The organism is Arthrobacter sp. B0316-1-20 (assembly GCF_059091865.1).
Genome location: NZ_JBNHHC010000036.1, coordinates 1 through 47,495, shown reverse-complemented (window position 1 = coordinate 47,495; position 47,495 = coordinate 1). Strand labels below are relative to the sequence as shown.

General features: G+C 67.5%; 45 protein-coding genes and 1 tRNA gene. 31 read left to right on the top strand and 15 right to left on the bottom strand.

Annotated features, from left to right (window positions below; translation table 11 throughout):
* On the top strand, positions 1 to 551 hold a 551-nt coding region (locus AC5RW2_RS33100), incomplete at its 5' end, for a phosphate ABC transporter ATP-binding protein (protein WP_494074970.1).
* Positions 552 to 648: 97 nt separating this feature from the next.
* On the opposite strand, the gene AC5RW2_RS33095 is transcribed toward AC5RW2_RS33100, so the two are convergent.
* The 3 genes from AC5RW2_RS33095 to AC5RW2_RS33085 form a co-directional block, all read right to left on the bottom strand.
* Complete coding sequence (locus tag AC5RW2_RS33095; RefSeq protein ID WP_494001950.1) at positions 649 to 1,659, bottom strand: inorganic phosphate transporter; 1,011 nt, start codon at positions 1,657 to 1,659, stop codon at positions 649 to 651.
* Positions 1,660 to 2,277, bottom strand: coding sequence for a nuclease PIN (locus AC5RW2_RS33090; RefSeq protein ID WP_494049146.1), 618 nt, complete (start codon positions 2,275 to 2,277; stop codon positions 1,660 to 1,662).
* Between the two features lie 450 nt (positions 2,278 to 2,727).
* The gene (locus AC5RW2_RS33085; RefSeq protein WP_494001952.1) at positions 2,728 to 3,375 is read right to left on the bottom strand and encodes a hypothetical protein; all 648 of its coding nucleotides are present in this window, start codon (positions 3,373 to 3,375) and stop codon (positions 2,728 to 2,730) included.
* A gap of 191 nt (positions 3,376 to 3,566) precedes the next feature.
* Here AC5RW2_RS33085 and AC5RW2_RS33080 point away from each other — a divergent pair.
* The 4 genes from AC5RW2_RS33080 (at position 3,567) to AC5RW2_RS33065 (ending at position 6,700) form a co-directional block, all read left to right on the top strand.
* Positions 3,567 to 3,639 (top strand) — tRNA-Lys (locus AC5RW2_RS33080).
* Positions 3,640 to 4,285: 646 nt separating this feature from the next.
* Positions 4,286 to 4,795, top strand: a complete 510-nt coding sequence (gene ectA / locus AC5RW2_RS33075) for a diaminobutyrate acetyltransferase (protein ID WP_494001953.1) — start codon at positions 4,286 to 4,288, stop codon at positions 4,793 to 4,795.
* Between the two features lie 134 nt (positions 4,796 to 4,929).
* A complete protein-coding gene (ectB, locus tag AC5RW2_RS33070; RefSeq protein WP_494001954.1) occupies positions 4,930 to 6,201 on the top strand; it encodes a diaminobutyrate--2-oxoglutarate transaminase in 1,272 nt (423 codons plus the stop codon).
* A 100-nt stretch (positions 6,202 to 6,301) separates the two neighbouring features.
* Complete coding sequence (locus AC5RW2_RS33065; RefSeq protein WP_494001955.1) at positions 6,302 to 6,700, top strand: ectoine synthase; 399 nt, start codon at positions 6,302 to 6,304, stop codon at positions 6,698 to 6,700.
* Positions 6,701 to 6,902: 202 nt separating this feature from the next.
* Here AC5RW2_RS33065 and AC5RW2_RS33060 read toward each other — a convergent pair whose 3' ends face one another.
* A complete protein-coding gene (locus AC5RW2_RS33060; RefSeq protein WP_494001956.1) occupies positions 6,903 to 7,931 on the bottom strand; it encodes a LacI family DNA-binding transcriptional regulator in 1,029 nt (342 codons plus the stop codon).
* A 147-nt stretch (positions 7,932 to 8,078) separates the two neighbouring features.
* Between AC5RW2_RS33060 and AC5RW2_RS33055 the strand changes: the two genes are divergently transcribed.
* From AC5RW2_RS33055 to AC5RW2_RS33015, 9 genes are all read left to right on the top strand, one after another.
* Complete coding sequence (locus AC5RW2_RS33055; RefSeq protein ID WP_494074969.1) at positions 8,079 to 9,725, top strand: ABC transporter substrate-binding protein; 1,647 nt, start codon at positions 8,079 to 8,081, stop codon at positions 9,723 to 9,725.
* 13 nt (positions 9,726 to 9,738) lie between these two features.
* A complete protein-coding gene (locus AC5RW2_RS33050) occupies positions 9,739 to 10,680 on the top strand; it encodes an ABC transporter permease (RefSeq protein WP_494074968.1) in 942 nt (313 codons plus the stop codon).
* Complete coding sequence (locus tag AC5RW2_RS33045) at positions 10,677 to 11,552, top strand: ABC transporter permease (protein WP_494074967.1); 876 nt, start codon at positions 10,677 to 10,679, stop codon at positions 11,550 to 11,552. The genes AC5RW2_RS33050 and AC5RW2_RS33045 overlap by 4 nt, the downstream gene beginning before the upstream one ends.
* The gene (locus AC5RW2_RS33040) at positions 11,552 to 12,442 is read left to right on the top strand and encodes an ABC transporter ATP-binding protein (RefSeq protein WP_494074966.1); all 891 of its coding nucleotides are present in this window, start codon (positions 11,552 to 11,554) and stop codon (positions 12,440 to 12,442) included. The genes AC5RW2_RS33045 and AC5RW2_RS33040 overlap by 1 nt, the downstream gene beginning before the upstream one ends.
* Entirely contained in the window at positions 12,439 to 13,299 is an 861-nt protein-coding gene (locus AC5RW2_RS33035; RefSeq protein ID WP_494074965.1) for an ABC transporter ATP-binding protein, read from the top strand. The genes AC5RW2_RS33040 and AC5RW2_RS33035 overlap by 4 nt, the downstream gene beginning before the upstream one ends.
* Positions 13,292 to 14,410: a C45 family autoproteolytic acyltransferase/hydrolase gene (locus tag AC5RW2_RS33030; protein ID WP_494074964.1), complete on the top strand. Its 1,119-nt coding sequence runs from the start codon at positions 13,292 to 13,294 to the stop codon at positions 14,408 to 14,410. Before AC5RW2_RS33035 ends, AC5RW2_RS33030 begins: the two co-directional genes overlap by 8 nt.
* Positions 14,410 to 15,645: a saccharopine dehydrogenase family protein gene (locus tag AC5RW2_RS33025; protein WP_494074973.1), complete on the top strand. Its 1,236-nt coding sequence runs from the start codon at positions 14,410 to 14,412 to the stop codon at positions 15,643 to 15,645. The genes AC5RW2_RS33030 and AC5RW2_RS33025 overlap by 1 nt, the downstream gene beginning before the upstream one ends.
* Positions 15,646 to 15,870: 225 nt before the next feature.
* The gene (locus tag AC5RW2_RS33020) at positions 15,871 to 16,446 is read left to right on the top strand and encodes a hypothetical protein (protein WP_494074963.1); all 576 of its coding nucleotides are present in this window, start codon (positions 15,871 to 15,873) and stop codon (positions 16,444 to 16,446) included.
* A gap of 109 nt (positions 16,447 to 16,555) precedes the next feature.
* A complete protein-coding gene (locus AC5RW2_RS33015; protein WP_494074962.1) occupies positions 16,556 to 18,013 on the top strand; it encodes a glycosyltransferase family 2 protein in 1,458 nt (485 codons plus the stop codon).
* A gap of 37 nt (positions 18,014 to 18,050) precedes the next feature.
* Here the strand turns inward: AC5RW2_RS33015 and AC5RW2_RS33010 are convergent, their stop codons facing one another.
* A complete protein-coding gene (locus tag AC5RW2_RS33010) occupies positions 18,051 to 18,953 on the bottom strand; it encodes a LysR family transcriptional regulator (protein WP_494013766.1) in 903 nt (300 codons plus the stop codon).
* 182 nt (positions 18,954 to 19,135) lie between these two features.
* Between AC5RW2_RS33010 and AC5RW2_RS33005 the strand changes: the two genes are divergently transcribed.
* The gene (locus tag AC5RW2_RS33005) at positions 19,136 to 22,564 is read left to right on the top strand and encodes a bifunctional proline dehydrogenase/L-glutamate gamma-semialdehyde dehydrogenase (RefSeq protein ID WP_494074972.1); all 3,429 of its coding nucleotides are present in this window, start codon (positions 19,136 to 19,138) and stop codon (positions 22,562 to 22,564) included.
* A gap of 65 nt (positions 22,565 to 22,629) precedes the next feature.
* Entirely contained in the window at positions 22,630 to 22,932 is a 303-nt protein-coding gene (locus tag AC5RW2_RS33000) for a GNAT family N-acetyltransferase (protein WP_494013352.1), read from the top strand.
* A 65-nt stretch (positions 22,933 to 22,997) separates the two neighbouring features.
* Here the strand turns inward: AC5RW2_RS33000 and AC5RW2_RS32995 are convergent, their stop codons facing one another.
* On the bottom strand, positions 22,998 to 23,453 hold the full coding sequence (locus tag AC5RW2_RS32995) for a hypothetical protein (RefSeq protein WP_494074961.1): 456 nt from the start codon (positions 23,451 to 23,453) through the stop codon (positions 22,998 to 23,000).
* 278 nt (positions 23,454 to 23,731) lie between these two features.
* Between AC5RW2_RS32995 and AC5RW2_RS32990 the strand changes: the two genes are divergently transcribed.
* Entirely contained in the window at positions 23,732 to 23,962 is a 231-nt protein-coding gene (locus tag AC5RW2_RS32990; RefSeq protein ID WP_494074960.1) for a hypothetical protein, read from the top strand.
* A gap of 208 nt (positions 23,963 to 24,170) precedes the next feature.
* Positions 24,171 to 24,572, top strand: a complete 402-nt coding sequence (locus AC5RW2_RS32985) for a hypothetical protein (RefSeq protein WP_494074959.1) — start codon at positions 24,171 to 24,173, stop codon at positions 24,570 to 24,572.
* A gap of 67 nt (positions 24,573 to 24,639) precedes the next feature.
* Here the strand turns inward: AC5RW2_RS32985 and AC5RW2_RS32980 are convergent, their stop codons facing one another.
* Positions 24,640 to 24,888 carry a DUF6458 family protein gene (locus tag AC5RW2_RS32980; protein WP_494001969.1) on the bottom strand — a complete coding sequence of 83 codons (249 nt, stop codon included), beginning with the start codon at positions 24,886 to 24,888 and terminating at the stop codon, positions 24,640 to 24,642.
* Between the two features lie 176 nt (positions 24,889 to 25,064).
* Between AC5RW2_RS32980 and AC5RW2_RS32975 the strand changes: the two genes are divergently transcribed.
* The 4 genes from AC5RW2_RS32975 (at position 25,065) to AC5RW2_RS32960 (ending at position 28,478) form a co-directional block, all read left to right on the top strand.
* Complete coding sequence (locus tag AC5RW2_RS32975) at positions 25,065 to 26,000, top strand: hypothetical protein (protein WP_494001970.1); 936 nt, start codon at positions 25,065 to 25,067, stop codon at positions 25,998 to 26,000.
* A 68-nt stretch (positions 26,001 to 26,068) separates the two neighbouring features.
* On the top strand, positions 26,069 to 26,890 hold the full coding sequence (locus AC5RW2_RS32970; RefSeq protein ID WP_494074971.1) for a LamB/YcsF family protein: 822 nt from the start codon (positions 26,069 to 26,071) through the stop codon (positions 26,888 to 26,890).
* A 1-nt stretch (position 26,891) separates the two neighbouring features.
* Positions 26,892 to 27,500 carry a 5-oxoprolinase subunit B family protein gene (locus tag AC5RW2_RS32965; protein WP_494074958.1) on the top strand — a complete coding sequence of 203 codons (609 nt, stop codon included), beginning with the start codon at positions 26,892 to 26,894 and terminating at the stop codon, positions 27,498 to 27,500.
* Positions 27,501 to 27,503: 3 nt separating this feature from the next.
* On the top strand, positions 27,504 to 28,478 hold the full coding sequence (locus AC5RW2_RS32960; protein ID WP_494074957.1) for a 5-oxoprolinase subunit C family protein: 975 nt from the start codon (positions 27,504 to 27,506) through the stop codon (positions 28,476 to 28,478).
* 106 nt (positions 28,479 to 28,584) lie between these two features.
* On the opposite strand, the gene AC5RW2_RS32955 is transcribed toward AC5RW2_RS32960, so the two are convergent.
* Positions 28,585 to 29,790 (bottom strand): DUF445 domain-containing protein, encoded by a 1,206-nt coding sequence (locus tag AC5RW2_RS32955; RefSeq protein ID WP_494002340.1) that lies wholly within the window; start codon positions 29,788 to 29,790, stop codon positions 28,585 to 28,587.
* Between the two features lie 256 nt (positions 29,791 to 30,046).
* Here AC5RW2_RS32955 and AC5RW2_RS32950 point away from each other — a divergent pair, with 256 nt between their 5' ends.
* The 4 genes from AC5RW2_RS32950 (at position 30,047) to AC5RW2_RS32935 (ending at position 34,467) form a co-directional block, all read left to right on the top strand.
* A complete protein-coding gene (locus AC5RW2_RS32950; protein ID WP_494001973.1) occupies positions 30,047 to 30,913 on the top strand; it encodes a glycerophosphodiester phosphodiesterase family protein in 867 nt (288 codons plus the stop codon).
* Between the two features lie 43 nt (positions 30,914 to 30,956).
* On the top strand, positions 30,957 to 33,239 hold the full coding sequence (locus AC5RW2_RS32945) for a glycoside hydrolase family 15 protein (RefSeq protein ID WP_494074956.1): 2,283 nt from the start codon (positions 30,957 to 30,959) through the stop codon (positions 33,237 to 33,239).
* Between the two features lie 110 nt (positions 33,240 to 33,349).
* Complete coding sequence (locus AC5RW2_RS32940) at positions 33,350 to 34,159, top strand: AzlC family ABC transporter permease (RefSeq protein WP_494074955.1); 810 nt, start codon at positions 33,350 to 33,352, stop codon at positions 34,157 to 34,159.
* Entirely contained in the window at positions 34,156 to 34,467 is a 312-nt protein-coding gene (locus AC5RW2_RS32935) for an AzlD domain-containing protein (RefSeq protein WP_494074954.1), read from the top strand. The genes AC5RW2_RS32940 and AC5RW2_RS32935 overlap by 4 nt, the downstream gene beginning before the upstream one ends.
* A gap of 12 nt (positions 34,468 to 34,479) precedes the next feature.
* Here AC5RW2_RS32935 and AC5RW2_RS32930 read toward each other — a convergent pair whose 3' ends face one another.
* Positions 34,480 to 35,163: a DUF4352 domain-containing protein gene (locus AC5RW2_RS32930; RefSeq protein WP_494074953.1), complete on the bottom strand. Its 684-nt coding sequence runs from the start codon at positions 35,161 to 35,163 to the stop codon at positions 34,480 to 34,482.
* Between the two features lie 284 nt (positions 35,164 to 35,447).
* Positions 35,448 to 36,398 carry a zinc-binding dehydrogenase gene (locus tag AC5RW2_RS32925; RefSeq protein WP_494074952.1) on the bottom strand — a complete coding sequence of 317 codons (951 nt, stop codon included), beginning with the start codon at positions 36,396 to 36,398 and terminating at the stop codon, positions 35,448 to 35,450.
* A 232-nt stretch (positions 36,399 to 36,630) separates the two neighbouring features.
* On the opposite strand from AC5RW2_RS32925, the gene AC5RW2_RS32920 reads away from it, so the two are divergent.
* The 3 genes from AC5RW2_RS32920 to AC5RW2_RS32910 are packed head-to-tail and all read left to right on the top strand — an operon-like array spanning position 36,631 to position 38,528.
* Positions 36,631 to 36,960: a thiamine-binding protein gene (locus AC5RW2_RS32920; protein ID WP_494013342.1), complete on the top strand. Its 330-nt coding sequence runs from the start codon at positions 36,631 to 36,633 to the stop codon at positions 36,958 to 36,960.
* Positions 36,957 to 37,664: an O-methyltransferase gene (locus AC5RW2_RS32915; protein WP_494074951.1), complete on the top strand. Its 708-nt coding sequence runs from the start codon at positions 36,957 to 36,959 to the stop codon at positions 37,662 to 37,664. Before AC5RW2_RS32920 ends, AC5RW2_RS32915 begins: the two co-directional genes overlap by 4 nt.
* Positions 37,665 to 37,667: 3 nt before the next feature.
* On the top strand, positions 37,668 to 38,528 hold the full coding sequence (locus tag AC5RW2_RS32910; RefSeq protein WP_494074950.1) for a spermidine synthase: 861 nt from the start codon (positions 37,668 to 37,670) through the stop codon (positions 38,526 to 38,528).
* 269 nt (positions 38,529 to 38,797) lie between these two features.
* Here the strand turns inward: AC5RW2_RS32910 and AC5RW2_RS32905 are convergent, their stop codons facing one another.
* A complete protein-coding gene (locus tag AC5RW2_RS32905; RefSeq protein WP_494074949.1) occupies positions 38,798 to 39,721 on the bottom strand; it encodes a LysR family transcriptional regulator in 924 nt (307 codons plus the stop codon).
* Between the two features lie 158 nt (positions 39,722 to 39,879).
* On the opposite strand from AC5RW2_RS32905, the gene AC5RW2_RS32900 reads away from it, so the two are divergent.
* Positions 39,880 to 41,268, top strand: coding sequence for an MFS transporter (locus AC5RW2_RS32900; RefSeq protein WP_493978385.1), 1,389 nt, complete (start codon positions 39,880 to 39,882; stop codon positions 41,266 to 41,268).
* Positions 41,269 to 41,361: 93 nt separating this feature from the next.
* Here the strand turns inward: AC5RW2_RS32900 and AC5RW2_RS32895 are convergent, their stop codons facing one another.
* Positions 41,362 to 42,831, bottom strand: coding sequence for an NCS2 family permease (locus AC5RW2_RS32895; RefSeq protein WP_494074948.1), 1,470 nt, complete (start codon positions 42,829 to 42,831; stop codon positions 41,362 to 41,364).
* Positions 42,832 to 43,029: 198 nt separating this feature from the next.
* A complete protein-coding gene (locus AC5RW2_RS32890) occupies positions 43,030 to 43,677 on the bottom strand; it encodes an FAD-binding protein (protein ID WP_494074947.1) in 648 nt (215 codons plus the stop codon).
* Positions 43,678 to 43,873: 196 nt separating this feature from the next.
* On the opposite strand from AC5RW2_RS32890, the gene AC5RW2_RS32885 reads away from it, so the two are divergent.
* Positions 43,874 to 44,890, top strand: a complete 1,017-nt coding sequence (locus tag AC5RW2_RS32885; protein ID WP_494001985.1) for a universal stress protein — start codon at positions 43,874 to 43,876, stop codon at positions 44,888 to 44,890.
* A gap of 87 nt (positions 44,891 to 44,977) precedes the next feature.
* Here the strand turns inward: AC5RW2_RS32885 and AC5RW2_RS32880 are convergent, their stop codons facing one another.
* A complete protein-coding gene (locus tag AC5RW2_RS32880) occupies positions 44,978 to 46,552 on the bottom strand; it encodes a C40 family peptidase (protein ID WP_494074946.1) in 1,575 nt (524 codons plus the stop codon).
* Positions 46,553 to 46,937: 385 nt separating this feature from the next.
* A complete protein-coding gene (locus AC5RW2_RS32875; protein WP_494001987.1) occupies positions 46,938 to 47,309 on the bottom strand; it encodes a metallopeptidase family protein in 372 nt (123 codons plus the stop codon).
* Positions 47,310 to 47,495 lie beyond the last annotated feature (186 nt).

Here is a 47,495-nt window from a genome sequence, read left to right as displayed (position 1 = left end):
GCGTGGACCCGGTGACCGTGCGCAGCCAGATCGGCATGGTCTTCCAGCGCCCCAACCCGTTCCCCACCATGTCCATCCGCGACAACGTGCTGGCCGGGGTCAAGCTGAACGACAAGCGCATTTCCAAGTCGGACGCGGACGCGCTGGTAGAGAAGTCGCTGACCGGCGCCAACCTGTGGAACGAGGTCAAGGACCGGCTGAACAAGCCCGGCTCCGGCCTTTCCGGCGGCCAGCAGCAGCGCCTGTGCATCGCCCGGGCGATCGCGGTGTCCCCGCAGGTGATCCTGATGGACGAGCCCTGCTCGGCGCTGGACCCCATCTCCACGCTGGCCATCGAGGACCTGATCGAGGAACTCAAGACGGAGTACACCGTGGTGATCGTGACCCACAACATGCAGCAGGCCGCGCGCGTGTCGGACAAGACGGCGTTCTTCAACATCGCCGGCACCGGCAAGCCGGGCAAGCTGATCGAATACGGCGATACCCCGTCGATCTTCAGCAACCCCACCCAGAAGGCCACGGAAGACTACGTCTCCGGCCGCTTCGGGTAAGACGCCGGCAGCACGACGGCGGTGCCTCCCCTCGCGGGAGGCGCCGCCGTCGCTGTTTAAAGGCGCCAGGGAAGGGCCAGGGACGCCCATGGCCCGGCTAGAGCATCGGATCCAGGGCCAGCAGCAGGATGGCTCCGACGAGCGAGGTTGCCAGCAGGGTCAGCACCCACGTGGCCAGCACGCGGATGGCCACCCGCCAGCGCACGGCATGCATCCGCTGGGTGGACCCCGCGCCCAGGATGGCCGCCGTCATGGTGTGCGTGCTGGAGAGCGGCATGTGCAGCCCGATGGCCCCGACGAACAGCATGGCGGAGCTGACGCCCTGTGCGGTGGCGCCGTGCAGGGGATCGATCCGCACCAGCCGCGACCCGAGCGTGTGCGAGATCCGCCAGCCGCCGAAGAGCGCGCCCACGGCCAGCAGCACCGCCGCGAACAGCTGCACCCACAGCGGCATCCGGTCGCCGGAGGCATAACCGGCCGCGGCCAGTCCCAGCAGCACCACGGCCATGGTGCGCTGCCCGTCCTGCAGGCCGTGGCCCAGCGAAAAGGTACCGGCAAAGACCGCCTGGGCCAGCCTGGTGGTCCGGCCGACCTCGCGCGGGGTGCGGTAGCGGGCCAGCCACGTCAGGGGGACGATCGCCAGGTAGGAGAGCACGAACGCCACCAACGGCGACAAGAGCAGCGGCAGGATCAGCTGGCCCCAGATCGGGTTCTCGGTGGCACTGATGTTCTCGCCGCCCAGCAGGGTGGACGCGGCCCCCGCCCCGATCAGGCCGCCCAGCAGCGCATGCGTGGACGACGACGGCATCCGCTGCCACCACGTGAAAACTCCCCACGCGCAGGCGCTCAGCAGCCCGGCCAACAGGATGCCCAGCCCCGACCGGCCCTCGGGCAGGCCGATCCAACCGGTACTGATCACCAGGGCCAGGGTGCTGGAGATCAGCGCACCGGCCAGGTTGCAGACGGACGCGAGCACGACGGCGACATTCGGGGTGAGCGCGCGCGTGCGGACCGAGGTGGCGACGGCGTTGGAGACATCATGGAAGCCGTTGATGAAGGCAAAGCAGCCGGCGAAAGCGACCACCAGCACCAGGAGGAACAGCTCCACCTACGATTCCTTGACCAGAATCTGGCCTACGTGGTGGGAAGCCTGGCGCAGCGTCTTGGTGGCGGCGATCAACTGGTCGGCCACGTCGCGGTGCCGCGCCAGCGTGGCGCCCTTGTGTTCCGACAAAAGCTCCGAGACCCACACGCGGTGGGTGCGTTCGGCCCGCTTGGCCAGCCGGACCATCTCGATGCAGTACTCCTCGAGGTCCTCCAGGGAGTTCAGCCGCGGCATGGCGTCCCGGGTCATCTCCGACATCCGGCCGATGACCTCCAGCTGCTCCGAGGCCCGGGTAGACAGGCGCTTCACCCGGTTGAGTGCGATCAGCTCCGCGGCGCCGTCGAGGTGTTCAAAGGTGTGCACCAGATGCAGCGAGAGCTGGAACATGTCCTCGCGGGGGAGCGGATTGACGAAGCTGGTCCGCAGCGTGGTCAGCAGGGCGTTGCGCAGCCGGGAGACGTTCGCGTCGCGGTCGTGCAGTTCTTCGGAGAGCTTGTCGTAGTCGTCCGCAGGCGCCCCGAGGATCTCCGAGAGGGTCTTGACTCCCGCCATCAGCTCGGCTGCTGTGAGGGCGAGCAATTCGAGGCTCTTGGTGTCCTGGGGGAAGAGGCTTAGCTTCATGTCACCGGCGGTTTCTCACTGGTCCGTACGGCGGAAGGGAAGCATCCGCCGTGCCTAGATTAGCGCCTCTTCGCGAACAAAAATTAATGGTGCCGAACTGGGAGCGCCTCTCGGCGGAAGGCCGCTCGAGGCGGCTAAGAGTTGGAGCCCGGGGCTGCCACAGTTCGACACCACCTTCAGTTTTCTACGCCTCACTGCGGATGTCAACAGCCGCGAAAATACGGGGAAAAACGTGTCAGCAGAGGCTATCTGTGGTACACGCGCGCGTCGTTCCGGGAGGGTCTTCTCCGGACCGTCCTGCTGCTGCGGGCACCACCGCGGGGCCGTTGGCCCGGGTTCGGGGCGGGGTGCAGTCGGGCGGCTGGTCGGTGGTGGGTCGCCGGCGGGCGGCTGGTCGAGCTCGCCACGCCGCCATGCGACGGCGTTTCGGGCCGTTGGCCCGTCCGGCCGCTAGTCGAGCTCGCCGCGCCGCCAGGCGACGGCGGCCGCTTCCAGATCCTCGGCGGTCTTCACGAGCCGGTGTGAATTGAGCGTCAGCTTGGTGGCATGGTTCTCGTTGGCGGACTCGGCAGAGTCGGCGTGGTGGGTCTGGCCGAGCGCTACGATCCGGCAAAAGGCCGCCGACCGGTCAAGGGCCACATCGAAATCACCGTCGAAGGCGCCGGAGAGAATCGTGTCGGCCATGGCCCGGACTTCGTCGGCGCCGGGCGGTTCAGCTACTCCGGCGATGACCTTGGACACTTCTGCCGATGCCGTCCCCGCCTTGAAGTAGGCTGCCAGCTTGTCCGGATGGGACTGGGCCGCGGCGCGCAGGGCGTAAAGGCGCCAGAGCGCCCCCGGCAGGGAACGGGCAGGGCTTTCAGCCCACATTTCAGCAATGGCCTCGAGCCCCTGTTGGTCTGCCAGTTTGACCAGCCTCGCGGTCACCTCGGGATCGTCGGAGCCGCGCCCGCGGTGCACCAGGGCCTGTGCCGCGAGGTGGGCGGCCTCGGAGACGCGTGCCGGGTCGGCACCCCCGGCGAAGTCCTCAAAATCCACCGGGGCGAAAGGCTTCGGCTTATGCGGCCGGGGGACATCGTTTCCGTTGTTCGGGCTCATGCCTCGACCTTACTCCCGCCCCTGACGCCGGTACAGAGAGGCGTGGCCCCCGGCGACGGGACGTTCCGGGGCAGCCCGGCAAGGCGCGCGCCCGGCGGATTCGGGCGCGCGGTGGTGGGTGGGATAAACTGGGAACTGGCCAAATCCGACCTCGCATGGGTTTCTACCTAGGGCAGGGTGGACAGGCTGGCGGGCCTTTAGCTCAGTTGGTAGAGCATCGGACTTTTAATCCGCGGGTCGCGGGTTCGATCCCCGCAGGGCCCACCGCGAAAGCGGCTTCGACCGGTTTGCCGGTCGGAGCCGCTTTTTTCATGGGACGCCCCGGCTTGCAGGCCGAGTCAACCGCCCACGTCATGCAAACTTGTCCACGTTCAGGCCGAACTGTCCACGTCTTGGCTATCCACAGGCGCGTGACCTGCGCTTATATCTACGGGCGCTCCAAAACATGGACAATGGCACGACGGCGCTTTACCCCGGCGCCCTCAATGCCTGCACCCTGCTCGACTCACCCGATAGGGCGCGCTCCAGTGCGCCAGGTAACGGCGTCCGGGGCTTCCCGGCGTGGAGAAGCGCGGCCACGGGCGGTGCCGAGCGCGTAACGGCCTCCGTGGCTTTTCGGCGTGGAGAAGCCCGGCCGCGGGTCGTACCGAGGCGCGGGTAACGGCCATACCGGCGCTCCTCGCACGGCTGAGGCCACACTTCCGACCGGTCGTCACACAACAAAGGTCACGAAATGGTAACGATAAAAACGCGCCCGGGCACCGCCGTCGTCATTCCGCCGGAGGGCAACTGGCACAAGGGATCCGGCGGAATTCGGCCGGGGCGGCAGGGGCGGCGAAAGCGTCCGAACCGCTGTCAAGTCGGCAGGTTTCGAGTTGATAACGGCTCTGATCTCGTTACGTTTGAAGGGATGGTTGAAGAACTAGCAGAAACCCAGACCAGACCGAGGATCGAAGCAAGCTTCCGTAAACCAACCCTGAACGACGGGCAGTCCCTGTGGCGCATGGCCAGGGATTCCCAGGTCTTGGACCTGAACTCGTCCTACTCCTACCTGCTGTGGACCCGCGACTTCGCCGAGACGTCGATCATCGCCACGGTGGACGGCGAGCCGGCCGGTTTCATCACCGGCTACATGCGCCCCGACGAACCGGGCACCTTGATGGTGTGGCAGGTGGCCGTGGACCGGCGGTTCCGCGGCCGCAGGCTGGCTGCGGACATGCTGGACCGCCTGGCCGGACAAGTCCTCGCCGAGCGGGTGGAAACCACCATCACGGCGGCCAATGTGGCATCCGTCCGGCTGTTTGCCGGCTTCGCGTCGCGCCGCGAGGCGCCAATGGAACGCGAACCGCTCTTCACGGAAGAGCTCTATCCGGACGGGCACGACACCGAATACCTGTTCCGGATCGGGCCGCTCAATTAATCCCGCCGGCCCGCCGCGGCCGGCCAAGCACCACCTCCACCAACGCACATCCGCATGAATTGACCTGCGGCTGCTGTGGTGCTGCCCCCTACCCGGGGCCGCCCGCTGCCGCACTGAGGAAGGAAGCGTATTCCATGACTGACATTTTCGAGACCCTCGAGTCCGAGGTTCGCGGCTACTGCCGCAGCTGGCCCGCCGTGTTCACCCGCGCCGAGGGCAGCACCATGACCGCCGAGGACGGGACCACCTACCTGGATTTCTTCTCCGGCGCCGGGGCGCTCAACTACGGCCACAACAACCCGAAGCTGCTGCAGCCGCTGCTGGAGTACCTGGCCAGCGGCGCCGTCGTGCACTCGCTGGACATGAAGACCCCGGCCAAGCGCACGTTCCTGGAGACCTTCCAAGAGGTCATCCTCGAGCCGCGGAACCTCGACTACAAGGTCATGTTCCCCGGCCCCACCGGCACCAACACCGTTGAGGCCGCCCTGAAGCTGGCCCGCAAGGTGACGGGACGCCAGCACATCCTCTCCTTCACCAACGCGTTCCACGGCATGACGCTCGGTTCGCTGTCGGTGACCGGAAACTCGATGAAGCGCCGGGGCGCGGGCATCCCGCTGACCAACAGCTCCAAAATCCCCTACGACGACTACTTCTCCGGCGAAACCGCCGACTTCCTGTGGCTGGAGCGCGTGCTGGAAGACAGCGGCTCGGGCGTGGACAAGCCGGCGGGCATCATCGTGGAGACCGTCCAGGGCGAAGGCGGCCTCAACGCCGCCCGCGCCGGCTGGCTGCGCGGCCTGGCCGACCTGTGCAAGAAGCACGAGATCCTGCTGATCGTCGACGATGTGCAGGCCGGCTGCGGCCGCACCGGAACGTTCTTCAGCTTCGAGGAAGCCGGGATCACCCCGGACATCGTCTGCCTGTCCAAGTCCATCTCCGGCTACGGCCTGCCGATGGCGCTGACCCTGTTCCGCCCGGAGCTGGACGTCTGGGGAGCCGGCGAGCACAACGGCACCTTCCGCGGGCACAATCCGGCGTTCGTGACGGCCACGGCGGCGCTGGAGACCTACTGGCGGACCGGCGAGTTCCAGAAACAGATCCAGGCCCGGGCGGTGCAGCTGCACGAGGGGCTGGAGCGGATCGCCGGGCTGGTGGAGGGCGCCAGCGTGCGCGGCCGCGGCCTGCTCGCCGGGGTGAAGTTCCCGGAGAACGAGACCGCCGGCAAGATCGCCGCCGAGGCCTACGACAACGGGCTGCTGGTGGAAACATCCGGCCCCGAGGGTGAAGTGGTGAAGCTGATGCCGGCCCTGACCATCAGCGCCGCCGAACTGGACCGCGGCCTGGACATCCTGATCGACGCGACCCGCGCGGTTACCGCGGTGCCGGAACTGGTCGGAGCCCTCTAGGGCGGGACGGCCGCCCACCGACGCCCACTCGGCGTGTGGCCGAGCCGTCCCGCCGCGCGCCCTTAACGAAACTTCCTGACGACCCATCCAAGGAGTACCGATGCTTGTTACCAACCTGAACGACCTGAACGACACCGACCGCGACGTTAAGTCCGAGACCTGGCGGAGCCGGCGCATGGTGCTGGCGGGAGAGGGCGTGGGCTTTTCCTTCCACGACACGGTGATCTACGCGGGCACCACCTCCACGTTCCACTACGCCAACCACATCGAGGCCGTCTACTGCGTCCAGGGCGAGGGCACGCTGACCAACGAGGTCACCGGCGAAGTCCACGACCTGCGCGACGGAACCATGTACCTGCTGGACGGGCACGAGAAGCACACGGTCCGCGCCACCACCGAACTGCGCATGGCCTGCGTGTTCAACCCGCCCGTCACCGGCCGGGAAGTCCACGACGAGAACGGCGTCTACCCGCTCATCGAGGCCGAGCCGGCAAGCTAACTCCGACAGCAGAGGCCCGGCCGGCAACCTTGTTAACCGGGTCTCGGAGCCTTTGCGGCCAACTACCCGCGCCCGGAGTTCATCCGCGCCCGGGAAGCCCCGGCCGCCGGTAGCACCGGAATGCCGTCACGGGATTGACGGCAGACAACGACGACGGCGGTGGCCCGCCTTCGGCAGGAATCCTGCGGAAGGGGGGCCATCGTCACGTCCGGTCGCTGCCGGAATCGAGTGTGCTCTCGCGCAGGATCAGCCTGGCGGAAAGCTTCGCCGGGATACCGGACTCCCCGAGCATTTTCCGGGACAGATGGCTGACCGCGGCCGCCGCGATGAGCTCCGGTTCCAGATCGATGGCGCTGATCGCGGGGCTGCTGTTGCGCGACTGTTCTGAATCCGAACCGGCGATCAGCTGGACCTGCCCGGGCACGGCGATGCCCCGGGCCGTCAGTTCCTCCAGGGCGCCGCGCGCGTGCCGCCCGGTCAGGCAGTAGACAGCGTCCGGCATTTCCCCGCCGGCGTCCAGCAGTTCCTGCATGGCTGCCCTGCCGCCGTCGACGCCGTCGGACTCCGGCCGGATGGCGATGCGTGGCTTCATCCCGTGACGCGCTGCCCAGCTGCGGTAGGCCGCCGTGGAGTCGAGGTTCCAGGCGTTGCGGTCCATGCCGGTGATGAGGCAGATGGAGCGTGCCCCGGATCGGTGGAACCTGGATAGCACTGCCTCCGTCTCTTCCGAGTCGTGGGAACCGACCCAATCGAGAAAGTCGGGCCGTGCAGGATCGCGTCCAATGGTGACGAAAGGAGCGGCCAGCCCCATTAACAGGTCGATGACCGGATCCTCCTCGAGCGGATCGTCAATGATGTAGCCATCCAGCGACAAGGCGAGCGGGGAGCGCGGCAACCGCGTCAGGTCCCGGACGAGCATGACGCTCAGCCCGCGCTCCAGGCACTCCACGGCAACGGCCCCGGAGAGCCTGGTGAAGTAGTCCACGCCGTGCGGGCGATACGTTCCGAGCGAATCCAGCGGCCGGAGCATGAGTCCAATGACCCCGATCGGGCTGTTGCGCAGTCCCCGCGCCATAGGATCGGGCTGGTACCCCAGCCTTTCGGCCGTCTGCCGCACGCGCTCGCGGGTTTCGGCCGACAGCGTGCCCTTGTTGTTCAGGCTGTGTGAGACGGCGGTGATGGACACGCCGGCTTCCCGGGCCACATCGTGGATGGTGACTCGCTGGCGCATGTCCGCCCTCCGTGATTGAAGTCATAACGGTTGCATAACAGAACAGCTAAAACGTTATATAAAAGGTTTTATCCCCGTAGCTTACTGGAATACGCAGAGCAAGCGTCCCATCGGAACCACACACTGTGAAGCAAAGGGGATTGCAGGATGAAGAAAGTCACGCTGGCCACGTCGGTGGCCCTCGCGATGCTGCTGACCGCGTGCAGCAACGGCGGCGGCAAAGCGGCCGCGCCGGATGCGGAGGCAGGCAGCGGCCTGGGGGAACTGCAGACCACCACCGAACCGGCGGCGGGTGAACTGGATACCGTCACCTGGAACCTGCCGTTCGGCGAACCGGCGTCACTGGATCCGATCAAGGCCTTCAACTACCCGGAAAACACCGTCGTGGCCAACCTGTGCGAAGGCCTGATGGTGATGGAACCGGACTACACGATCGCACCCAACCTTGCCGAATCATTCGAGAACGTCGACGGCAAGACGTACATCTACAAGCTGCGGGATGACGTGACCTTCTGGGACGGCACGCCGATGACCGCCCAGGACGTGGTCTTCAGCCTGAACCGGCACCTGGACCCTGACGAGGGCAGCTACTGGGCCAGCGACGCGGTCAGCGGCAACGTCGAATCGATCAAGGCCACGGGCGAGTACGAAGTGACCGTAAGCCTGAGCTCTCCGGACGTCACGTTCAACTCCTACATGGCCACTCCGCTGGGCGTCATCGTTCAGGAGGCACAGCGCAAAGAGGCAGGCGAAGCGTACGGCACCCCGCAGGAGGGCGTGATGTGTACGGGGCCCTTCTCGGTTGACCAGTGGGACAGCGGCCAGAGCATCTCCCTGGCCAAGAACGATGCTTACTGGAACAGCGACCGCATGCCCAAGGTGCAGAACCTCGACATCCAGTTCATCGTGGACCCCGCGGCCATCACCAACGCGCTCGCCTCCGGAGCAGTGGACGGGTCCTACGACGTCCCGCTCAGCGCGGTACCGCAACTTCAGTCGGCGACCAACGGCGAGCTGATTCTCGGCAAGTCCCTACAGCTCTCGGCCATCATCGCCACAGGCGACGGCCCGCTGGGCGATCCTGCTGTGCGGAAGGCACTGTGGACCGCCGCGAACACATCGGCGTTGGCGGAGACGGTGTACGAGGGCACGGCCATGCCGTCCCGGTCCCTGATTCCCGACGGCGGCTGGTCTTACGGCGACGACGTCTTCAGCGCAGCGCGCGAAAAACTGCCGCCGGTTGAAGCGAACGTCGAGGAGGCCAAGAAAATCCTCGCGGAGGCAGAAGCTGACCTGAGCGAGCCGATCACCATCGTGTACCCGAGCGAACGGTCCTTCTACGCGGACATCATTTCCGAATTGGCGCGTGCCGGCCAGGAAATCGGGCTGACGGTCAAGCCCCAGGGCGTGCCGAGCGCACAATTCGGCGCCTTCTTCTCAGATCCCGAGGCCCGTGCCGGGCACGGCGCCTTCGTCACCACCAATTACATGGACGTTCCGGATCCCCTGGTGTTCCTGCGCACCATCGTGAAGGAAGGCGGGTCGCAGAACTTCTCCGACTACAGCAACCCGGAGATTGAGAAACTCATCGCCGAGGCGGAGGTTCTGACCGACGACACGGAGCGTGCCGCGAAGGTCGCCGAAATCGAGGCGTTGGCCATGGCCGACCTGCCCTGGCTGCCCATCGTCGATCCGGCAGGACGGCTCTTCCTGAATGAGCGGGTGACGGGCGTACCGGCGTCCTTCGTCTACCTGTACTACCCCTGGGGTGCAGACCTGGGCGCCGCGGAGTAACGAAAAAGCCGTCATGATCTATATCGTCAAAAGGCTCGTGGCACTGGGAACAATCCTGTTGGCCTCCAGCTTTGCGGTCTTTGGCGGACTGTACCTTGCACCAGGAAGCCCCGAGCAGTTCCTGGTGCAAGGCCGGACCGTGACGCCGGAGGTACTGGCATCCATCAGGGCCCAGTACTCCCTGGACGACCCGTTTCTGGTCCGCTACTTCAACTGGCTGTGGGGTGTCGTCCAGGGAGACTTCGGCCAGTCGCTGGCCAACCGCCAGGAAGTCGCCGATCTCATCGCGGGCCGTTTGCCCACCACACTGTCCCTCACCCTCTACGCCGCGCTGATCATCGTGATCGGCGGCATCGGACTCGGTTGCCTGGCCGGACTTCGGCCGGGCTGGCTGGAGAACGTGGTGCTTTTCGGCTCGAATCTCGGCTTTGCCGTACCGACATTCTTCGCGGCCCTGCTGCTGATGAGTGTTTTCGGGGTCATGCTCGGCTGGTTCCCGGTCTTCGGCTCCGGCGAGGGCCTGGCCGGCAGGCTCCATCACCTGACCCTGCCGGCGTTGGCGCTGGCGCTGCCCTCGCTGGCGGTGGTCGCGCGCATTACCCGCACCGCGGTTAAGGAAGAGCGCGAGTCCGAGCACGCCCAGACGGCGCGGTCCCGGGGAGTGCTGGAACGGATCGTCATACGGCGCCACGTCCTGCGCAATTCGATGCTTCCCGTATCCACGGTTTCCGGCGTCCACGTCGCCGCCTTGCTGGCCGGCGCCTTCGTGGTCGAGTACGCGTTCACACTCGACGGCATCGGCGCACTGCTGGTGGCGGCCGTGCAGCAGAAGGACTTCGCGGTGGTGCAGGCAGTGTCGTTGATCATGGTCGTTGCCTTCGGCCTCATCAACCTGGCCGTCGACTTGCTCTATGTCGTGATCGATCCGAGGGTGCGTTTGGGGGCGGCGTCATGAGCACGCTGGAAGAAACCGGACGCCCCGGGGCACTGAAGCGGAGCCCGTCACGGAAGACCCGGTCGAAGCCGGATGCCCTGACGGCCATCTGCCTGGGCTGGGTGGTGCTGATTGGACTGTTCGCCCTGATCGGGCCGGCCCTCACACCGTTCGATCCGACAGCCGGCAACGTCGTGGAGCGCTATCTTCCTCCCGGGGCCGAGCATTGGCTCGGAACGGACCAAGCCGGACGGGATCTGTTCTCCCGGCTCGCCACCGGCGCCCGCTCCAGCATTCTCGCCGCCCTCGCCGTCGCCTTGCTCACCGCCGTGATGGGCGGCACCCTTGCCCTGGTCGCCGTCTGGTTCGGCGGCTGGGTGGACAACCTCATCAGCAGGGTCCTGGATTTCCTGTTTGCGTTTCCAAACCTGCTGCTGGCCGTGCTGGCGGTGGCGGTGTTCGGCGCGAGAGTGGAGACCGCCGTGATTGCCCTGGCGATCGGATTCACCCCGTATACCGCCCGGGTGATCCGCAGCGTGGCCCTGCGCGAGCGGAATCTGCCGTATGTGAAATCGGCGGAGCTGCAGGGTATTTCCGGGTTTTCCATCACCGTGCGGCACCTGCTGCCGAACGTGAAACAGCAGGTCATGACGGGAATGAGCATCAACTTCGGGTACGGCATGATCGACCTCGCCGCCCTGTCCTACCTCGGCTTTGGTGTGCAACCGCCCGACGCCGACTGGGGCCTCATGGTTTCCTCCGGCCAGTCCTCGCTTCTGGCTGGCTACCCGCAAGAGAGCCTCTACGCAGGCCTGCTCATTGTGCTGACCGTTGCCGCGCTGGGATTCCTGGGTGAAAAGCTCGGCGGGCGCCGGGCAGCAGGGAGGATCTAATGCTCGAAATGTCGAACGTCACCGTGAAGATCGGGCCGGAGCACCGCCGGACGACGCTGCTGTCCGATATCAACATCGTGGTGGAGAAGGGCGAGTCCGTCGGCCTGGTGGGGGAATCCGGCTCCGGAAAATCTATGACCATGCGGACGATCCTCCAGACCCTGCCGCCGCGGACGGACCTTGCCGGCAGGGTCCTCTACAAGGGGGAGGACACGCTGGCGTACTCCGGCGAGCGGCTCCGCGCCTTCCGGGCCGGTGCCGTCTCGATGATCTCCCAGAATCCGCAGGCCGCCCTGAATCCGGTGCTGCCGGTCAGCAAATTCCTGGTGGAAGGCATCCAAGCCGCCCGGCCTGCAGCGACCGCCCAGGAAGCCCTGCGGCTTTCCGGGGAAGTGCTCGAGCAGGTGGGCATCCACAACGTCGCCCGCTGCCTGCGTTCCTACCCGCACCAGCTTTCCGGCGGCATGCTCCAGCGGGTCGTCATTGCCGGCGCGGTGGCCAGGGGCACCGAGCTGCTGCTGGCGGACGAACCGACCACGGCGCTCGATGTCACGACGCAGTCCGACGTCATGGCCATCCTGGACGAGGCGCGGACCGAGGCAGGCATGGCGATGATCTTCGTGACCCACGATCTGGACCTGGCCGCGGCGGCGTGCGACCGTATCGCCGTCATGTCGGGCGGCCGGATCGTCGAATCCGGCCCCGCGGACCGGGTGCTGAACCGGCCGGAACACGAATACACCCGGAAGCTGGTCGCGGCCAAGCCCAGCCTGGATCACCGCATCGACGCCGGGTTAGGCGACGACCCCCAAACCCAGGCCGCACCTCGCGCCGGGACAAGCCTGCCTAGTCCACCAAGCCGCGAGCCATCCCGAGAGGTGAAGCAATGACCGGCGCGCAGACGCAGCCCACCGCCCCCGCCGTCGTCATAAGCAACCTGAACAAGAAGTTCACCGTCGGTTCCGGCCGTAACCGCACGCACGTCCACGCCGTCAAAGACGCGTCCCTGGCCATCGAGCGCGGACACTGCCTGGCCGTGGTGGGGGAATCGGGTTCGGGAAAGAGCACGTTGGCCAGGATGCTCGTGGGGCTGGAAACCCCGGACAGCGGGTCCGTCTTCCTCAACGGCAAACCGGTCAACCCGCGGACCAGCCGCCGAATCCGGCGGGAACGGTCAAAGGACGTCCAAATGGTCTTCCAAGACCCGCAGGGGTCGTTGAACCGCCGGCTACCGGTCTCCGAGGCGGTTGCCGAGGTGTTGAAGGCCCACACCTCCCTGGACCCGGCAGCACGACGCAGGCGCTGCCTCGAGTTGTTCCGGGAAGTCGGACTGACCGAAACCCACATGTCCGCGCTCCCGGACGAACTCTCCGGCGGGCAGAAGCAGCGCGTGGCCATAGCGCGGGCGCTGGCGGCATCGCCGGGGGTCATCGTGCTCGACGAGGCCGTCTCCGCGCTGGACGTCACCGTCCAGGCGCAAATCCTGCGGATGCTCGAACAGCTGCGGCGGGAAAAACAGCTGACCTATCTCTTCATCACGCATGATCTGGCGGTGGCGCGCCAGATAGCCCACTCCATCGTGGTGATGCGCCGCGGGGTCATCGTCGAAGCCGGCACTGCCGACCAGATCCTCGACAGCCCGGCACACCCGTACACCCGACGGTTGATCGACAGCGCGCCGCGGCCCGGCTGGAAGCCGCGGCGCCGCGACAGCGAGACATTGGATGAGGAGCACGACATTGACTGACCCCGCAGGCACGATCCCGCAGGTGCTGACGCTTCGAGGCGGGGACCCCCGCCAGCTGGGCGTGCAGCGCGGCACCGAAGGACGCAGCGGTATCGCCGGCTGCTGGGACGTTTACCGCCAACTGTTCGAGGCCCACGGCATCAGCGAAACCGTCGTGGAGCGGGAAGCTACCCGCAGCCTGGCCGCCATTGAAGCCTGGGCGACGCACCTGGCGGCCGAGATCCGCGGCACCGCGGAGGGAGCGGGCCTGCCCGTCTGGAAGGTCAGCGCCCTTAATGCCCGGACCGAAATCCTGTCCCTCTCGGAACGGGCCCGGCCGGGGGAGTGTTCTACCGTCGTCAGCGCCGGAGCCCGGCCTTTCTCCTTGCAGACCTGGGACTGGCATGAAGAACTCGCCGCCGCCTGGCACCTGCAGTCGGTTGAAACCAGCCAGGGCCGGTTCGTGGGACTGACGGAGTACGGAATCCTCGCCAAGATCGGCCTGAACGACGCCGGCGTCGGCGTGCACCTGAACGTGCTGGGTCACAGGCAGGACAGTCCGGGGGCGGTGCCCGTCCACATCGCAGCCGCGCAGGTACTGCACGCGGCAGCTTCGCTGGACGAGGCCGTGGACATACTCCTCGACGCACCGGTCAAGACTTCCAGCGCCATCACCGTGGTCACCAGGGCCGGCGCAGCAATCGTGGAGCTCAGCCCCGAGGGGGCCGAGGTGATCAAGCCGACCGGCGGTCACCTGCTGCACACCAACCATTTCCTGGCCCCAAGGCTGGCGAAGGGGGAGAAGACCGAGCTGTACCAGCCGGACTCCCAGCAGCGGATCGACTTGCTGGACAGGCGGGTCAGCGCTGCGTTCCAGCCCCGTCAGCCGCAGGATCTCGTGCCCTACCTGTGCTCGGTTCCCGGTGACGGGGCCGAACTGTGCTGCGTGCCGACCCCGGGTGCCGGCCTGGGCTCCCGCTGGGCGACCCTGGCAACCGTGGGCATTGACCCGGCGGCCGGCACCCTGCTCGCGTCACCGGGCGCGCCCACCGACGTGACGGCGAACAGCTGGTTCCGCCTGAGTCCCGAGCCTGCCGGCAGCAACAGCCAAGACAACCCCAAGGGAGCATGATGCGGATTCTGTGTATTGGAGCAGGCGGAGTGGGCGGCGCCGCCGCAGGCATTGCCGCCCGGCGGGAATTCTTTGAGGCCTTCGTCCTGGCGGACTACGACCCGGCACGCGCCCGAGCCGTAGTCGAGGCACTGCCGGAGGGCCGGCGCGGACGGTTCAGCGCGATTGCCCTGGACGCGTCAAGCAGGGAGGCCGTTGCCGGTGCCATCAGGGACCACGGCATCACCCACGTGCTCAACGCCGTTGACCCCCGTTTCGTCATGCCGGTCTTCGAGGGTGCCGCGGACGCCGGAGCCACCTATCTGGACATGGCCATGTCACTGTCCACGCCGCACCCGGAACGACCCTATGAGCTCACCGGCATCAAGCTCGGAGACCTGCAGTTCGAGCGGGCCGCTGAGTGGGAGGAAGCCGGACGGCTGGCTCTTGTCGGGATAGGCGTGGAACCGGGACTCTCCGACGTCCTGGCCCGGTACGCCCAGGACTACCTGTTCTCCGTCATCGACGAGATCGGCGTCCGCGACGGCGCCAACCTGAAGGTCGAGGGATACGATTTCGCGCCTTCCTTCTCCATTTGGACCACCATCGAGGAATGCCTCAACCCGCCGGTGACCTATTCCGCCGAGACCGGTTGGAGCACCACAGAGCCCTTCAGCGACCCCGAAGTCTTCGATTTTCCCGAAGGCATCGGCCCCGTGGAGTGCGTCAACGTGGAACACGAGGAAGTCCTGCTGATGCCCCGGTGGCTGGATGCCGGCAAGGTCAATTTCAAGTACGGGCTGGGCGATGAATTCATCGAGGTGCTCAAGGTCCTGCACAAGCTGGGCCTCGATTCCACCACGCCGGTCAACGTCAAGGGAACATCCGTGAGCCCGCGGGACGTCGTGGCCGCCTGCCTGCCGGATCCGGCCACGCTCGGGCCCAGGATCACCGGCAAGACATGCGCAGGCGTCCTGGTGACAGGCAAGGACCAGGACGGCGCCCCGCGGCGGACCTACCTCTACCATGTCGCCGACAACGCCGACACCATGGCCGAATACGGCAGCCAGTGCGTGGTGTGGCAGACGGCGCTGAACCCGATCATCGCCCTGGAACTCCTGGCCTCGGGCCTCTGGAGCGGAGCCGGCGTCCTGGGCCCGGAGGCGTTCGACGCCAAACCCTTCCTGGACCTGATGTCGGCGCCCGCACCCGAGGGCTACGGTTCCCCGTGGGGGATGCGGGAGGAAGCGGTATAGGAGTTCTACATGCCGGCCGCAGGTGAATCCGTTAGAGACGGGAATTACCCGCCCGGTTTTGTACAAGTCCATGGGCAACGCCCGTGATCCGCGGCGGCGTGCATGCATCGGCGAGAGGGATGGCAGAATGCAGTAACGGCAGCAGTCAAAGGGGACGGGGCATACCGGATGGCAACAAACTCACGGACCGAGCCAAAGCGGAGCGTGCTCAAGGAAAAGTCGGCCATGTGGACAGCAATCCTGATCTGGGTCTCCGCTGCGGCGGCGCTCGTGTTGCTGTTCGCCCAGGCGCAGGAAGAATCCCTCCTGCGATGGATAGTGTGGCCTTTGCTGGCAGCTTCGTTTGCCCACATTTTCCTGTGGAATCCACGCCTTGCCTATGATGACGACTCCGTTCTCATCACCAACAGCTTTCGGTCCCACGCCATTCCCTTTGCCGTCGTTGATGACGTCAGCGTACGCAGTGCCGTGAGGATCAGGACCGGGGCCAAGACCTACACAAGCTGGGGTGCACCCTTTCCTCAAAATGCGCGGGCCGCCGGCAACCAGCACAGTGCGTCAGTGGGACCGGCCACGATAACCCCATGGGACCGAACTACCTCTTTGGGCCAACGGCAGGGGCTGGAGCAGCATCCGCTCGTCCGCGTGTGGACAAGATCCAGGTCCAGCCTCCTGAATTCCGAACCGCCACCGGGACCCGCAGTCGTCACCAGTTGGAACAAATCGGCCGTTGCGATGGCTGTCCTGTGCGTCCTCTTAATCTGCGGACAGCAGGCCGCGCTCTTGCCGCTCTACAGCTGAGAGCAGTACTTACCCCGCTGTCCACCCCGTCACGATTCCGCTACTCACCGTCATTCAGCTCGATCACAGTGGCAGAATGCATTAACTGCTACCGATCGAAGGGGACCGCGTGGCCATCAAGGACAAACTGGCAGGCGCACGGCGCAAGCTGAAACGGATTGCCGCGCGCGCGGGCCAGTTTCGCGTGCGCGAGAGTGACTCCGGGCCGACGGCCAGTGCGCAGACCGCGCGGGTGGCCGTGGTGATCCCGGTATTCAACGCGTTGCCCTACCTGACGGAGCTGCTGGAATCGCTGGTTGCACAGGACCTGGACCCGGCGCTCTTCGAGGTGATCGCCGTGGACGACGGCTCCACCGACGGCGGAGGCAAGCTGCTGGACGAGTACGCCGCGCGGCATCCGAACTGGCGGGTCATCCACCAACAGAACAGCGGCTGGCCGGGGAAGCCCCGCAACGTAGGGATCGCCGCCAGCAGTTCCGATTACGTCTTCTTCTGCGATGCGGACGACAGGCTGGGGCCCGAAGCACTGCGCCGGATGGTTGACTTTGCCGACAAGCACCAGGTCGATGTGCTGGCCCCGCGGATGGTCGGAATCGGCGGCCGGCGCGTGCAGTCTTCGCTGTTCACCGAGACCGTGCCGGACGTTCCCGTGCGCAAGATCCTGGGCACGCTCTCACCGCAAAAGCTGATCCGGCGTGAGCTGCTGGACACACACGGCATCCGCTTCCCGGAGGGCAAAGTCCGGCTGGAAGACGGCATGATGCTCACCCGCTGCTATCTGGCCTCCCGGAGGAACGCGATCGCGGCCGACTACGACTATTACTTCATCCGCACCCGCGACGACGGAACCAACATCAGCTCCGAGCGCGCCATCCCTGAGGGGTACACCGGATCCGTCGCCGAAATCGCGCGGATCATCAGGGAGAACCATCCGGACCCAGAACAGGCCGAGCTGCTGGTGCTGGACCTGTACCGGCGCAAACTCCTTCGCTTCTACGTGCCCGACCGCTACCGGTCGATGGCGCCGGGCACGCGGCAGCGGTGGGTGGCGGCCCATGCCGCCTTCGTGGACCAACACATTCCGGAACGGCTGGAGGAGCAGCTGTCATTTCCTTACCGGCAGCGCTCGCAGCTGGTCCGGGCACGGGATGTGGAAGGCCTGCTCAAGCTGGCCACCACCGAGGAAGCGCTGAAACCGACGCCGCGGGCCCTGCAGCCCCGGCTCGACGGGGAGTCCGTGTCGTTCGGGTTGGTGTTCGAACCGGCGGCGGAGTACGAATCGGTCCGGCTCGTGGCACGCGCCCGCGGGACAGACGCCGAGCTCGGCTTTGACGTCAGGGACGACGGCGGCGGCTACCGTGCCGTACTGCCCCGGAGTGAACTGGCAGGGCTGGGCCCGGTGCTGGTGGACCTGTTCGTGCAGCTCCGGTTGGACGGCATGGACGGTCCGGCCCGCAGGATCCTGGCACCGGAGCAGGGGTTGCCGCTCATTGCCGCAGGCCTGCGCGCCTACGCCACGGTGCATGGGAACCTCAGCTTGGACCAGCGCAAACAGCCCGCGGCGTAGGGCGTGGCCTAGGGGAGGCGCCGGGGCGGCCCGGACCTCAGGCCGCGATCTCCCGGGCCGTTGCCTCCAGGACTGCCCGGAACGCCAGGATGGCCGGTCGGTTGGCAGAGCCGCGGCGGACCGAGGTGAAGACCGTGCGCCGCGGCAGGCCCGGCAGGTCCAGCAGCAGGCAGGTGGTGTCCCGGCCGGTCCAGACCAGGTCCGGCATGAACGCCACCGCGTTGCCGGATTCAATCAGCCGGATCTGCGCCTGCAGGTCGGCCGTTTCATACCGCACATCCGGCTCGAATCCGGCCTGGCGGCACGCCTGTTCTGCCCAATGCCGGGAAGCTGCGCCATGCGGCTCCATCACCCACGGCAGCCTCCGGGCGTCGTCGACCGAGGTGACGGCGGTTCCGGCCACGGCGGCGGGCGGTACCGCGAGCCGGATGGCGTCGCTGGTCAGTTTCTGGCGGTCCAGCTCCGGATGGTGCGGCGCCGCGTGGCCGGGGTACTGCTCGGCGATGACCAGGTCGAAGTCGCGCGCCCAGGTCTCGTACAGCGCCGTCTCGGGTTCACGCTGGACCATCTCGATCCGCACGTCCGGGTGCCGCTGCCGCATGGCTGTGAGGGCCTCCGGCAGCAGCGCCAGCGCCGCCGATTGGAACGCCGCCAGCCGGACGGTTCCGGTCACCGCGGTCAGCGACGCCGCCAAGTCCGTTTCGGCCTGCTCGAGGGTGGACAGCAGCGACTCGGTGTGCACCACGAGGATCTCGGCCTGCGGCGTGAGCTGCACCCGGCGTCCGGCCTTTCGCAGCAGCGCCACCCCGGCCTCCTTTTCCAGCAAGGCCAGCTGCTGGGAAACGGATGACGGGCTCAGGCTCAGCGCGGCGGCCGCCTCCGCCAAGGTGCCGCGGACTTTGACCTCGCGCAGCAAGCGCAGTCTCCGGACATCCAGCACGGCATCTCCATTCATCAGCAAAACCGATGATTATCGGTCGGAAAAGATCGCTTTTGCTTCACGAAGTCTAGTTCCATACTGGTCTGAGGGAACATTGCAATTTCGTTGAAGGGACAGATACTGCCGTGAACGATGCCCTGAAGCAGGCTCCGGTGCAGACCACTAACCTGCCCGATGAGCAGATGGCCGACCTCGCCGCCGACTCCATCAAACTGGTCCGCCACTGGCTGACCGAGGCCGAGAAAGTCCCCGCCGACGCCTCCGCCCGCCAGCTGGCCGGCGTCCTGAATGATCCGAACGGGCTGGATTTCACCGTTGGATTCGTCGACGGCGTGATCCGCCCCGAGGACCTGCGCGTTGCCGCCCGCAACCTGGCCGCACTGGCACCGAAGGTTCCGGCCTTCCTGCCCTGGTACATGCGGGCCGCGGTGCGCGTGGGAGGCACCATGGCCCCGGTCCTCCCGCACGTGGTCATTCCGGCGGCCCGGCGGGTGCTGCGCGAAATGGTGGGCCACCTGATCGTGGACGCGACGGATGCCAAGCTGGGCCCGGCCATCGCCAGGATCCGCCGGGAAGACGTTCGGCTGAACATCAACCTGCTGGGCGAGGCCGTCCTGGGGAGCCGCGAGGCGGAACGCCGGCTCGAAGGCACCAAACGCCTGCTGGCCCGCGACGACGTCGACTACGTTTCCATCAAGGTCTCCTCTACCGTGGCCCCGCACTCGCACTGGGCCTTCGACGAGGCGGTGGAGCACGTCGTCGACAGCCTGACTCCGCTGTACCGGCAGGCGGCCAACTCCCCGAAGCCCAAGTTCATCAACCTGGACATGGAGGAGTACAAGGACCTGGAGATGACCATGGCGGTCTTCACCAGGATCCTGGACAAGCCGGAGTTCGAACAGCTGGAGGCCGGCATTGTGCTGCAGGCCTATCTGCCGGACGCACTGAAGGCCATGATCCGGCTGCAGGAGTGGGCCGCGGCCCGCCGTGCCCGCGGCGGCGCCGCGATCAAGGTGCGCGTGGTCAAGGGAGCCAACCTGCCCATGGAACAGGTGGAGGCGTCGCTGCACGGCTGGCCGCTGGCCACCTGGGGAACCAAGCAGGACTCGGACACCAACTACAAGCGCGTGATCAACTACGCCCTGCACCCGGACCGGATCGGCAACGTGCGGATCGGCGTCGCCGGGCACAACCTATTCGACGTCGCGTTCGCCTGGTTGCTGGCCAAGCAGCGCGGCATCGGACACCTCGCGGGTGCCATCGACTTCGAGATGCTGCTGGGCATGGCGCAGGGCCAGGCCGAGGCGGTGAAGAAGGACGTCGGGTCGCTGCTGCTCTACACTCCGGTGGTCCACCCGGGCGAGTTCGACGTGGCCATCGCCTACCTGATCCGCCGGCTCGAAGAGGGTGCCAGCAGCGAGAACTTCATGTCCGCAGTCTTCGAGCTGAGCAAGAACGAGCACCTCTTCGAGCGCGAGAAGCAGCGCTTCCTCGCCTCGCTCGAGAACCTCGACGACGACGTCCCGGAACCGAACCGGCAGCAGGACCGCACCAAGCCCGAACCGGCCCGGCCCGTCGATTCCTTCGACAACATCCCGGACACCGATCCGTCCCTGCCCGCCAACCTGGCCTGGGGCCGGGAGATCCTGTCCCGCGTCCCCGGTTCAAAGCTTGGCATCGATACCGTTGCCGGCGCCGAGGTCAAGGATGAGGCGCAGCTGGAGCAGGTGATCGCCACGGCCGTCGAGCAGTCCAAGAGCTGGGGCGCGATGAGCGGCGCCGAACGAGCCGAAGTGCTGCACAAGGCCGGCGACAAACTGAATGCCCACCGCGCCCGGCTGTTGGAGGTCATGGCCGCCGAGGCCGGCAAGACCCTTGACCAGGGCGACCCGGAGGTGTCCGAGGCCGCCGACTTCGCGCACTTCTACGCCGAGCTGGCGCGCATGCTGGACACGGTGGACGGCGCCGAATTCGTTCCGTCCAGGCTGACCGTGGTCACCCCGCCGTGGAACTTCCCGACGGCGATCCCCGCCGGAGGCGCCCTTGCGGCGCTGGCCGCGGGCTCCGCCGTCGTGATCAAGCCTGCCAAGCAGGCGGCGCGGACCGGTGCCGTGATGGTGGAAGCGCTGTGGGAGGCGTTTGACGAAGCCGGGGTGCCGCGCGATGTGCTGCAGCTGGTGCAGCTGGGCGAGCGCGAACTGGGCCGGCAGCTGATCTCGCACCCGGAGGTGGACCGCGTGATCCTCACCGGCGCCTACGAGACCGCTGAGCTTTTCCGCTCCTTCCGCCCGGACCTGCCGCTGCTGGCCGAGACCTCCGGCAAGAACGCCATCATCGTCACGCCCAGCGCCGACTTCGACCTGGCCGCCAGGGACGTCGCCTACTCCGCGTTCGGCCATGCCGGGCAGAAGTGCTCCGCGGCCTCGCTGGTGATCCTGGTGGGATCCGCCGCCACGTCGCCGCGCTTCCGCAACCAGTTGGTGGACGCGGTCACCTCGATGAAGGTGGGCTATCCGCAGGATCCGGCCACCCAGATGGGCCCGGTCATCGCCCCGGCCGACGGCAAGCTGCTGGACGGGCTGACCACGCTGGGCGCCGGCGAGAGCTGGCTCATCCGGCCCGAACGGCTGGACGAGACCAGCAAGCTCTGGAGCCCGGGCGTCCGCACCGGGGTAAAGCGCGGCTCGCGCTACCACCTGACCGAGTTCTTCGGCCCGATCCTCGGGGTAATGACCGCCGAAACGCTCGAAGAGGCTGTCGCCATCACCAACGACATTGAGTACGGCCTCACCTCGGGCTTGCATTCATTGGACCGGGACGAGCTGGACTACTGGCTGCAGAACATCCAGGCCGGCAACCTCTACGTGAACCGGGGCATCACCGGCGCCATCGTGCGGCGCCAGCCCTTCGGCGGCTGGAAGAAGTCCTCGGTGGGAGCCGGAACCAAGGCCGGCGGACCGAACTACCTGATCGGCCTCGGCGACTGGGAGACCGCCCCTTCGACGGCCACCGCCGAGATCACGGGCGCGGCCGCGAAGCTGTTGGAGGCGGCCCGGCGCGCGGGTCAGGCGCTGCCCGCGGACGAGCTCGCCGGGCTGGAACGCTCGCTGCACTCGGACGCGGCCGCCTGGGCCGCGGAGTTCGGCGCGGCCAAGGACGTGTCCGGCCTGACCGCCGAGCGCAACGTGTTCCGCTACCTGCCCGTGCCGGTCACGGTCCGGCTGTCCGACCGCGAGCCGCTGGCCAAGTTGGTCCGCGTGCTGGCCGCCGGCGTACGGGCCGGATCCCAGGTCACGGTGTCCACCTCCGTCGAGCTCCCCGCGGCACTGCGGGCCGTGGCCACGGAGCTGGACCTTGCCGTGGTGGTGGAGGACGACGCCGACTGGCTGGCCCGGGTGCCACGGCTCGGCGCCGGGCGGATCCGGATGATCGGCGGCGACGCCAAGGCGCTTGCCGTGGCCACCGGCGGGAGCCCGGATGTAGCGGTCTACGCCCACGACGTGACCGAAGCCGGTCGGGTGGAAATGCTGCCGTTCCTGCACGAGCAGGCCGTCAGCATCACCGCACACCGCTTCGGCACACCCAACCACCTGGCCGACGGCCTGATCTAGCCGGCGGCAGCCGATGCGGGCGGCGGTGTATTTGCACCGCCGCCCGCGTGTGTCAGGCTCGGGCTATGGCTGACGACCTCTCTTTCCGGCTGAACGAAGACCTCAGGCGCTATGAGGTGCTGGCCGCCGGATCCTTGGCCGGGTACACCGAGATTCAGGCGCACGGCGGGACCGTGGCGTTCACCCACACGCGCGTGTTCGATGACTTTGCCGGCCAGGGCCTGGCCGGCAGGTTGGTCGGCCATGCGCTGGACGACGTGGTCGCTGGCGGGAGGAAGATCGTGCCGTACTGCGAGTACGTCGCGGGCTGGTTGCACCGGCACCCGGAGTACGAGCCGCACGTCGAGTGGCCCGAAAGCCCCGAATAGGATCCGGCGCGCGTAGGATCCTCCGCGCGCACGGGCGGGTTTCCGCCGCCGGCTGCGCGGCGGGGTCAGGGATGCCGGCGCATCCAGCCCACGGCGTGCAAGGTCAAGGCGCAGACGACGGTGAGCAGCCCGGCGATCAGGATCATGGGCGCCACGGACGTAAAGATGAAAATCCACGGCGGCCCGTAGACGCCGGTGGGCCCGAGCATGGCGTCCAACTCGATGAAGTGCGGTGCAATCGAACCCCAGACCCCGAACCCGGCCAGCCCCACGCCCAGCACCCACATCGCCGCCAGGAACGGATTGACCGTCCGGCGGAGCGGCGCCGCATCTGCCGGGCCCGCCGTCACGACGGCGTCGGGCGGAATGACTTCGGCGATGCCCGTTGACTGGGCTGTGGGGTTGTCGGCGCGCGGGTCCGTCGCGGGCGCCGCCAGCGTCGCGGTCCGCGGGGTGCCGGCCGTTTCGCCGCCGCGCTGGTAGATCGAGTCGTACCGCTGGTCGAACTGTGATGCGGACATGGTCCCCCTTCTCGCCGGCCTTTTGCTTGAATCTACCGGATGCCCTGCGGCGCTGTTTGGCTGTGCGCCATGGGAATTCTGATTTTCGAGTAACCAGGTCTTGGACCGGTCAAGCCGACAACCACACAAGGCTTGCTGAGGCTGTACCTCGCGAGTGGTTCCCTGATCCCACCCCCGCTCACGCCCGGATGATGCTCCGGGTATTGTGGCGTCCCGTCTTGACGACCGGTGCGGCGGACCAGTTCCCGGCAGGCTCCTGAAAACACCGAAGGAGAGCCATGACTGACATCGATCCGCGGGCACCACAACCCGCCGAATCCCGTGAACCAAACATCCACCTCGCTCCGGCCGCCGCGGCCAAACTGACCGAGGACCAACAGGCGAGGCTGGCTTCCCGCCGTGCGGCCAACGCCGGCGACCTGCCCGGCTGGCACAGCATCGGCAACAGCCACAAGCCGAAGCACGCCAGCGGCCGGCAGGGACCGCCCGAGAAAAAGGTCCGCTGGTAACGCCTGCCCGCGAGGGCGCCGGCCGGTGCCCCGGTGGAAGTTTCCGCCGGGGCACTGCCCTGTCCAACCGGGCCACCGTGTATGCGGCAGGCCGGTCCTGAAGGCGACGCCCGCTGGGCGGCGCCCTGGGCCTGATATCGCCCTGTGCCTTCTATAGGGTGGCAGGAGAGGGCGCCCCGAGCGGGCGGAGCGACGGGAGGAAAACGGCATGAGGCCCGACGTGCGGCGGATGTTGCTGATCCAGGCCGGCAACATCCTGCAGTTCGCCATCGCCGCGGGCGTCATCGTCGTGGCCATCGACACCATGACGGCCTTCTCGCTGGGCTCGCGGCACGACCCGGAGGGCGGCGGCACGTTGGCGGGCTTCGCCCTGGCCGGAGCCATCGCCGTCGTTGTCCTCGCGGTTTTTGCCTACCGCTGGACGGCGCGCGGCGAGCGGTATGCCCCGTTGTTCGCAATGCTCGGCTGGGCGGTGCTCTGGCTGCCGCTCAGCCTGACGCTGGGCATGGGCGGCGAGGACGGCGTGGGCCTGGCGTACCTGGCCACGCTGGTGTGCGGTGCGGGCATTGTCCTGTCGCTCGTGGCGCTGGGCAGCAAAAAACCGCGCTGACCGTCGAGGCAGGGCCGGCACGCGGGCCGTGGAGGCCCGCGTGCAGCGGCTGCCTCAGCCTGTGGGCCTAGAGGCCGCGGGTTTCGTCCCGCCGGATGGTTTCGCCCGTGTTCGGGTCCTCGATGCGGCGGCTTTCCGTCACGCGGTGCTCGCGGCGCGGCATGGCCATGATGATGGAGATGATCAGGCCGAGCACGCCTACACCCATCAGGATCCAGCCGATCAGCGTCAGGTCGATGAAATCCACGACGTCGGCAACGGCGAAGGCCAGGATTGCGCCGATGGCAATCAAGGCAATTGATGATCCGATTCTCATAGCCAGCAACTCCTTTAGGTTGGGCGGCCGGCGCAGCAGTCGCTGCGTCCGGCCGTCGTACAGGAAGTACGCGGTGCTTTGTCAGCATACTTGGTGTTTTGGGGAACGTCCCGCAACCCGTGACTTACGCTTAAGGCCGGAACACCATCACGGTGCTGATTGCTCCAGGAGGGTTTGTGGCCAGAGGACGAAAGATTAACCCAGCCATGCGCGTCGCCGCCGATGCGGCTTTCGACAAGCACGGCAACCCAAAGCCCGGCGTGACGACCGGCATCATGAAGGCGCTGGACGTCCAGCGGCCGCTGGTGCTGGCCAACTTGGACCGGCTGCGGCGCAAGAACCCGGACGCGACGCCGGCCGAGCTGGCCGCGAAGTTGGAAAAGAAATACCTGGCGGCGGTGACCACCGGCGGTGCGGCGGTGGGGGCATCCGCCGTCGTGCCGGGCGTGGGCACGGTGGCGGCACTCGGCCTCTCCGCGGCGGCTACCGTGGGCTTCCTGGAAGCCACCGCCCTGTTCGCCCAGTCCATCGCCGAACTGCATGGCATCGATACCGAGAACCCCGAACGCTCCCAGGCCATGGTGATGGCCATCCTGATGGGCGACGAGGGCAGCTCCCTGATCAAGGAGTTCGCCGGGCAGGCCGGCGGGCGCGGCGGAAACCCGTCGCGGGCCTGGGGAAACGCGGTCGGCAGCAGCATGCCCTCCGGCATGGTCAGCTCGCTGGTGGACAGCCTGAAGAAGCGCTTCCTGACCAAACTGCTGGCCAAGCAGGGGACGGCGATGCTCGGCCGCGCGGTCCCGTTCGGCATCGGCGCGGCCGTCGGTGGTGCCGGCAACCACGTGATGGGCCGGCGCGTCATCGACGCCACCAGGACAGCCTTCGGGGAACCGCCGCTGGTGCTGCCGATGTCCTTGGTGGAGGACCTGACCGACAACCGGTACCGGCTGGGCGAGCTGCCCGCGGTGCCCGGCCGGGTCGCCGCCCGGATGCTGGAGAGGCTGCCCGGCCGCAGGCGGACGGCGCCGCCGGCCCTCGAGGCGTCCGGGGACCAGGACGGCGATGCCCGCAGCCGCTCCACCGGCGGACCCGACGATGGGACCGGGCCGTGACGGTATCCGGCACCGGACCTGCCGGCCACGGCGATGTGGTCCGAGCTGAATCGGGGGGCCGGCCGGGGATCGACCTGAACAGCGATCTCGGAGAATCGGTCGACGGTCGGCTGATGGGCGATGACGCCGCGATGTTTCCGCTGATCACCAGCGCGAACATCGCCTGCGGCTACCACGCCGGCGACGACGAGACGATGCTGGCCGCCTGCCGCCGCGCCGTGGAGCACGGGGTGGCGGTGGGCGCGCACGTTTCCTACCGGGACCGGGCCGGGTTTGGCCGCCGTAGCATGGAGGTCGCCGCGGCCGACCTGACCGCCGATGTCGCTGACCAACTGGCAGCCCTCGACCGGATCGCCAGGCGCGCGGGGGCGCGGGTGGCCTACGTGAAACCGCACGGCGCGCTCTATAACCGGATAGTCCACGACCGCAGCCAGGCCGCGGCGGTGGTCGAAGCCATCGGCGCCTTCGAGCCGCGGCTTCCCCTCCTCGGGCTGCCCGGATCCGCGGCGCTCGAACTGGCGGCCGCCGCCGGACTGCCGGTGTTCCGGGAGGCTTTCGTGGACCGCGGCTACCGGGCGGACGGAACGCTCATTCCGCGCGGCGAGCCCGGCGCCCTGCTGGAAGACCTGGAGGAGATCGCCGACCGGGCCGTAAACTTCGCCCGCGCCGCGGCAGCGGATTCGCTGTGCGTCCACGGCGATACCCCGGGCGCGGTGGCGATGGCACGGCTGGTCCGGGAACGGCTGGCCGCGGCCGGAATTCCGCTGCGTCCCTTCACGGGTGCGGCCGGCAACGCTGCCGGCCACCGCCCGCCCGCCGCCGGGGATCCCCGCGCCGCCGGCGCGGCAGCCGTTCCCTCTCCGTCCGGGCCCCGCACCACAGGACGGTAGGGTGCGGATCCTGCCCTTCGGCGCGGGCGCCCTGCTCGCCGAATTCGACACCCTCGACGACGTCCTGGCGCACTACAGCGCACTCTCGGTTGCGCCGCTGCCAGGCGTGACGGAGCTGGTTCCCGCGGCCCGCACCATCCTGGCGACCTTCGACGACCCGGCGGCCGCCGCCGTCGTCCGCCGCTGGCTGGAACAGACCCCGCCGCACGACGGCGGCGCACGCACCACCGGGGACCAGGTCACGGTCGAGGTGGACTACTCGGGGGAGGACCTGCCGGCGGTGGCGCGGATCCTGGGCGTGAGCGAGGCGGACGTCGTGCGGCGCCACCAGCAGTGCGAATGGATTGCCGCTTTCACCGGCTTCGCGCCGGGCTTCGCCTACCTGGTGGCACCCGGGAACCCGCTGCAGGTACCGCGGCTGGCCGAACCGCGGACCCGGGTGCCGGCCGGGGCGGTGGGTTTGGCGGGCGAATTCACCGGCATCTACCCCTTCGCGTCGCCCGGCGGCTGGCAGCTGATCGGCAGGACCGATGAGCGGCTGTGGGACGCCGCGCGGGAGCAGCCGGCACTGATTGCGCCGGGAACGCGCGTGCGGTTCAGGGCGGTGTAGCCGGTGATCACCGTAGTCACGGCGGGGCCGCAACTCCTGGTGCAGGACCTCGGCCGGCCGGGGCACGCCGCGATCGGGCTGAGCCCGTCCGGCGCACTGGACGCCCGGGCACTGCGCATGGCCAACCGCCTGGTCGGAAACCCTGACAGCGCGGCGGGGCTGGAGTTGCTGCTGGGCGGCGCTGTGCTGCGGTTCGACGCCGACACGGTGGTGGCGGTGGCCGGGGCCTCCGGCAAACTCTCGGTGACGGGCCCGGGAAGCGGGGCGGCGAAGTCCACGGGCCCCGGCTGGCCGCGGAAGGACCAACCGGATCTTTACCGGCCCTTCCACGTCCGTGCCGACCAGCGGCTGGAGATCGCCCCCGCCGCGTCCGGGCTCAGGTATTACCTGGCAGTGGCCGGCGGCATCGTGGCCGAGACCTTGATGGGATCGGCGGCCACGGATCTGCTCTCCGGCATGGGACCGGCTCCGCTGCGGGACGGGGACGTGGTGCAGACCGGGGCTGTTCCACCGGCCGGGCGGACCGGCTCGAACCCCGCCGCCGCGCTCGCCGGCGGGGGCCGAGGACCCGCCACCCAACGACGGCCCGCCGTCGATTCCCGTTGGACGCCGGTGCCGCTGCCGCCCGCCAGTGTTGCGACCGTGCGGCTCCGCCCCGGACCGCGGCTGGACTGGTTTACCGCCGACGCCCGCCAGCGCCTGGTGCTGGGCCATTGGGCGGTCAGCCCCGAGAGCAACCGGATCGGACTGCGCCTACTGGGCCGGCCGCTGCAGCGTGCGGTCGACCGGGAACTGCCCAGCGAAGGCATGGTTACCGGCGCGGTGCAGGTGCCGCCGTCGGGCCTGCCCACCGTGTTCCTGGCCGACCATCCGGTGACCGGCGGCTATCCGGTGCCGGCCGTGGTGGAAGCGGCCGACCTCCCGGCGCTGGCCCAGGCCCGGCCCGGCCAACGTATCCGCTTCCTCTGGGCGGGCTAGGCCCGACGTAGTCCTTGCGCTCCGTTTCGTGACTGGTGCTCCGGTTCAAACCGGAGCACCAGTCACGAACTGGAGCGGATGCTCCACAGGGCGCCCAGCCGCGCGGCTAACCGAAGGCGGCGGTGGCCACCGTGAAGATCGCCAGCCCGGCCAGGGAGCCGACCACGGTGCCGTTGATCCGGATGAACTGCAGGTCCCTGCCAACCTGGAGTTCGATCTTCCGCGACGTCTCCTGCGCGTCCCAGCGCTCCACCGTTTCGGTGATGACCGCGGCAATCTGGGACCGATAGGTGCGGACCAGATACCCGGCGGCCTCCTCGATCCAGCCGTCGATCTTGGCCGCCAGCTCCGCATCGGTGGCCAGCCGGTGGCCGAAGTCTCCGACCGCCCGCTTGAACGTCAGGCTCAACCCGCTCTGGGGGTCCTCCACCGCCTCCAGCAGGGCGGTTTTCAGCGTCTCCCACGTGCGCGCCGCCAGGGAGCGCACTTCGGGGTCGCCCAGGGCGTTGTGTTTGATGGCCTCCACCCGGGCCATCATCTCGGGATCGTGCTGCAGGTCCTGCGCCAGGGAGTTCAGGTACCCGTCCAACTGCTGGCGCATCGGATGATCCGGGTCGGCCTGCACCGCGATGATGAACTTGTACAACTCCAGATGCACCTTGTCGCCGACCAGCGAATCCAGGAACGGCGGGACCCAGGTCGGTGAGCGGTCGGACACCAGCCGCGCCACCGTGTCCTGGTTGTCCAGTACCCAGTCGGCGGCGCGGTCCAGCAGCAGATCCACCAGCTTCAGGTGGTGGCCGTCGCGCAGCACGTGCTCGGCCAGCCGGCCCAGCGGCGGTCCCCACTGCGGGTCGATCAGATGCCTACGGGCCAGCGACTCAATCAGTTCCTGCACGTCCTCGTCATTGAGGACCGTCAAGGCTCCGCGGATGGCCGTGGCGCCCTCGCGGGCAATCCGTTCGGTGTTTTCCGGCCGTTCCAGCCAGAGGCCGGCCTTGGCAGTGATCCCAAGGGACCCGATCTTGGCCTTGACCACGTCCTCGGCCAGGAAATTCTCTTCCACGAACTGGCCCAGGCTGGCGCCGATCTGATCCTTGCGGCGCGGGATGATCGCGGTGTGCGGAATCTTCAGCCCCATCGGGTGTTTGAAGAGTGCGGTCACGGCGAACCAGTCCGCAAGCGCACCCACCATTCCGCCCTCGGCCGCGGCCCGGACATAGCTCAGCCACGGGTAGCGGTCCTGCAGCGCGAACGACACCACGAAGACCACCGCCAGAACCAGCAGCAACCCCGTGGCCAGCAGTTTCATCCGCCGCAGTCCTGCGGCACGGACGCTGTCGGGCAGCACGGCAAGCCGGCTCGTTCCGCCACCGGGGAGGTTTTCGGGGGCGTTGTGCGCCGCGTAGCCGACCGTCCGCCCTTCCGCCGTGTCAGGTGCGACGCCGCCGCCCGTCTGAGTGCCCATGTTGCCTCCGAAACCGAATTGCTGAACGATCATCGTTCGTTCACCCACCAGTCAACCCTACGGCGGGTCCGTATGTCCGGTCATCGCGTACGGTGAATTCATGCACCAGAGGATCTACGCCCACCGTGGTTCCAGTGAGCAGTATGCGGAGAATACGCGGGCCGCTTACCTGCAGGCGATCGCCGACGGCGCCGATGGGATCGAGTGCGATCTCCACCTGACCAAAGACCGCCGGCTGGTCTGTTTCCACGACTTCACGCTGGACCGCACCTCCACCGGCACCGGCAACGTGTCCGATCACACGCTGGACGAACTGCTGCAACTGGACGTCAGTTCGTGGAAAGGCACGCCGATTCCGGTCGAGTACGGCGGCACCGCCGACCAACTGGTGACACTGGACGACCTGGTGGATCTTATGCGCGACGCCGGCCGGCCGCTGGGCCTGGCCGTGGAGCTCAAGCACCCCAGCCCGTACGGGCAGGAGCTGGAGGACGAGGTGCTCAGGTACCTGATGGCGGAGGGCTGGGACCCGGAAACCTCCCGGCTGGACAACATCCAGCTGTCCTTCATGAGCTTCCACCCGGACGCCGTGAACTACTTGGCCGACCACATCCCGGGCCAGTATCTCTGCCAACTCCTGGATGACATCGACGCCGAAGAACTCAAAGCCAGCCTGCTCATGGGCGAGTTGACCGTCGGCGCGGTGGCGGTACTGCTGCGACGGGCACTGTCTGAAGGCGAAGGCCTGATCGAATCGCACCGCGTAGGCTGGGCCGGACCCGGCATCGATTACGTGCGCTCGCATCTGCCGCTCGTCCGGCGCTGGCTCGACGCCGGCACGCAGTTCCGCGTCTGGACGGTGGACGATCCACAGGACGTGGAACTGTGCCGCGAGTTGGGTTTCGGCGAAATCACTACCAACCGGCCGGCCGCGGTCCGCCGGCAGCTGCAGGCTGCACCGGCCTGAACAGCCGCTGCCGTAACCGGGTCCGTTGTGATTGAGTGGAGAGATGGCATCTCCAATTGAGGACTACGCACTCATATCGGATCTGCATACGGGGGCGCTGGTGTCCCGGTCCGGGAGCATGGACTGGCTCTGCCTTCCCCGCTTCGACTCGCCCAGCGTCTTCAGCGCGCTTCTCGGGCACCCCGGACACGGCCGCTGGCTGCTGGCGCCGGACGGTGCGCATCCGCAGAGCGGGGAAGCGATGGGGACGGGTGTGCACGGCGGCCTGAGCAACGACCCGTTGGAAGTCCAGCGCAGCCAGCCGCCGGTCTCGACGCGCGAACAAGATGAAGCAGTCTCGGCGGCCCCGGAGAACCCCGGGCGGTCTGCGACGGACGAGGCGAAAAAGACTGCCGGAGTGCAGCTGGGGGCCGGGGAAGCCGGACAGTTTGGCGACGCGGCCGGCACCGCCGAAGCCGGCGCATCCCCGGCCGCCACCGGTGCAACCGAGGCGGGCGTATCCGTGGCTGCCACCGGCGTACGCGTGCCTTCCAGCGGCGGTCCGACGTCCGCCGAGTCGACGTCCGCGCGCTCCACCCTTACGGACACCCTGCCCCGCGGCGACCTTGAGCCGGCGCCGGCCGGAACCGAGACTGCAGGGGTCCGCACCGGCACCCCGCCGGCAGTAGAGGCAGCAGGGGCGGCAGAAGCAACGGAGGCGCCGTCCGCCGTCGTCGTTGAACGCTCTTATGTTCCGTCGACGTTTGTGCTGCAGACCCGCTGGAAGAGCGAAACAGGCGAGGCACTGGTGACGGAGTTCATGCCGGTGGGCGACCGCCGGGCGTCACTTGTCCGCCGCGTCGAGGGCCTTTCCGGCGAAATGACCATCCGGCAGGAACTGATCATGCGGTTCCACTACGGGGACGTGGTGCCGTGGGTGAACCGCGTGCACGACGAAGCCACCGGCCGGGAATCGATCGTCGCCATCGCCGGCCCGGACGCGCTGGTGCTGCACGGTGAGCGCCTGCCGCGCGCCGCGAACCGCCGGCACGAAGGCGAATTCACGGTTAAGGCCGGCGAGACGGTTGATTTCGAATTGTGCTGGTTCCCGTCCCACCGGACGGTGCCGCCGGCGATCGACGTCGACACCGCGCTGACGGAAACGGTGCACTACTGGCAGACCTGGTGCTCACGGTTCCCTCCCCAGGGGGATTACCACGGCATCGTCAAGCGTTCCCTGCTGGTGCTGCGCGCCATGACGCACGAGACCACCGGCGGGATCGTCGCCGCGCCGACTACCTCGCTGCCGGAGTCCTTCGGCGGGGAACGGAACTGGGACTACCGCTACGTCTGGCTCCGCGATGCCGCGCTGACGCTCGAATCGATGATGACCCACGGCTACGAAGACGAGGCGCTGCAGTGGCGCAACTGGCTGCTGCGCGCGGTGGCCGGAGACCCGGAAGACCTGCAGATCATGTACGGGGTGGCCGGCGAACGCGACCTGGAGGAACGGATCATCCCGCACCTTCCCGGGTATGAAGGGTCGGCGCCGGTGCGGGTGGGAAACGGCGCGGTGGGCCAGTACCAGGCGGACGTGATCGGCGAGGTCATGGTCGCGCTGGAGAAGCTGCGCAACATGGGCGGCACCGAGGACCACTTCTCCTGGCCGCTGCAGAAGGCCATGCTGCACTACATCGAGAAGCACTTCGACCAGAAGGACCAGGGCATCTGGGAGATGCGGGGCGAACGGAAGTACTTCACCCACTCGCGGGTGATGATGTGGGCGGCGTTCGACCGCGGCGTGCGGGCGGTGCAGGAGCACGGCTTGGACGGCGAAGCCGAGCACTGGGCGCAGCTGCGGGACAAGCTGCGCGAAGAGATCATGGAGCACGGCTTCAACCGGGAGATCAACTCCTTCACCCAGAGCTACGACACTACCGAGGTGGACGCATCGCTGCTGGTGCTGCCGCAGGTGGGCTTCGTGAAGTACGACGACGACCTGATGCTGGGTACCGTCGCCCGCTTGGAGCGGGAACTCGTGGATGCGGACGGACTGATCCTGCGCTACCGGACCGAGTCGGGGGTGGACGGTCTGGCTCCGGGCGAGCACCCGTTCCTGGCCTGTTGCTTCTGGCTGGTGGAACAGTATGCCCGCTCCGGGCGCATCGGCGACGCCCGCGACCTGATGGACCGGCTGGTCGGTTACGCGAACGACCTGGGGCTGATGGCCGAGGAGTACGACACCGCGAACAAACGCATGGCCGGCAACTTCCCGCAGGCGTTCTCGCACCTGGCGCTGATCCGTGCGGCGGACGCGATCAACGGCCACGCGCAGGAAGCGGTGTAGGCGCAGCCGCTTCCCGCAGCCGTTTCCCCGGACCGTTTCCACAGTTTTCACAGCGATATCCACGGTTGGTGCGGCGGCGGGGCGGCTGCCTTCCCGGCTACTGTAGACGGGTGAAGTTTCTCCAGTCCCCGGCCGTGAAAGTGGGGCTGTCCATCTCCATCGCCACCGGGCTGTACGGGGTGTCGTTCGGCGCATTGTCGGTGGCATCGGGGCTCGACCTCTGGCAGACCATGGCGCTGAGCCTGCTGCTGTTCAGCGGCGGCTCCCAGTTCGCGTTCATCGGGGTGATCGGCGGCGGCGGCACCGGCCTGGCCGCGATGACCGCTTCCGCCCTGTTGGGTATCCGCAACGGCATCTATGGCATGCAGATGAACGCGCTCGTCTCCCCGTCCCGCTGGTGGCGGCCGCTGGCCGCCCACGTGACCATCGACGAATCCACCGCCACGGCGTCCGGCCAGGACAACGCCGGCGAGCAGCGGCGCGGCTTCTGGACCGCCGGCGTGGGTATATTCCTGCTCTGGAATCTATTCACGCTGGTGGGGGCGTTGGCCGGCAACGCGTTGGGCGATCCGAGGCAGTGGGGGCTGGACGGAGCCGCCGTTGCCGCGTTCCTGGCTCTGCTGTGGCCGAGGCTGAAAGGCAAGGAACCGGCCGCCATTGCGGTTGCCTGTGCTCTGGCCACGCTGCTGGCCGTGCCGTTCGTGCCCAGCGGAGTGCCCATCCTGGTGGCGGCGGCGGTCGCGGCCGCCATCGGCTGGTTCACCCACAAACCCATTCCCGCCGGGATGGCGCCGGACATCGAGCCCTATGACGAGCCGTATTCCGAGCACGACGGGTCCCACACGCTCGCCGGGTCCGAGGGCCGGGCGGCGGGCCGCGACGATCCGGCCGGCAGCGGGGACGGAAGGGAGGCGTTATGAGCCTGTGGATCTGGATAGGGGCCGCCTGCGTCATCTCCTACCTCACCAAGCTGGCCGGCTATCTGGTGCCCGCCAGGTGGATGAAGAACCAGCGCATGTCCCGGGTCGCCGCCACCATGACCATCGGCCTGCTCGCGTCGCTGACCGTCGTCAACGCCTTCTCCACCGGCCAGCACCTGGCGTTCGACGCCCGGGTCGGGGCGCTGCTGGCCGCCGCGGTCGCCCTGTTGCTGCGCGCCCCGTTCCTGGTGGTGGTCATCGCCGGCGCCGCCGCGGCCGCACTGCTCCGCCTGGCCGGTTGGGGATAACCCTGCGGCGTTTTATGTCAGTGGCTTGTCGAACCTAATCGCAGTGAAATCTCCGTAGTCATCGTTGTTGAGGTCTCGAAAGACCAATCCAGTCAGTTCAGCATTTTTGGGAGCCATAAAGACGTAAGTCATCTCGTCCTCAAAGCCGGGCTGAAGTTGAGCGTTGCACTCGGGATTCCCTTTGTACTCGTAGAGGGACTGAATCGTATCGTAGGCCCGTTCTTCGGTATCAGCAGCCTTGATGTCAACAGGGTAGCCACACGTCAGATCCATCGATTTCTTTCCAATGTTCTTCACAGTGGCTTCAACGACTAGGAACTTCCCACCCTTCGCTGGTTTTTCATTTGTGTACGTCTCGTAGCCGCTGCCTTGCTGGTAGTTGGTCTTATTGAGCGGAACGTCTTTGGCCAGATATGCCTTGTCGACGATCAACTCGACGCCGAAGTTGGACGCCGGTTCTCCCGTCCCGAATATCCCATCGGTGGAAGCCGAGGCGGTATCGTCAGCTTCATCCGTGGGCCCTGCTTGGACGTCCTCTGCGGCCGGGGCAGCGGTAACTGTCTCTGTCACTGTGACGGTTGGCGTCGGATTGGATCCCCCGGCACAACCCGAGAGTGATAAGACGGCGGCGACAGCGATCCAAGGCTTGAGTTTCATGGTTCCCCAACTAGGTATGTGTTTGTGCTCAATGAGCATATCGAACGCCTGGGACAACCACGGTCTGCTGTCTTTTTGATAATTTCGAGGAAGTCACTGGCTTGCTGTTCCTCAAGCGCCTGCGGGTCCCTTTGAAAGCCTTGGCATGCATTTGGGCACCGGGTGCAGATTTACACGAGCTGTCTCAGAAAACCGAATTGATTTTGCGCCAAGACCGCATGTACACAGTTTCTGTGCATATGTCTGTGTCATCAGGATTCCGCGGCTTAAGGCAGGTTGACGACGGCGGTTCGCACCGCCGTCGTCAATCATCCGGTGAGGGGTCAGTCAGCGATCTTGGCGACCAGCCGGCCGACGACTTCGCCCCTCTTCAGCTTCTCCAGGCCCTCGGGGATGTCCTCGAAGGTGATCTCGGTGATGGTCGGAGTGAGCTTGCCGGTGGCGAAGTAATCGTAGACGCCCTGCACGTCGTCGCGGGTGCCGCCCTGCGAGCCGACCAGGGTGACCTCGGAGAGAATCAGGGCCTTGGTGCTGATGGTCGACTCCAGCCGGCCCATGCCAACCTGGACCACGCGGCCGCCGCGGCGGACCGTCTCGATGGCCTCGGCGGTGGTTGTGCCGAAGCCGGCAAAATCGACGACGACGTCCAGGCCGATCTCCTTGAACTCGGCGATGGACTTCGCCACGTCCTTGGCGCCGGTCTCCTTGGCCTGGTCCCAGATCTTCTCGTTGACCTCGGCGACGTAGACCTCCGCGCCGGCCAACACGGCCACGCGGGCGCCAATGGAGCCAAGGCCGCCGAAGCCGATGATGCCGACCTTGTCGCCGGCCTTGACCTGGCCGTTGGCGATGACGGCGTGGTGGCTGGTCATGCCGGCATCGGTGCCGGCCGCACCCTGGGCGAAGCTGACGTTGTCCGGAATGCGGACCAGAGCCTGCTGGTCGATGGCAGTCTTAAAGGAGAAGCCGCCGTCGAAGGCGTAGCCGGGAGCGCCGGCCGGAGTCGTGGGGCAGCAGCCCACGCGGTCGCCGACCTTCCAGTCGGTGACGCCTTCCCCGACCTCGGTGATGACCCCGGCCACCTCATGGCCGAGGGTGATGGGGCGCTTGGCCAGCGTCGAGAGCCAGCCCTCGTCCTCAAGCATGCCTACATCCGAGTGGCACAACCCGGCCGACTTGATGTCGATGACGACGCCGCCGGGTGCGGCGGTCGGCTCCTCGACCTCATTCAGTTCAAGCGGCTCGTGGGTGTTGGTAAATTGCCAGGCTTTCATGGGGTCTCCTGTGGCTCGGCGCGGATGGTGGCATTCCGCGGGCGACCGGTGGAACGGACCGGCGGAACGGTGCGGGTGCGAAACCCGCATGTCCAGCCTAGCTCCGAAACCCGGCAATTTTTATGCAAATGCATGTAAAGTCCGTCACGTCCGGTGCTGCAGAAGGCCCCGTGGTTGCGGCAGGTGACACCGAACCTGTGCGCCGGCACGGGTGCTGTGGAAGACTGAAGCCATGCTTGTAGCCTTCTCTGTTGCACCCTCCGGGGTACCCGTCGCCGGTCCCGCACCCCACGATGCCTCGGTCCATGACGCGGTTGCCGAGGCCGTCCGGATCGTCCGCGAATCCGGGCTGCCGAACCACACGGACGCGATGTTCACCACCATCGAGGGCGAGTGGGACGAGGTAATGGACGTGATCAAGCGCGCCACCGAGGCCGTAGGCCGTCACGGATCGCGCGTGTCCCTGGTGCTCAAGGCGGACATTCGTCCGGGATACTACGGCGAGCTCAGCGGCAAGGTGGACCGCCTGGAGGCTGCCATCGCCGAGCAGGAGCAGCAGTGACCGTCCAGCCGGGCCTGCCGGATGTCGATCCGGAAGCGGCGTGGACCGCCGTCGAAGATTACCTGACCGTCACCTTGGTGGGGGAGGACCAGTCCCAGGTCGCAGCCAGGGAGGGTGCCGCGCAAGAAGGCCTGCCGGCGATCGAGGTGAGCGCAACCCAAGGCAAGCTGCTGATGCTGCTGGCCCGGCTGCGCGGTGCCCGCAAGGTGCTGGAGATCGGCACGCTGGGCGGGTACAGCACCATCTGGTTGGCCCGCGGACTGCCGGACGACGGCGAAGTGGTCAGCTGCGAGTACGAACCGCGGCACGCCGAGGTGGCGCAGCGGAACCTGGAGACAGCCGGCCTCGCGGACAAGGTCAGCATCCGGGTGGGCGCGGCACTGGATACCCTGCCGCGGCTGGCCGAAGCGGGCGTCGGGCCGTTCGACCTCGTGTTTATCGACGCGGACAAGGAAAACAACCGGAACTACGTGGAGTGGGCCCTGCGGCTGACTCGTCCCGGCAGCCTTATCGTGGTGGACAACGTCGTCCGGTCGGGCAAGGTGCTGACCGACGGCGGCGACGCCGGCGCGGAGGACCGCGACATCCGCGGCACCCGGGATGCGCTGGCGCTGCTGGGCTCCGACCCGCGCCTGGACGCCACGGCGATCCAGACCGTGGGCGGCAAGGGCTGGGACGGCTTCGCGCTGGCGCTGGTCAAGTAGCCGATGGCGCGGCGCAGCACCCGTGCCGAGGCGGCACGGGAGCCGGAGGCGTCCGGCGGGCCGGCCGAGGGACGCTATGAGATTTCCTCCGGGACAGCCGAGCTGGTCCGCGAGCCCGACTCGGCGGACAGCTGGCTGCTCAAGATCAACGGCGTCCAGTCCTCCCACGTGGTGGTCGGCGATCCGCTGCGGCTGGACTTCGAATACATGCGCTGGATGGCGGCGCTGATCGCATCCCTACGCTGGGGACCCGGGGCCAAGCTTCGGGCCCTGCACCTGGGCGGCGGGGCGTGCTCGTTGGCCCGCTACCTGGCGGCCGCGTACCCGGAGGCGCGCCAGGTAGTGGTCGAGATCGACGCGAAGCTGGCCGACCTCGTGCGCCAGTGGTTCGACATCCCGCGTGCGCCGTTGGTGCGCATCCGGGTGGGTGAAGCAAGGGAGGTCACCGAATCACTGAGCGAGGACAGCCGGGACCTGGTGGTCCGCGACGTCTTCTCCGGCAGCGAGACCCCGTACGGACTGACCACGCTGGAATTCACCCGGGCGGTGCGGCGAGTCCTCTCACCCGGCGGGGTCTACCTGGTGAACTGCGGCGACACGCCACGGCTGATCGGTGCCCGCGAGGAGGCGGCGACCATCGGCGAGGTGTTCGAGCACCGGGTGATCATCGCCGACCCGCCGATGCTCAAGGGCCGCCGGCACGGAAACGTGGTCATCGCTGCCAGCGACCAGCCGCTGGAAACCGGTCCCGGACTCGTCCGGGAGTTGCTGCACGGTGCCATGCCGGCACAGCTGTGGGACGGGCCGAGAGTGGAGAAGTTTTGCAGAGGATCGGCGATCCGGCAAGACCGGCCGGCCAATTAGGACCTTTCCCGGAACGTTATGACTTCGGCCGGAATTTGTTTGTAAGATGGACAAGAACGGCCGTGCAGCGGCCGTACCAGGCCCGGGAGCGAGCCGCTTGCGGCTGGCTCTCCGGAGGCAGGCATGGAAAGAACGGCTTCGACACTATGGATGGTGGCTGGAGCGCTATGTCTGCTCAGCCGGATTCGATCCGGCGCCGGATGCCGGGTGCTGAGAACCTAATCCCCCCAAGTTAGGTCCAGTGCCCGGCATCTCGGTCATTAATCCTTTCACCGAATGCCGGTTCCCTTCCCCATCAGCTCGGCTTCCCTGCTGCGGGTCTCGCGCCGGAGCGCATCGACGACCGCCGCCACCGCCGGTTGCCGCAGCGACTCCGGCCGCGCCACCAGCCAGTAGCCGAGCCGCTCCTCCAGTTCCCCCGGCAGGATCCGGACCAGGTCCGGATGGCGGTTGGCCATGAAGCACGGCAGCAGGCCGAGGCCGGCACCGGCACGGGTTGCCTCGACGTGGACGAACACGTTGGTGGAACCCAGGGCCGTGGACATCGCCGGCAGCAAACGGCGCGGGGCGTCGAGGTCGTCAACCTGCAGCATGGAGTCGACGAAATAGACCAACGGGTGGTTCATGGCCACGCGCACGCTGTCCGGTACTCCGTGTTCGGCCAGATAATCACGGGAGCCGTAGAGACCCAGGACATAGTTGCCCAGCCGGATGGATCGCGCACGGATCACCTGCGGCCGCCCGACGACGACTTCGAAGTCCAAGCCCGGCCGGTGTTGCGTGGCCCGGCGGGCGGCGGTAACGATCTCCACGCTGAGCCTGGGATGGCGCTGCTGCAGGCGGGCGATCGCCGGGGCGGCGACGAACGCGCTGAAACCGTCGGTGGCCGACATCCGCACCACCCCGGCCAGCCGGTCCGCCTGATCCGGTGTGCGGCCAAGCTCCGTGAGCGATTCTTCGATCCGCTCGGCGACCGCTGCCGCCTTGCGGCCCAGGTCGGTCAACTCCCAGCCGCCCGGCGCCCCGGAGAACACGCGGCCGCCCAGAACCTTTTCGACGGCGGCGATGCGGCGCGAGACGGTGGTGTGGTTCAGGCCCAGGTTCTCGGCCGCCACGGTATACCGGCCGGTGCGGGCGACGGCGAGGAGGATGATCAGGTCGTCCGGCTTGGCGGACTGAGGCGCGGGAGGCATATCTGCATCTTTGCAGACCATGCCTGCAAAGTTTGTCATTGATGCACATGCAGGACCGGGGAATACTCGGCTACGTCTGATTGTGACCACACTCACAGCGTGCGGGGGGAGTCCCGGCGGCCAACGCCGCATTAACCGCACGCCATGCAAGGAGAATGATGAGCGCCCACGCTACCCCCACCGGACCCGGATCCGGCGCGACGCACGAGTCGCCGCCGTCGGTCCTGCGCAAGGTCGTCACCGCTTCCATGGCCGGCACGGTCGTGGAATGGTACGAGTTCTTCCTCTATGCCACCGCGGCCACGCTGGTGTTCGGCGCCCTGTTCTTCCCGAATGCTGGCACCGAACTGGACGCGATCATCGCCGCCTTCGTCACGTTCGCCGTCGGCTTCATTGCCCGGCCGCTGGGCGGGATCGTGTTCGGCCACTTCGGTGACAAGCTGGGCCGGAAGAAGCTGCTGCAGGTGAGCATCATCCTGATCGGTGCCGCCACGTTCCTGATGGGCTGCCTGCCAGGGTTCGACCAGATCGGGTATTGGGCGCCGGGCCTGCTGGTGGTGCTGCGGTTCGTCCAGGGCTTTGCTATCGGCGGCGAATGGGGCGGCGCGGTCCTCCTGGTGGCCGAGCACAGCCCGGCAGCCAAGCGCGGCTTCTGGGCGTCCTGGCCGCAGGCGGGTGTGCCGATGGGTAACATGCTGGCCACGGTAGTGTTGTGGGTGATGTCCGGCATCCTCTCCGAGGCCGAGTTCCAGGCCTGGGGCTGGCGCGTCGCCTTCTGGCTCTCTGCGGTCATCGTGCTCGTCGGCTACTACATCCGCACCAAGGTCACCGAGGCGCCGATCTTCCTGGAAGCCCAGGCCGAGTCCGCCAAGGTGAAGTCCACGTCTTACGGCGTCGTGGAAGTGATGAAGAAGTACCCGCGCGGCGTGTTCACCGCCATGGGTCTGCGCGTGGCGGAGAACATCATCTACTACATCGTGGTGGCCTTCTCCATCACGTACCTGAAGACCGTTCACGACTTCGACGTCACCACGGTGCTGGGCCTGCTGATTTTGGCGCACGCCTTCCACTTCGTCGTGATCCCGTTTTACGGGCGCCTGTCGGACAACATCGGCCGCCGTCCGGTCTACATGGCCGGCGCCGTGCTGTCGGGGGTCTGGGCCTTCGTCGCCTTCCCGATGTTCGACACGCAGAACCCGATCATCATCCTGGCCGCGATCTTCCTGGGCCTTGCCGTGCACGGGCTGATGTATGCGGGGCAGCCGGCCATCATGGCCGAGATGTTCCCGACCCGGATGCGCTACTCCGGTGTCTCGCTGGGCTACCAGGTGACCTCGATCTTCGCCGGTTCGCTCGCCCCCATCATCGCTTCCACGCTGCTGAAGGACTTCGAGCACTGGCTGCCGGTTGCCCTGTACCTGGTGGTCGCGTCGGCCATCACCGTCGTGGCGGTGATCTTCACCCGCGAAACGAAGGGCGCCTCCCTGCGCGACCTGGACCGGGCCGACCTGGCACGCACGGAAGCAGAAGTGCGGGCCCAGGCCTAGGCGCGACGGCGCAAGCCAAGCGAGTAAAACCGAAGGGACCGGTACCACCCGTTGCGGGCGGTACCGGTCCCTTTCGCCTCGGCGGACCTGGGGTCAGCGGAAGCCGATGAGCTGCTCGACCGGGCCCATGCCGAAGAAGAGCACGAAGGCCGCGGCCACCGCCCACATCAGCGGGTGGATGTCCTTGGCCCGGCCCTGGAACGTGCGCACCAGCACGTAGGCGATAAAGCCCGCGCCCAGGCCGTTGGCGATGGAATACGTGAAGGGCATGAGCGTGAAGGTCAGGAAGGCGGGGATGGCCACGCCCCAGTCGGACCAGTCGATCTTGCCCACCTGCGACACCATCATGAAACCGACGACGACGAGCGCCGGCGCCACCGCCTCGAACGGAACCAGCGAAATCAGCGGCGTGAAGAACATGGCGATCAGGAACAGCAGGCCGGTGACAACGTTGGCCAGGCCGGTGCGCGCGCCCTCGCCGATCCCGGCGCCGGACTCGACGTAGATCTGGTTGGACGAGACGGATCCCGCGCCGCCGGCGATGGCGCCCACGGCGTCGACCATCAGGACGCGGTCGACGTCCGGGATGTTGCCCTCTTTGTCCGTCAGCCCGGCCTCGTTGGCCAGGCCGACCATGGTGCCCATGGCGTCGAAGAAGATGCTCAGCAGGATCGCAAACGCCAGCAGGGAAGCGGCGGTGACGCCCAGCGTCCCGAAGGCGCCGAAGAGGCTGGCCTGGCCGATCAGGCTGAGGTCGGGCAGCCCCACCCAGCTGCCGCTCGGCAGCTCGGGCACCACCAGGGACCATCCCAGCGGATTGGGGCCGTCGGGACCCATCGACGGCCCGACGTCGGCCACCGCTTCGATGACCACCGCGAGCACGGTGGCGGCGATGACGCCGATCAGGATGCCGCCCTTGACCTTCTTGACCACCAGGGCGATCGTCAGGATGAGGCCGACGACGAAGACGAGGATCGGCCAGCCCAGCAGCACGCCGTCGAACCCGAGCCCCACCGGAACGGTGGTGCCCGCCGCGTCCGGAATGCGGCGGATGAAGCCGGCATTGACCAGGCCGATCAGGGCAATGAACATGCCGATTCCCACCACGATGGCGGTCTTGAGGCTTTGCGGCACGGCATTGAACACCGCGGTCCGGAAACCGGTCAGGACCAGGATCAGCATGGTGATGCCGGAGAGGATCACCAGGCCCATCACGTCTGGCCAGGTCAGGCCCGGGTTGGTCGCAACGGTGATGGCGATGAAGGCGTTGACGCCCAGGCCCGTGGCGAGGGCGAACGGGTACTTGGCCCACGCCCCCATCACAATCGTCAGCACTCCGGCCACGAGGGCCGTGACCGCCGCGACGCGTTCGGCGCCGAGCATGGCGCCGGTTGAATCGGCGCCTCCCAGGACCAGCGGGTTCAGCACCACGATGTAGCTCATCGCGAAGAACGTGGCCAGGCCGCCGCGGATTTCGCGCGAATAGTTGGAGCCGCGCTTGGTGATCTCGAAATAGCGGTCGAGCACCGAAGTCTTGGCGGCTACTGCTCCCTTTTGGGGCATGGGGGATGTCCTCCACAGGTAAGTGGTATGGTCAGGGATTTCCCCAAAATTCTAGCCCCTGCGGCACGCGGCGGCGTACGGGTGCCGCTGTTTCCCGCCTGCCCGGCGTCAGGCGACGAGCGTATGGCGCCGCTGTTTTCCCGCCCGCCCGGGGTCTAGCGCCGAGCGTATGGTGCCGCTGTTACCGTCCGCCCGGCGTCAGGCGACGGCCGGCCGGGAGGTGGAAGCGATGGCGCTGCCGGCCACCTTCGCCTGCCGGATGATGTCCCGTGTGCTCGGCGCCAGCAGATCCGCCACGCCGACCAGGTAGAGGCCGATCGCTTTCAGGACGGAGGCGAGGTTTTCGCCGGCCGCGATGCCCAGGCTCCGGAGCAGCCGGCGCATCTGGTTCTGCGCGCAGCCCGTCAGCACGACGGAATCGGCGACCAGCAAGCCGTTTTCGGTGCGGATGACCCACTTCTGGTTCTTGTCCCTGCTCATCGCGGGCGCGTGGGCCACAGAGGCAGCCGGCGGCCTGGACGGGTCCGCCGGTGCCGCCGACGCTGGTTTTTCCGACGTCTTGGTGACGCCGCAGACATGGGTGCTGTGGCGGATGTCCAGCGCATGGCTGGCGGCGTAGGCCTGCAGCAACCGCAGCAGGTCGTTGCGCTCGCTCCGGTGCGTCGAGTCCGCCAGCGGGGACCTGCGTCCCTGGTCGGCCGGCTGGGGGAGCAACCCCTCCACGACGATTGACGACACGCCCTGGCGGCTGAGCTCGCTCGCCACGGCCAGTCCGGGCAGCCCGGAACCGATGACCACCGTGGTGGTGTATTCGGTAGGCACTTCTGGTACGGAAACGCCACTCACTGCACGGACTCCTTGTACGGTAGCGAGAACCTCGGGCGGCGAACGGACCGCCCGCACACGCATTGTGAAACTGTTATTTAACACAATTTTCATCGAAGCCTACATAACTTTTCGGCCACTGAGAAGCGCTTTGTTGCAGAGTAAGCTGAGGGTAGCGGGCGAGGATGCCCGTGCGACGTTGAGGGAGGCGGAACGAATGACAGAAGCCACAGGTTCAGACGCCGGACAGGGCGCGGCACCCCGCGGCATTGTCGTCGGAGTTGACGGCTCCGATCAGAGCATCTGCGCGTTGGTTTGGGCTGCGGAGGAGGCGCAACGGCGCAGAACCCCGCTGCACGTCGTGACCGCCTACACCGTTCCGGTCTTCGCTGCCTCCAGCATGGACGCCGGCTATGCCACCCTGGACGATTCGGTGATCCGCGAAGGCGCCGAAGCCGTGCTCGAGCAGGCGGTGTCCAAAGTTACCGGTTACGGCCTGGACATCGATGCGCGGGTGGAAACCGGCGACGCCGCCGGGGTGCTGCTGGAGCTCTCGGAACAGGCCGAGCTGGTCGTGGTCGGTACGCGCGGCCGCGGTGGTTTCATGGGCCGGTTGCTGGGCTCCGTGAGCAGCGCCGTCCCGGCCCACGCTTCCTGTCCGACGGTGACGATTCCGCTGGCCTGCGCGCCGCGCCTCGGCGACCTGGACATCGAGCTTCCCCGGTCCAAGGACCAGGCGATCCGCCCCGAGGACGTCCAGAAGGTCGTCGTGGTCGGGGTCGATGGTTCCGAGCAGGCCCGCAACGCCACCCTGGTCGCCGCGGAGCAGGCCGAGCGGCTCGGCTATCCGCTGAAGGTCATCTGCGCCATGCCGCCGTTCACCGGCTCGCTGGCGTGGGTGCCGGCACCGCTCGACCGTGAGGCGCTCTATGCGGATATCCGTGAGCAGCTCGACGCCGGCGTGGCGTGGCTCAAGAGCCACTTCCCCGATCTGCGCGTCACCGGTGAAGTGCAGGACGGCTCCCCGGTAGAACTGTTGATCGAGGCGTCACGCACCGCCGAACTGCTGGTGGTTGGTACCCGCGGCCGCGGCGGCTTCGCCGGCATGCTGCTGGGCTCCACCAGCCAGGGCGTGCTGCACCATGCCAAGGGCCCCGTCATGGTGGTGCCGGACAAGCATGACCCTCGCCTGGACGACCGCCGCAACTTCGGCCCCCTGCCCGACGCCGAATAACCGCAGGTAGCAGAAGGGCGGGCCCGGAACCTCAAAGGTTCCGGGCCCGCCCCATTTAAGCAGTGCAGGCTAGTTAAGCAGTGCAGGCTAGACGGCCCAGCGGGCGCCGACCGTGTGCAGCTTGCCGTACATGTGGCTGATATTCGTGACGGTCAAGCCGACGTCCGGGTTCAGTGCGTGGACTACCTGCCAGTTGCCGATGTAGATCGCCACGTGCCAGATGGCATTCGGCTCGCCCCAGAAGACCAAGTCGCCGGGCTGAAGCTGGGAAAGCGGCACCTTGTGCGGCGCGGAGTCGAGCTGGTCCTGCGCCACGCGGGGCAGGTAGCGACCGGCGCTGCCAAAGGCCGCCTGCGTCAGTCCCGAGCAGTCGTAGCCCCACGGGCCGCTGCCGCCCCAATCGTAGAAGCTCTTGTTGTTCGCCTGCTTGGCCATCGCGAAGTTGATGGCAGCGTTGGCGATGCCCGCGTTGCTGCCGGGGGCCGGTGCCGGCGGTGCCGGATCCGGCTTGGGCTTCGGGGCCGGTTGCGGGGCCGGCGGCGGAGGCGGGGCCGGGGCAGGCGTCGAGGGCCGGGACGGCGCAGGCGTCGAGGGCCGTGACGCCGGTGGCGGGGTTGACGGGGTTGCCGGCCGGGAGGTTGCCGGCGGGGTCGACGGCGCGGCCGGGCGGGAGGTTGCCGGCGGCGCTGCGGGCCGGGCCGGCGTGATGTCTTCAGAGGCCGCTGCAACCGTGGAGCCCTGCGGGTTTGAACTGCCACCGGCGGGCCGCTGGGCGGCGGCGGCCTCCTGTGCCGACTGCTCGACCAGGGCCTGGAGCTGTCGATCCTGCTCGGCGCGCTCCAGCGCGGTGATGCGCGCGTCCTCTTCACCGGTGCTGGTTCCGCGCAGTTCGGCCAGATGTTCCAGCAGCGCCTGCCGCTGTTCCTCGTAACGGACCACGAGCTGCTCCTGCGCGGCGCTGGCAGCCTTCGCATCCGACTCCGCCGCCTCCGCGGCTACTGCCGCGTCCCGGGCGGCCTCTTCGGCCTGGGTGACATAGAGCTCCCAGGCTGCCCACAGCTGGGCGGCCTGCTGGGATTCGCTCAGGGTCTGCGAGCGGTTCGCCGTCAGCGCATTGAGCGTGGAGGCCTTGTACAGCACGTCGCCGGCGTCCTTGCTGTCCAGCAGCGAGCTTAGACCGGGGTTGACGCCGCCGTTCCGGTAGAGTTCACCGGCCAGCTGCCCCACCTGATTCTTGACCGACTCGAAGTACTGCGCTGCCTGCGACGCCTTGGCCTTGGCATCGGCGAGTTCGGTGGTCCGCTCCTGCTGCCTCAGCAGCGACTCGCTGTAGGCGTTCTGGGAACGCATGGAATCGAACTGCGCGTTCGCAAGGTTCCCCGAAGCCGCCTTGAGCTGCTCCTCGATCCGATCCACCAGGGCCTGGGTTGCCGCTGCATCGCCCTTGGCGTCGTCGATCTCCTCGCCGGAAGGCAGCGTGGGCGCCGCCGGCAGGATGATTTGCTGCGATGTCACCAGCGGCAACTCTCCCGCCGGTGCGGCGACGGCCGGCGCCAGGGCCGGAACGCAGATCAGCAGGGCGGTAGCCGAGAAGAGCGCGACGGCGCGCCGCGGCGTCGTCGAGCGATGCGGGGCGGGACGCCCCGAGGGAAGCAGCCTCATCCGAACGGGTCCTTACTAGGAGCGCGGTAAATGCACGCGCCCTTTCGGGACGGCCGGCCTTGGGGCCGGAACGGTCAAATGTGCGAACGGGTGGCACCCCAACTAGACCGAACTGCATTCACACAGCACGTTGAGGATATGCAACATCAGTCACAGTTGCAACATTTGTCCCACTAATAACATAAACAACACCAGTGTCATTTGAACAGCATTGGCGAGGAACCGGCGTGTCACGAGGTGGTTCAGGGCAGTTGAAGCGTGCGGCCGCGAGCCGTGCCTGCATGGGCCCGCTGTGCCGGCTTCAGCCAACGAGCCTTTTGTCCCGCGGGCAATGGGTCCTGCTTTATGTGGCCGCCAAGTGTGTCCCGAACGGGCGAGGCGGGGGTCAGCCCCAGCCCAGTTCGTGCAGGCGGGCGTCGTCGATGCCGAAGTGGTGGGCGACCTCGTGGATCACGGTCACCAGGACCTCGTGGACCAATTCTTCGCGTGAGGAGCACATGCGCTGGAGGGGGCCGCGGAAGACGACGATGCGGTCCGGCATGGACCCGGCGGCCCACCAGTGGTCCCTCTCGGTGAGCGGCGTGCCTTCGTAGACGCCCAGCAGTTCCGTCTCGGGGTCTTCCCAGGGCTGCGGGGTGTATTCCTCTTCGACGAAGATGCCCACGTTGGTCATCTCGCGCATGATGTCTTCCGGGATTTGGTCGATCGCGTCGTTTACCGCGTCCTCGAATTCCGGCAGGGACATCTCCATCGGCATACAGCCGACTTTACCCGCGGGCTGCGGCCTCGAAAGCGCCCGGGTGGAGGCCGCGGCAGGCCTCGTCGGCCGGTTTTGGTTTTTCCCGGAGCAGGCCCTATAGTTTTATAGGTCCACAGCGGGGAAATGAATCCCAAGTGGTCCTGGCCCCCATCGTCTAGCGGCCTAGGACACCGCCCTTTCACG

What these genes read in the sequence shown, in the direction of transcription:
- AC5RW2_RS33090 (WP_494049146.1), bottom strand. Translation starts at nt 2,277, where the DNA reads ATGAAGCTAAGCCTCTTCCCCCAGGACACCAAGAGCCTCGAATTGCTC.
- AC5RW2_RS33085 (WP_494001952.1), bottom strand. Translation starts at nt 3,375, where the DNA reads ATGAGCCCGAACAACGGAAACGATGTCCCCCGGCCGCATAAGCCGAAG.
- ectA (WP_494001953.1), top strand. Translation starts at nt 4,286, where the DNA reads ATGGTTGAAGAACTAGCAGAAACCCAGACCAGACCGAGGATCGAAGCA.
- ectB (WP_494001954.1), top strand. Translation starts at nt 4,930, where the DNA reads ATGACTGACATTTTCGAGACCCTCGAGTCCGAGGTTCGCGGCTACTGC.
- AC5RW2_RS33065 (WP_494001955.1), top strand. Translation starts at nt 6,302, where the DNA reads ATGCTTGTTACCAACCTGAACGACCTGAACGACACCGACCGCGACGTT.
- AC5RW2_RS33060 (WP_494001956.1), bottom strand. Translation starts at nt 7,931, where the DNA reads ATGCGCCAGCGAGTCACCATCCACGATGTGGCCCGGGAAGCCGGCGTG.
- AC5RW2_RS33055 (WP_494074969.1), top strand. Translation starts at nt 8,079, where the DNA reads ATGAAGAAAGTCACGCTGGCCACGTCGGTGGCCCTCGCGATGCTGCTG.
- AC5RW2_RS33050 (WP_494074968.1), top strand. Translation starts at nt 9,739, where the DNA reads ATGATCTATATCGTCAAAAGGCTCGTGGCACTGGGAACAATCCTGTTG.
- AC5RW2_RS33045 (WP_494074967.1), top strand. Translation starts at nt 10,677, where the DNA reads ATGAGCACGCTGGAAGAAACCGGACGCCCCGGGGCACTGAAGCGGAGC.
- AC5RW2_RS33040 (WP_494074966.1), top strand. Translation starts at nt 11,552, where the DNA reads ATGCTCGAAATGTCGAACGTCACCGTGAAGATCGGGCCGGAGCACCGC.
- AC5RW2_RS33035 (WP_494074965.1), top strand. Translation starts at nt 12,439, where the DNA reads ATGACCGGCGCGCAGACGCAGCCCACCGCCCCCGCCGTCGTCATAAGC.
- AC5RW2_RS33025 (WP_494074973.1), top strand. Translation starts at nt 14,410, where the DNA reads ATGCGGATTCTGTGTATTGGAGCAGGCGGAGTGGGCGGCGCCGCCGCA.
- AC5RW2_RS33020 (WP_494074963.1), top strand. Translation starts at nt 15,871, where the DNA reads ATGTGGACAGCAATCCTGATCTGGGTCTCCGCTGCGGCGGCGCTCGTG.
- AC5RW2_RS33005 (WP_494074972.1), top strand. Translation starts at nt 19,136, where the DNA reads ATGGCCGACCTCGCCGCCGACTCCATCAAACTGGTCCGCCACTGGCTG.
- AC5RW2_RS33000 (WP_494013352.1), top strand. Translation starts at nt 22,630, where the DNA reads ATGGCTGACGACCTCTCTTTCCGGCTGAACGAAGACCTCAGGCGCTAT.
- AC5RW2_RS32995 (WP_494074961.1), bottom strand. Translation starts at nt 23,453, where the DNA reads ATGTCCGCATCACAGTTCGACCAGCGGTACGACTCGATCTACCAGCGC.
- AC5RW2_RS32990 (WP_494074960.1), top strand. Translation starts at nt 23,732, where the DNA reads ATGACTGACATCGATCCGCGGGCACCACAACCCGCCGAATCCCGTGAA.
- AC5RW2_RS32985 (WP_494074959.1), top strand. Translation starts at nt 24,171, where the DNA reads ATGAGGCCCGACGTGCGGCGGATGTTGCTGATCCAGGCCGGCAACATC.
- AC5RW2_RS32980 (WP_494001969.1), bottom strand. Translation starts at nt 24,888, where the DNA reads ATGAGAATCGGATCATCAATTGCCTTGATTGCCATCGGCGCAATCCTG.
- AC5RW2_RS32955 (WP_494002340.1), bottom strand. Translation starts at nt 29,790, where the DNA reads ATGAAACTGCTGGCCACGGGGTTGCTGCTGGTTCTGGCGGTGGTCTTC.
- AC5RW2_RS32950 (WP_494001973.1), top strand. Translation starts at nt 30,047, where the DNA reads ATGCACCAGAGGATCTACGCCCACCGTGGTTCCAGTGAGCAGTATGCG.
- AC5RW2_RS32945 (WP_494074956.1), top strand. Translation starts at nt 30,957, where the DNA reads ATGGCATCTCCAATTGAGGACTACGCACTCATATCGGATCTGCATACG.
- AC5RW2_RS32935 (WP_494074954.1), top strand. Translation starts at nt 34,156, where the DNA reads ATGAGCCTGTGGATCTGGATAGGGGCCGCCTGCGTCATCTCCTACCTC.
- AC5RW2_RS32930 (WP_494074953.1), bottom strand. Translation starts at nt 35,163, where the DNA reads ATGCTCATTGAGCACAAACACATACCTAGTTGGGGAACCATGAAACTC.
- AC5RW2_RS32925 (WP_494074952.1), bottom strand. Translation starts at nt 36,398, where the DNA reads ATGAAAGCCTGGCAATTTACCAACACCCACGAGCCGCTTGAACTGAAT.
- AC5RW2_RS32920 (WP_494013342.1), top strand. Translation starts at nt 36,631, where the DNA reads ATGCTTGTAGCCTTCTCTGTTGCACCCTCCGGGGTACCCGTCGCCGGT.
- AC5RW2_RS32910 (WP_494074950.1), top strand. Translation starts at nt 37,668, where the DNA reads ATGGCGCGGCGCAGCACCCGTGCCGAGGCGGCACGGGAGCCGGAGGCG.
- AC5RW2_RS32905 (WP_494074949.1), bottom strand. Translation starts at nt 39,721, where the DNA reads ATGCCTCCCGCGCCTCAGTCCGCCAAGCCGGACGACCTGATCATCCTC.
- AC5RW2_RS32900 (WP_493978385.1), top strand. Translation starts at nt 39,880, where the DNA reads ATGAGCGCCCACGCTACCCCCACCGGACCCGGATCCGGCGCGACGCAC.
- AC5RW2_RS32895 (WP_494074948.1), bottom strand. Translation starts at nt 42,831, where the DNA reads ATGCCCCAAAAGGGAGCAGTAGCCGCCAAGACTTCGGTGCTCGACCGC.
- AC5RW2_RS32885 (WP_494001985.1), top strand. Translation starts at nt 43,874, where the DNA reads ATGACAGAAGCCACAGGTTCAGACGCCGGACAGGGCGCGGCACCCCGC.
- AC5RW2_RS32880 (WP_494074946.1), bottom strand. Translation starts at nt 46,552, where the DNA reads ATGAGGCTGCTTCCCTCGGGGCGTCCCGCCCCGCATCGCTCGACGACG.
- AC5RW2_RS32875 (WP_494001987.1), bottom strand. Translation starts at nt 47,309, where the DNA reads ATGCCGATGGAGATGTCCCTGCCGGAATTCGAGGACGCGGTAAACGAC.